This window comes from Nocardioides sp. Z22_16 (genome assembly GCF_058134365.1).
In genome coordinates, this window is record NZ_JBYTTI010000003.1 from 613,519 (window position 1) to 669,056 (window position 55,538).

Genomic DNA, 55,538 nt, shown 5'->3' on the forward strand with positions numbered 1-55,538 from the left:
ACCGCCTTGAGCAGCGCCGCGGTCCGGCCGACCACGTCGGCCGGAGCGGTGGGGCGGTGCTGCGCCGGGGTGTCCACTGGATGAACGCTACCGCGCAGAGTGGTCCGCTCAGCGAGAGATACGCGTCAGCAGGGTGGTCGGGCGTTGACGCCGTGGGCGACCGGGCATTGAATCGGCCCACAGTCGCATCGCACGAGCACCGAACGCTCAGCGAACCAGGAGGAGCCGATGGACAAGGTCGTGGTCAGCGCTGCGGAGGCGGTGGCGGACATCGCGAGCGGGGCCACCCTCGCCGTCGGCGGGTTCGGGCTCTGCGGGATCCCCTCGGTGCTGATCGAGGCGCTCCTGGAGTCCGGGGTGGACGACCTCGAGGCGGTCTCCAACAACTGCGGCGTCGACGACTGGGGTCTGGGCCGCCTGCTCGCGCAGAAGCGGCTGCGGCGCATGGTGTCGTCGTACGTGGGGGAGAACAAGGAGTTCGCCCGGCAGTACCTCTCCGGGGAGCTCGAGGTCGAGCTGACCCCGCAGGGCACGCTGGCCGAGCGGATGCGCGCGGGCGGCTCCGGCATCCCGGCGTTCTTCACCGCCACCGGCGGCGGCACCCAGGTCGCCGAGGGCGGCCTGCCGTGGCGCTACGACGACTCCGGCAACGTGGTGGTCGCCTCCCCGCCCAAGGAGACCCGGGAGTTCGAGCTCTACGGCGAGCGCCGCGACTACGTGCTCGAGGAGGCGATCGTCGCCGACTTCGGGCTGGTCCGCGCCTGGAAGGGCGACCGGCACGGCAACCTCGTCTACCGCGACTCCGCGCGCAACTTCAACCCGCTTGCCGCGATGTGCGGGCGGGTGACCATCGCCGAGGTGGAGCACCTGGTCGAGCCCGGCGAGCTGGACCCCAACGACGTGCACACCCCGGGGGTCTACGTGCAGCGCGTCGTCGCGCTCACCCCGGAGCAGGCCGCGGAGAAGCGGATCGAGAAGCGGACCGTGCGTCCGGCCGGAGAGGACGCCTGATGACCGAGCCGACCGGCTGGACCCGTGAGCAGATGGCCGCCCGCGCGGCCTCGGAGCTGACCGACGGCTCCTACGTCAACCTGGGCATCGGCCTGCCGACCCTGGTCCCCAACTACGTCGCCGACGACGTCGAGCTGGTGCTCCAGTCGGAGAACGGCATCCTCGGGGTCGGCGCCTACCCGGTCGAGGGCGAGGAGGACGCCGACCTCATCAACGCAGGCAAGGAGACCGTCACCGTGCGCCGCGGGGCGTCGTTCTTCGACTCCGCGACCTCGTTCGGGATGATCCGCGGCGGCAAGATCGACGCCGCCATCCTCGGCGCCATGCAGGTCTCGGCCGCCGGCGACATCGCCAACTGGATGATCCCCGGCAAGATGGTCAAGGGGATGGGCGGCGCGATGGACCTGGTCCACGGCGCCAAGCGGGTGATCGTGCTGATGGAGCACGTGGCCCGCGACGGCTCCTACAAGATCGTGCGGGAGTGCTCGCTGCCCTACACCGGCCGCGGCGTGGTGCAGCGGATCATCACCGACCTCTGCGTCCTCGACGTCACGCCCGAGGGCCTGCGGCTCGTCGAGCTGGCGCCCGGGGTCACCGAGGACGAGGTGCGGGAGAGGACCGAGCCCCCGGTGGGGTGAGCGGGGATGGCGTGGATCCCCGGTCAGGCGGGGGACCACAGGGTTGTGGGGGCGTGCAAGCCCCACGAACCCTGCGGACGCCCCTCCCACCCCGCGGCCGGCAGGGCGAGCCCGGTGGCGTCACGAGCCGCGGAGGTAGGTGAGGACGGCGGCCACCCGCCGGTCGCTGCCCGGATCGACCGGCAGCTTGGCGAAGATGTTGCCGATGTGCTTGCGCACGGCCGCCTCGCTGACGAAGAGGCCGGCCGCGATGGCCTGGTTGGTGTGGCCCTCGGCCATCAGCGCCAGCACCTCGAGCTCACGCGCGGTGAGAGCGGCCAGGGGTCCGTCGGCGCGGTTGCGGCGCAGGAGCTGACGGACCACCTCGGGGTCGACGACCGTGCCGCCCGCGGCCACCCGGTCCAGGCTCTCGAGGAAGTCGCGGACGTGCCCGACCCGGTCCTTCAGCAGGTAGCCGATCCCTCCGCCGGGAGCCGAGTCGAGCAGGTCGGCGACGTAGGCGTCGGCGATGTAGGCCGAGAGCACCATGACGGCGGTTCCGGGGTGCTCCGTCCGGACCGCCATCGCGGCCCGCAGCCCCTCGTCGGTGTGCGTCGGGGGCATCCGGATGTCGGTGACCACCAGGTCGGGGGTGGTGCGCTGCACGAACGCGAGCAGGGAGTCGGCGTCCGCGACGTCGGCGAGGACCCGGTGGCCCGCGCGTTCCAGGATCCGCACCAGTCCTTCGCGGAGCAGGGCCTCGTCCTCGGCCACCACGACCGTCAGTGGGCGCACTACGGGAGCGGACATGTCATCCTCACCGTCGTCGGGCCGCCGGGCGGGCTGGTGATTCGCAGCGAGCCGTCCATCGCATCGACCCGCAGCCGGAGCCCTTCCAGCCCGGAGCCCGGCCTCGCCCCGGCACCACCCTTCCCGTCGTCGCTGACGCTGAGCACCAGCGCGCCCGCCTCCGTCCAGGCGTGGACCTGCGCCGCCCCGGCTCCGGAGTGGCGGACGACGTTGGTCAGCGCCTCGCTGACGAAGAAGTAGGCGGCCGCCTCGACCGCTCCCGGCAGCCGCTCCTGCAGAGCGAGGTCGACGTGGACGGGCACCGGCGAGCGGTCGGCGATCTCGTGGACGGCCGCGGTGAGGCCGTGGTCGGTGAGCACCCTCGGATGGATGCCGCGCACGGTGGTGCGCAGCTCGGCGAGGGCCTGCTCGGCCTGCTCGTGTGCCTGCCTGATCAGCGTGAGCGCCGGTCCCTCGGCCTCGAGCTCGGCCGACCCGAGGGTCATCGTGAGCGCGAGCAGCCGCTGCTGGACGCCGTCGTGCAGGTCGCGCTCGATCCGCCGGCGTTCGGCCTCGAAGGCGTCGACCAGCCCGCTGCGGGAACGGCGCACGGCGGCGACCGCCTCCGCCTGCTCGGCGCCCGGCGGATCGAGCAGCAGCCGGGCGAGCGCGGCGTGACCGCAGGCGAGCCACGTGACGACGTACGCCGCGACGACGAGGAGGACGACGCCGAGGAGCGGTGCGGCCCAGATCTCGCGGGGGGAGTCGATCCGCCAGCCGGCGACGTCGATCACGTCGACCCCCGCGAGCCAGGGGGCGAGGAGCAGGAGGACGGGCACGAGGACGACGACGGCGGCGAGGAGCCCGACCAGCCAGCCGAGGGTGGCGAGCAGCGCCAGGTGGCCGATCTCTCCCCACGCCACGGGGCGGTCTCGCTGCCCCCGCATCGCCCCCCACAACGCCACGCGTAGCGCGGCCCACCCGCCGGATCGGTCGTCGGGGAGGACCAGGCCGAGCCGCCGACGTTCCAGCACGGCCGCCAGGCGCGCGAGGGCGGGCACGGCGGCGAGGACGAAGAACCCGACGACCAGGACCAGGGTGGCCAGCCCGACCCCCAGGACCAGGGCGACCAGCAGCAGCCAGGCCAGGCCGACGACGACCGAGCCGAGGGAGTAGGCGAGCGCCCGCCACGGCCACGCCGAGAGCAGGAACCGCCCCGGGCGCCCGCGCACCGCGGTCCAGGCGTCGGGATACCTCGTCATCGGCACAACCCTAGAGTCCGGCGCCCCCGCGTGGGATAGCGCGTGCGCTACCTCGGTGTGGCGTGCAGGCCCGGGTGTCACGGCCCGCGCGCTGGTGCAGTGGGAGCCATGACCAGCACCCTCACCACCGCGCCCCCCGCGGTGACGCTCGACGGCATCGCCCACACCTACGGCTCCCGGGCCGGGGGCGTGCGGGCGCTGCACGGCGTGACGCACGTGTTCCACCGTGGCACCTTCACCGCGATCATGGGCCCGTCGGGGTCCGGCAAGTCGACCCTGCTCCAGGTCGCCGCCGGCCTGGAACGCCCCACCGACGGTCACGTGGTGATCGGCCGGACACCGCTGGGGCGGCTCAAGGAGAACGAGCTGACCCGCCTGCGCCGGACGTCGATGGGGTTCGTCTTCCAGGCCTACAACCTGCTCGACGCCCTCACGGCGTTCGACAACGTCGCCCTGCCCGCCCGGCTGGCGGGCGTCCGGGTGGAGCGCGCCGCCGTGCTGCGCGCCCTCGCCGGGGTGGGGCTGGCGGAGCAAGCCGGACGCCGGCCCTCGCAGCTGTCGGGTGGCCAGCAGCAGCGCGTGGCGATCGCCCGGGCCCTGCACACCAGGCCCGAGGTGCTCTTCGCCGACGAGCCCACCGGGGCACTCGACCGCAGGACCGGGCGGGACGTGCTCGCCCTCCTGCGGGCGGTGGCGGACGCCGGACAGACGGTCGTCATGGTCACCCACGACCCGGTGGCCGCCTCGTACGCCGACTCCGTCCTCTTCCTGGCCGACGGCCGCGTCGTCGGCCACCTCGAGCACGCGAGCGCGGACGCGATCGCGACCACCATGAACGGACTCGAGCGGTGATCCTCCCCCTGGCCTGGCAGAGCGCGCGCGCCACCTGGCGGGGCTACCTGGGCGCGTTCGTGGCGCTGGCCCTGGGGGTCACCCTCCTGGCCGTGACCACCGCGCTGGTCTCCGCGACCGACGCCACCGCGAGCCGAGAGGGCCTCACCGCCGCCCAACGCCTGCAGCTCGACGGGCTGGCCAGCCTCTTCGGCATCATGGCGGGCGTCTCGATGTTCATGGCGATCTTCGTGGTGGGCAGCACCTTCTCCTTCGTCGTCGCCGCCCGCCAGCGCGAGCTGGGGCTGCTCCGGCTGATCGGGGCGACGCCCCGACAGGTCCGCCGCCTGCTCCTGGGCGAGGCCGCGGTCGTCGCCACCGCGGCCACGCTCGCCGGGGGCCTGCTGGGCTCCCTCGCCGTGCCGGGGGTGCTGTGGGGCGTCCGCGTCCTCGGCATCACCGACCTTCACCTGAGCGCGCCCGGCTCGTGGACCACCTGGGCCCTCGCGGCACCCAGCGGGGCGACGGTCGCCCTCCTCGGGGCCCGGCGTGCCTCGCGCCGCGCGTCGCGGACCTCGCCCGCCTCGGCGCTGCGGGAGGCGGCCGTCGTCCCCACCCGTCCCTCCGTCGGGGCGCTCCTCGCCGCCGCGCTCTGCTTCGGGACCCTGCTGGTCACCTTCGCGCTCGCCCCGGACCTGCCGCCGCTCCTCGCGCTGATCGCCGCGATCGTGCTGCCGCAGGTCGCGGTCGTCGGCATCCTGGCGATCGGCCCGGCGCTGGTCCCACGCCTCGGGGCCCTGCTCGCCCGCCCGTTCGTCGGCCGTCACGTCACCGCTCGGATGGCGCGCGACGAGCTGAGGGCAGCTGCCCGGACGACGTCCGCGGTCGCCGCGCCGATCATCGCGATCTCGGCGATCGCCGGCTCCCTGATGCTCGCGCTCAGCTTCACCGCGGACTGGACGACCGCCCTCAACACCGCCCAGCTCCGGGCGTCGCTGGTGGTGGAGGGGGCCGACCCGGGTCAGGCGGCCACCCTGGCGGCGGACCGGCGGATCGCCGCGGCCGACGTGCAGCGGCAGGTCACCTGGCAGCTCGGCGAGGACGGCGGGGCGGGCTACCGCGAGCAGGTCGAGGTGGTCGACCCGGTCAGCGCGGCCGCCGCCCGGGGGCTGCGTGCCACCAGGGGCGACCTCGGTGACCTGCACGGTCGCGCGATCGCCGTCACCGAGGGCTGGGCGAGCGACTCCGGGACCGGACTGGGAGGCACGGTCCGGGTCCGGATCGAGGGGGAGCGGATCGGCCTGCGTGTGGTCGCCGTGGTGCCGGAGGCCCCGGACCTGTACGCCGACCTCCTGGTCGCCCCCGACGTGGTGCCGGGCGTGGCGGGTCGTCCGACCGGCACGGTCTTCGTGACACCGCGGCCGGGCGTGGGACCGACGGCGCTGACCGAGAACCTCGCCGAGGGCCTGACGGGGACGCCCGCGCGGCTGCTGTCGGCCCAGGAGTGGATCGAGGCCACCGATGCCCGGACCCGGCGCTCGAACGACGTCGGACTCGTCGTCCTCCTCGGACCGGCAGCGCTCTACGCCGGGATCGCGATCATCAACGCCACCCTGATCGGCGCCTCCCAGCAGCGTCGCCAGCGCCGGCTGCTGGCCCTCCTCGGCGCCACCCACGACCAGGTGCGCCGAGCGTCGATCTGGCAGGCCGGCCTGGTCAGCGCCACCGGGCTGCTGCTGGGCGGGACGATCACGGTCAGCCTGGGCTGGCTGATCCGGACGGCCACGACCGCCGACCTGGCGGGCACCGGAGTCGCCGTACCGCTGACGATCCCGTGGCTGCCCCTGCTGGCGACCGCGTCGACCTGTCTGGCGCTGGGCGTCCTCGCCGCGCTGGTGGGCTCGAGGAGTGCTCGCGTCCTGCACCGCCTGCGGCGAGAAGGGGGGAAGACGGAGCCCCTCGTCCTGGCCTAGCGTGCAAGGCATGAGCCGACTCCTGCGTGCCGTCGCCCTGCTCGCCTCGCCCGCGCTGCTCGCCGGCGCGCTGGCCGCCCCGGTCCCTGCGGCGGCACCGCCGCCGGAGCCCCTCGTGGTGGTCCCGCCGGTCGGGGCACTGCCGCTCGGTGACCCGATCGCCGGGCCGCACCTGGAAGACCGGCGCACCCTGGTCGACGGCGACGTGCGGATCCGGGTCCCGGCCGACGTCTGGATCGTCGGCCGCACGGGGCGGGCGTACGTCGTGGAGGAGTACAAGCGCAACAACCTCGTCGACGTCCTGCGGGTCACCCGCGACGGGCGGCTCCGGACGCTCGCCAGCGACGTCGACGGCTCGCAGCTCTCCGCCGACGGCACCCTCCTGGCCACCAGCCTGCTGGTCCGCTTCCGCACCGAGGTGCGGGTGCGGCAGGCGCGCACCGGCCGGCTGCAGGCGAGCCGCACGGTGAACGAGGGGGTCTGGGCGATCGGCGTCGACGAACAGCGTGTGCTGCTCGGGGGCGTCGGCGGGGCCAGCGGGGGGACCCACCTGTGGAACCACCGGACCGGCCGGATCAAGCGGCTCAGCGGCCAGAGCGCGTACGCCGCCAACCTCGAGCGGGGCCTGTACGCGCGCCACACCGACGACGCCGACCAGTACAACGGCGGCTGCACGGTCATCGCCAGGATCGGCTCCGGGAAGACGCTGTGGCGCACCTGCGGTGAGTCGGTGGAGGCTTTCTCGGCGGACGGCCGGTCGGTGCTCACGATGGGCAACGGCGGATCGTCCGCGAGGGTGCGCACCGTGCGCGGCGAGCGGGTGGTCCGCTACGGGGTGCGCTACCCCGACGCGCTCCAGTACGCCGAGTGGGACACCGACGGGCGGGTGCTGCTCGGCATCGACGACGAGGACGGGCGCAGCTTCGTGGTGGCCTGCTCCGGGGCGGAGTGCCGGCGCACCTCCTGAGCCGTCAGCGGCGTACGGCGCCGGGGGAGGCGGTCCGGGAGGCGGCCGCCACCGCGCCCGCGGAGCAGAGGATCGCCACCAGGTAGACCGCGACGAACGGGTCCAGCGCCGACCCGTCGGTGCGGGCGAAGACCACACCGGTGACCGAGAGCGCGAGCGCCGCCCCGAGCGAGTCCGCGACCGCCAGCGCCGAGGAGTTGGCGCCCCGGTCGCGTTCGGTGGAGTGCTGGAGCATCGCCACGCCGAGCCGCGGGAAGCCGAACCCCATGCCGGCGCCGGCGAAGACGTAGGCGAGCATCGCCAGCGGCGCCGGGGCCTCGAGCTGGATCACCAGCGTGACCAGGCAGACGCCGAGGAGCACCCCCGAGGTGCCGATCACCAGGGCGCGGGTGTGCGAGACCTTCGGCAGCCGCGACTGCACCTGGCTGGCGGCCGCCCAGACCACGCCGACCCCGGTGAGCGCCAGCCCGGCGGTCGCCGCGGCGATGCCCCAGCGCTCCTTGAGCACGAAGACGATGTAGGCCTCGGCGCAGAAGAAGCCCGCGCTCATCAGGCCTCGGGTGGCGATCACCGAGGGCAGGCCGCGGGCCAGCCGCAGGGTCCCGGCCGGCATCAGCCGCCCGAGCGCCAGCACCACCACGACCAGGCAGCCCCCGGCCAGCGGGAGGGAGGAGTCGAGCAGCTTCACCCCGAGCGCGGCCACCGCGGCCACCACGGCCCAGGCCAGTCGGGAGAGGGGGACCCGGTCGGCGTGCTCGTTGCCCGCCGGCGCGGTGCGCAGCGTGGGCAGGAGCACCACCAGCGCCAGCAGGATCAGGGCCACCACGCCGAGGAAGACCCAGCGCCAGCCGAACGCGTCGGCGACCAGCGCCGCCAGGTAGGGGCCGAAGAGGGCCGGCAGCACCCAGGCGGCGGCGAAGCTCGCGAAGATCGCCGGCTGGAGCCGCGGCGGGTAGAGGACCCCGACCACCACGTAGAGCACCACGGTCGCGGCACCCCCGCCGAGACCCTGCAGCACCCGGCCGGCGACCAGCACCTCCATGGTCGGCGCCGTCCCGCAGACCACCAGCCCGGCGGAGAGGGCGAGCAGGGCGGCCACCAGCGGCACGGTCGGCCCCCGGCGGTCGCTCCACATGCCCGCCGCGACCATGCCGATGACGCTGCTCGCCAGCGGGGAGGCGAAGGCCAGGGCGTAGAGCCCGACGCCGTCCAGCCGCTCGGCCACCTCCGGCATCACCGTGGTGACCGCCAGCGACTCGAAGGCGACGATCGCGATCAGGCCGAACGCCGCGACGGTGGTGGCGAGGTACGCCGGGGAGAGGATGCCGCCGGTGTCCGGGGCCGGGGTGGTGCTCACCCGTGGAGGGTAGGCGGTGCCGGAGGGCTGCCTCTCAGCGGGCGATCAGCGGGAGATGGCGGCGTACGACGCCCCCAGCAGCGCGACCAGGTCGTCCGGCGCGAGCTCGACGTCGAGGCCCCGCTTGCCGGCGGAGACCAGGATCGTCTCGTGCAGGATCGCGCTCTCGTCGACCACCGTCGGCAGCAGGGTCCGCTGGCCCAGCGGGGAGATGCCGCCCACCACGTAGCCGGTCGTCCGGGACGCGACGGCCGGGTCCGCCATCGTCGCCTTCTTGCCACCCAGCGCGGCGGCGATCGCCTTGAGGTCGAGCTTGGTGGAGACCGGGACGACGCCCACCGCCAGCTCGGTGCCGCGGGCGGTCGTCACGTCGACCAGCAGGGTCTTGAAGACGCGCTGCGGGTCCACCCCCAGCGCCTCCGCCGCCTCCATCCCGTAGGACGCCGCGCGCGGGTCGTGGGTGTAGGGGTGCAGCGCGTGCGCCACCCCGGCCGCCTCGAGCACGTCGGTTGCCGGGGTGCCGCCGCCCGCCTTCTTCGCCATGGGCAGAGGTTAGGACCCCTCCAGCATCCCCAACGCGTAGCCGACCTGGCCGACGTGCTGGGTGACGTCGTTGACCACGCTGACCAGCCGGACGCCGAGGGTGACGGGCGGGTCCCAGGAGTCGTCCACGACCCGCTCCAGGTCGTCGTCGGCGAGCTGTTCCAGGATCTCCAGGGTGCGGGCGTGCACGGCGTCCGCGTAGCCCAGCAGCTGCTCGGCGTCCGCCCGGAACCGCCCCACCTCCGCGGCGCTCTGGCCGTAGCCGTGGGCGTCGCGGTCGTAGGGGAGGGCGAACCGCTCCACCCAGCCCTGGTGCCACACCTGGGTGCCGGAGACGAGACCGGCCAGGTGGTCGTCCTGCACGCGCAGCGCGTGCCAGGCGATCCACCCGACCGGGTTGGCGTGGGGCCCGGGACGGGCCACGAGCGTCTCGGGGGAGAGACCGGAGAGGTGGTCGTGCCACGACTCGTGGGTGCGGCCGAAGAGGTCGGTGACGAGGGCGGTCCACATGCTCTGCACGCTAGACCCGCCCCCGTCCCCGCGTCACCCACTGCTCCCTGCTACTCCAGGGCGAGCCCGGCGGCCGGCGCGACCCGGCTGGCTCGCCTGGCCGGCAGCACACAGGCGGCGAGCCCCGCCAGCGCCGCCACCGCGACCACCGCGGCCAGCTGGAACGCCGGGACGGCGAAGCCGATCTCGTCGGCCACCTGACCGACCATCACCTGGACCGCGACCCAGGCGAAGGTCAGGCCGATCGCGGTGCCGAGCACGGTGGCGACCAGCGAGAGCAGGAGTCCCTCGACGGCCATCGCCCGGCGCAGCTGGGCGCGGGTGAGGCCCATGGCCCGCAGCAGCGCGTTCTCCCGGCCGCGCTCGAGCACCGAGAGGCCCAGGGTGTTGGCGATGCCGACCAGGGCGATCACCACCGCGATCCCGAGCAGGCCGACCACGGCACCGGTGAGCACGTCGATCTGCTGGCCGACCCAGACCCGTTCGGAGTGGCTGTCGAGCAGGTCGGCGCCGGTGGTCGAGGCGAGCAGCGCGAGGTCGCCCCGCAGGTCCTCGGGGTCGGCCCCGTCCTCGGCGCGGACCCACAGTGCCGAGGGCACCTGCTCGGGCGCGAGCTCCGACAAGGTGGCGTCCGAGACCAGGCCGGCCGGCCCCCAGCCGCTGCCGCCCTCCACCTGGAGGTCGAGCTCGCGGTCCCCGACCCGGACGGTCACCGTGCCGTCCTCCGCCCGCTGCTTCGTGCCCCGCGGGTCGAGGGTGTTGAGCACGTCGAAGGGCAGGTAGACCACCCCGTCGTCCGGGGTCAGCCTCGACGGGTCGCGCGCCACCGCGACGTCGCCCACCGCGACCAGCGAGACCTCCCCGGCGCCGACCACCTCGGCGGTGGTGCCGGGCAGGAGGACCGCCTCCCGCACCCCCTCGAGGGCCGCGGCGCGGGTCGCGGTGTCGTCCGCCAGCGGCTGGTCGACGGCGGTGAGCACCGCGTCCACCGGGTTGGAGAGGTCCATCTCCTCGTCGACGATCGCCCGCGAGCTGTGCAGCCCGGTGAGCACCGCGGTGGTCAAGGTGACCCCGACCAGCAAGGAGGCGGCCGTGGTCGCCGTACGCCGCGGGTTGCGCACCGCGTTGCCGGTGGCGAGCCGGCGCACCGGCCCGTCGCCCATCAGCCGGCCGGTCAGCCGGATCAGCGCGGGCACCAGCACCGGCCCCAGCAGCAGCACACCGAGGAAGGTCACCGTGCCGCCGGCGAACATCGGGACCAGCTCGTGCTGGGCCACCGCGACGGCGAGCAGTGCGGTGCCGCCGACCAGCGCGAGCGCCGCCATCCCCAGGCGCACCAGGCCGGCCCGCGAGGCGACCTCGACCCCGGTGTCGGGTCGCAGCGCGGCCAGCGGGGCGACCCGGGTGGCGGCCCGGGTGGGCACCCAGGCCGCGGCCACGGTGACCAGGGTGCCGACCACCACCGAGCCGACCACCCAGCCGGGCCCGAAGGACGGGGAGCCGATCGCCGGGAACCAGCGGCTGATCAGCGCCACCACGCCGGTCCCGGCCAGCATGCCGAGCAGCACCCCGCCCGCGGAGGAGACCAGCCCGAGGGCCAGCGCCTCCAGCCGGATCGAGCGGCGCAGCTGGCGGCGGGTGACCCCGACGCAGCGGAGCAGGGCGAAGTCGCGCATCCGCTGGGCGAAGAGGATGGAGAAGGTGTTGGCGATCACCATCACCGCCACGAAGAGGGCGATCGCAACGAAGAGCAGCGCCATGATCGCCAGGTAGTCGACGCCGCGGACGATCTCGGCCTGTCGCTGGGCCACGTAGTCGGGGGTGCTCCACACCTCCACGTCCCTGGCGACCCGCTCGGCCTCCTCGGCGGTGCCGCCCCAGGCGATCGCGTCGACCCACAGCGACTCGTCGAACCGGCTCAGGTCGGCCCACGGGAGGTAGAGCGCGGCGCTGGTCATGGCCGGGGTGTCGACCAGTCCGACCACCTCGATCTCGACGGTGTCGCGGCCTGACCCGACGACCAGCGTGTCGCCGACCGTCAGGCCCTCCTGCTTCGCGGCGTTGTGGTCCGCCACCGCCTCGCCGGGGGCGGCCGGCTGCCGGCCGGCCTTGAGGTCGAGCCACTGCAGGCTCTCCTCGAGCGGCGCCTCGGAGATCTGGACGTCGTCGCCCAGGATCACCCCGTCGCGGGTGACCCGCTCCGTCGCATAGCCGTGGGTGGCGGCCGGGATGCCCCGCTCGGCGGCGTGGCTCATCAGCCGGGCGGTGTCCTCGTTGCCCACGTAGCCGAGGACCACCTCGACGTTCTCGAAGGGTGCCCCGACGTCGGCGGTCAGGCCCTCGCGCATCGCGCTGGAGACCCCGTTGGTGACCATGATGAAGGTGACGCCGATGACCACGGCCACGGCGGAGGCGACGTACCGGCGGGTGTGGTGGCGCAGCGAGGCCAGCAGCACGGTCCGCATGCCCGTGCCCCTGCCGCGGCTCACTGCCGGACCTTGCGGCGCAGCGCGGTGATGAGCTCGTCCTGGCCGGGGTCGACCAGGTGGGCGCTGATCGCGCCGTCGTGGATGACCACCACGTCGTCGGCGTACGCCGCGGCGTCGAGCTCGTGGGTCACCATCACCACGGTCATCCCAAGCTCGCGCACCGAGCGGCGCAGGTGACCGAGCACCTCGGCGCTGGCCTCGCTGTCGAGGTTGCCGGTGGGTTCGTCGGCGAAGACGATGTCGGGCTGGGTCACCAGCGCCCGGGCGATCGCGACCCGCTGCTGCTGACCGCCGGAGAGCTGGCTGGGCAGGTGGCCGAGCCGGTCGGCGAGGCCGAGGACGCCGACCACCGCGTCGTAGCGCTCCCGGTCGACGGGGCGCCCGGCGAGCTCGAGCGGCAGCAGGATGTTCTGGCCGGCGGTGAGCATCGGCAGCAGGTTGAAGGCCTGGAAGACGAAGCCGATGTGCTCGCGGCGGAAGAGCGTGAGCTCGGTGTCGTCCATCCCGGCCAGCTCGCGGCCGGCGGCCGAGACGGTGCCGCTGGTGGCGGCGTCGAGGCCGGCCAGGCAGTGCATCAGGGTCGACTTCCCGGAGCCCGACGGCCCCATGATCGCGGTGAACCGCCCGGCGGGGAGATCGAGGTCGACACCGCGCAGCGCGTGCACGGCGTGGTCGGCGTGGCCGTAGGTCTTGGTCAGCCCGCGGGCGGTCGCGGCCAGCTGGGTCCGGGCCGGTCCCGCGAGGTCGGAGTGCTCAGTGGTGGTCATGGTGACCAGGCTGCCGCGGATCCGGCCGCGTTCCGTCGGCCCGCGGGGCGAACGCGGGGTACGACGAGGGGCGGACGCCGGGGACCCGGCGTACGACCTGGGGAGGACGGCTGGAGCGGTTCGCTAGCCTCGCCCGCATGTTGCTGAACCGCCAGGACGTCCTCACCGCCGCCGCCACCGGGGCCGCCACCCTGATCGACCCCCGCCGCCTCTCCCCGCGGATGCGCCGTGCCTACCGGCTCGGGGCCACCGCCTTCGTCGGGGTGGGTGGCTACGCCGCCACGGGGCAGATGGAGGAGGACGTGCTGCTCCCGCCGCCGGCCCGCGCCGCGATCGCCGGCGGGATCGCCGCGGTGGTCTACGGGACCTTCGGCGGCGCCGAGAGGCTGGACGCCGCCTCGGTCGACTGGCTGGCCCGGCGCGGGGTGAAGCGGCCCCGCGTGGTGCTCGCCGTGGCCGGCACCGCGGCGACCCTGGGCATGACCGCCCTGGAGAAGTGGGGAGAGCGTCGAGAGGCCGAGAAGAAGACCGCGGTCGACGCCGACGAGATGGTCGACGTCACGCCGGACCCGGCCGAGGACGACCACAGCGCCTGAGGCTCACACCTCCGGGTTGCTCGCAGCCATGATCAGCAGCGCGAGCAGGAACGCCCAGCCCCCGGTGAGCCGGCGTGGGCTCCGGGGTGCCGGCAGCACGGCCGCGGCGCCCCCGAGCACCAGGTAGGCCACCGAGCCGACCGGACCGCCCAGCAGCACCAGCCAGGTCCAGGCCGCGCGGGTGGCCCGCTGCGGGCTGGCCTGCAGCCGCACCGCCGCGAACGTGCCGAGCCAGAGGACCAGGAGCACGAAGAGCGACCACATCGGCGTGCGCCAGCCGAAGAGAAGCGCGTGAGCGGTGCGGTGGCCCACCTCGACGACCTGCACGTCCGGGTCGAGGGTGGCCATCCGGTCGGCCAGGCCGGGCTCGACGACACGGACCCGTGGTCCGTCCTGCTGCTGCTGGGCCTGCTGGGCCTGCTGGGCCTGGCGGCCCGGGGTGGCCTCGATCGCCGATGCCTCCCGCACGGTCCAGCCGGCGCGCCACACCAGCTGGACGCCGGCGTACCCCGTCGACCCCGGCTGGAGACCGCCCACGACCTCCACCCGCTCGACCTTCCCCGAGCGGAGGTCCGACTCCAGGCTCTCCAGGGTTGCGGGTCGCACCCCGACCAGGCTGAGCCAGACCACCAGCAGCACCCACGCGGCCAGGAGCAGCCGAGCCGCCCACCGGCCCGTGGTCGCCCCGTGCCGGTCCGACGCCGCCTGCGAGGGGGCGGTCGTCGTCCCGACCGTGCCGGTCACGGCGTGACCAGGCCGGTCTCGTAGGCGAGCACCACCAGCTGCACCCGGTCCCTGGACCCGGTCTTCGCCAGGATCCGGCCCACGTGCGTCTTGACCGTGGTCTCGGCGACCACCAGGTCGGCGGCGATCTCGGGGTTGGTCCGGCCGCGGGCCACCAGCCCGAGCACCTCGCGCTCGCGCTCGGTGAGGGCGGCGAGCCGGTCGTCGCCCGGTGCCGCGGCGCCCGGCTCGGGCAGGGCGGCGAAGTGGTCGAGGAGCCGCCGGGTGGTGCTCGGCGCGACCACCGCATCACCGGCGTGCACCGCCCGGATCGCCCCGAGCAGGTCGGGCGGGGTGGCGTCCTTGAGCAGGAACGCCGAGGCGCCGGCGCGGATGGCGGCGAAGGCGTACTCGTCGAGGTCGAAGGTGGTCAGCACGATGATCCGCGGACCCTCCGGCGTGCCGGCCAGTCGCCTGGTCGCCTCCACGCCGTCCATCCGCGGCATCCGCACGTCCATCAGCACCACGTCGGCCGCGGTGACCGCGAGCTGCTGCAGCGCCTCGCCGCCGTCGCCGGCGTCCCCGACCACGACCATGTCGTCCTGGCTCTCCACCAGCATCCGGAAGCCGGCGCGGACCATCTGCTGGTCGTCGACCAGGAAGACCCGGATCGGCGCCCCGGCCGCCGTGAACGCACCGGTCGCACCGGTCGACACCCGCGCAGAGCTCACCGGGGGATCCTCGCACGCACCTCGAACCCGCCGCCAGGAGCCGGGCCGGCCTGCACCGACCCCCCGTGCACGGCCGCCCGCTCCCGCATCCCGACCAGGCCGTGGCCGTCCCCCTGGGGTGCGGCCGCGCCGCGCCCGTCGTCGCAGACCTCCACCAGCACCTCGCGGCCGACCTCGACGGCGACCCGGACCGAGGCCGCGGGACCGGCGTGCTTGCGGACGTTGGTGAGCGCCTCCTGGACGATCCGGTACGCCGCCAGCCCGACCCCCTCGGGCACCGTCCCGGCAAGCTCCGGATCCGGGAGCCGCGCTTCGAGGTCCATCCCCGCCGCGCGCGCCTCGTCGACCAGGTGCGGCAGGTCGGTCAGCCCCGGTTGCGGGCGGACGCCGGAGTCCCCGGAGCGCAGCAGCCCCAGGAGTCGGCGCATCTCGGTCAGCGCCTCGCGACCGGTGCTGCCGATGGTCTCCAGTGTGCGCACCGCCACCTCGGGGTCCTTCTCCGCGGCGTACCTGGCACCGTCGGCCTGCACCACGATGACGGAGAGACCGTGCGCGACCACGTCGTGCATCTCGCGGGCGATCCGCGAGCGCTCGTCCTGCGCGGCCAGCTGCACCTCGCGCTCCGCGATCCGCTCGGCCTGCTCGGCTCGCTCGAGCAGGGTGGCCACGTGCGCCTCGCGGGTGCGGCCCACGGTGCCGAGCGCCCACGAGGTGACGACCATCGCGCTGATGCTGAGGAAGTTGGGCAGCAGGGTGGACCAGGTCAGGTCCAGCGAGAAGCTCCAGTCGACGGTCGCGACCGCGGCCGCGGCGACGCTGACGCCGAGGGCCGCCCAGGCTCCGGCCGCGGTCCCGAAGCGGGCCACCGAGTAGAGCGCCACTGGGAAGGCCAGCTGGCTCCAGAGGGGGGAGTCGATCACCAGCACCTGGCACGCCGACGCCACGGCCACGGTGGCGAAGGCCGCGAGCGGGTGGCCGCGCCGCCACCACAGCGGCACGAGCTGGGCGACCCCCAGGATCGTCCACCAGGGGTCCGCTCCGGAGACGGCGATCACCAGGACGGGCAGGAGGAGACCGGCGACCAGCAGCCGGTCGAAGTAGCGCCGCCCCCGTGGCCCCAGCCGCCAGGGCGCGCGGGTGGTCGGCTGGTCCATGCCGGTCAACGTAGTTGGCGACGGGCCGCCACACGTCAGACCGGAGGAGGATCTGTGCGCGGGTAAGGTCCCCCCATGACCAAGTGGGAGTACTTCACGGCGCCGATCCTCAACCACGCCGCCAAGCAGATCCTTGACAACTTCGGGCACGACGGCTGGGAGCTGGTGCAGCTGATGCCCGGCCCGACGCCCGACAACTACGTGGGCTTCTTCAAGCGCCCCCTCGGTGGGAGCGCCGGCTGATGCACCCCGAGGAGCGGCTCGCTGAGCTCGGTCTCGCCGTCCCGGAGGTGGCCAAGCCGGTGGCGGCCTACGTCCCGGCGGTCCGCACCGGCTCGCTGGTGCTCACCTCCGGCCAGCTGCCGATGCGCGACGGCCGGCTGATCGCCACCGGCAAGGTCGGCGACCAGGTGACCCCCGAGCAGGCCGTGGAGTGCGCGCAGCAGTGCGTGCTCAACGCGATCGCCGCGGTGAAGGCGGAGATCGACGACCTCTCGCTGGTGAAGCGGGTGGTCAAGGTGGTCGCGTTCATCGCCTCGACCCCCGACTTCACCGGGCAGCCGCAGGTGGCCAACGGTGCCTCGGAGCTGCTCGGACAGGTCTTCGGCGACGCGGGCGTGCACGCCCGCTCCGCGGTGGGCGTCCCCGTCCTGCCGCTGGACGCGCCGGTCGAGATCGAGATCATGGTGGAGGTCTGAGCGGTGCAGCACATCGCGCTGCCCGAGCAGCTGGTCGCCCAGGCGCTGCGGTACCGCGACGGTGAGGCGACGCCAGCCGAGCCCCGCGACGCCGCCACCGTGGTGCTGATGCGCCCGGGTGACGGTGAGCCGGACCTCTACCTGCTCCGCCGCCAGACCACGATGGCCTTCGCCGGCGGCATGTGCGTCTTCCCCGGCGGCGGGGTCGATCCCCGCGACGACGACCCGGCCGTGGGCTGGGCCGGACCGTCCCCCGCCGAGTGGGCCGAGCGGCTCTGCGTCGACGAGGAGAAGGCGCGGGCGCTGGTCTGCGCGGCGGTCCGGGAGACCTTCGAGGAGTCCGGGGTGCTGCTGGCCGGCCCGACGGCCGAGACCGTGGTCGACGACACCACCGGCGACGACTGGGAGGCCGACCGGGTCGCCCTGGAGGCGCGCGACCTCCACTTCAGCGACTTCCTGGTGCGCCGGGGGCTGGTGCTCCGCAGCGACCTGCTGGGCGCCTGGTCGGGGTGGCTGACCCCCGAGTTCGAGCCGCGCCGCTACCGGACCTGGTTCTTCGTCGCCACGCTGCCCGCCGGGCAGGTGACCAGGCACGTCGGCACCGAGGCCTCCTCGGTGCGCTGGGTCTCGGCCTCCGAGGCGGTGCGCCGGGTCGACGACCAGGAGATCGGGATGCTGCCGCCCACCTACCTCACCTGCCTCGACCTCACGCAGTACGCCGACCCGGACGCCGTCCTCGCCGGCTCGCGCGGACGCACCGTCGAGATGTTCACCCCCGAGCTGCAGCAGGAGGGCGGGGAGTGGGTGCTCTCGGCCCACCCCGACTACGTCGAGCTGCTCAGCGGGCGTGCGGCCGGACGGTCCCGGTGACCTGGGCGGGGGGCGCCTTCGGCGAGCGGGCGCGCTGCGTCCTCGCCCCCAACGCCAACGCGATGACGCTGGACGGCACCAACACCTGGGTGCTCCGTGAGCCGGGCGCCGCGCGCTCGGTGGTGGTCGATCCCGGACCGTCGATCCTCAGCCACCTCGACCAGGTGGCGTCGTACGCCGAGCAGGTCGGCGTGGTGCTGCTGACCCACCACCACCTCGACCACAGCGAGGCGGCCAAGGAGTTCGCCCAGCGGATGGGGTGCGGCGTCCGGGCGCTCGACCCGGCGCACCGGCTGGGCTCCGAGGGGCTGGGCGACGGCGACGTGGTGGAGGTCGACGGCCTCGAGGTGCACGTGGTCGCCACCCCCGGACACACCTCCGACTCCCTCTCCTTCCTGGTGCCGGCCGACCGGGCGATCCTGACCGGCGACACCGTCCTGGGCCGGGGCACCACCGTCGTGGCCCACCCCGACGGGGAGCTGGGCGCCTACCTGGACTCCCTCGACCGGCTGCACGCCCTGGCGGACACCCGCGAGGCGCAGACGATCTGGCCCGGTCACGGGCCGGTGATCGAGGACGCGCTCGGTGCCCTGGACTTCTACATCGCCCACCGGCGCCAGCGGCTCGCCCAGGTCGAGCAGGCGCTGCTCGACCTCGCCGAGCAGCCGACCCTCGCCGTGGCCCTGACCGAGCTCGACCTCGCCCCGGGCAGTGGCGCCACGGTGACGCCGCGCAGCATCGTGGAGCGGGTCTACGCCGACGTGGACCCGGTGCTGTGGGGGGCGGCGGAGCTCTCGGTGCGCGCCCAGCTCGCCCACCTGGCCTCGCGCTGACTCTCCGTGAGGACGGGGGCAGCGTCCCCGGGCTCTGCGCGGTTTGCCATGATCGACCGGTGAGCTCCCGGATCACCGACCCCCTCCTCCTCTCCCGCGTCGTCTCGGCGGAGGAGGCGGTGGCGCACATCCGCCCGGGCGACAACGTCGGGATGAGCGGGTTCACCGGCGCCGGCTACCCCAAGGCGGTCCCCGCCGCGCTGGCCGCCCGGATGCAGGCGGCCCACGCCCGGGGCGAGGAGTTCCAGGTCGGCCTCTGGACCGGTGCCTCCACCGCGCCGGACGCCGACGGGGTGCTCGCCGAGGCGCGCGGCATCTCGCAGCGGCTGCCCTACAACTCCGACCCGACGCTGCGGGCGCTGATCAACGCCGGCGAGGTCGACTACGTCGACGCGCACCTGAGCCACTCGGCGCCGCACATGTGGTTCGGCTTCTACGGCCACCTGCACGTCGCCGTCGTCGAGGTGACCGCGGTGCTGCCCGACGGGATGCTGGTGCCGAGCAGCTCGATCGGCAACAACAAGACCTGGCTGGACCGCGCCGACAAGGTGATCCTCGAGGTCAACCACTGGCAGCCCCGGGAGTTCGAGGGGTTCCACGACGTCTACTACAAGACGGCGCTGCCCCCGCACCGGCTGCCGATCCCGCTCGACGACCCCACCGACCGGATCGGCGAGCCCTACCTGCGGGTCGACCCGGCCAAGGTCGTCGCGGTGGTGGAGACCAGGTCGCCCGACCGCAACAGCGACTTCACCGCCCCCGACGCCGTCTCCGAGGCGATCGCCGGCCACGTGCTCGACTTCCTGCGTCACGAGGTCGCCGCCGGCCGGATGCCGCCGGAGCTGCTGCCCCTGCAGTCGGGCGTCGGCAACGTCGCCAACGCCGTGCTGGCTGGCCTCGGCGGCAGCGAGTTCACCGACCTGGTCGCCTACACCGAGGTGATCCAGGACGGCATGCTCGACCTGCTCGACAACGGCACGCTGCGCTTCGCCTCGGCCACCTCGTTCGGCCTCTCCAACGCCGGGGTCCAGCGGTTCATGGACGGGATCGACCACTACAAGGGCCGCATCCTGCTGCGCAGCGAGGAGATCTCCAACCATCCCGAGCTGGTGCGTCGGCTCGGCGTGATCGCGATGAACGGGATGATCGAGGCCGACATCTACGGCCACGTGAACTCCACCCACGTGATGGGCTCCGCGGTGATGAACGGGATCGGCGGCAGCGGCGACTTCGCCCGCAACGCCTACCTCAACTTCTTCGTCTCACCGTCGACCGCCAAGGGCGGGGCGATCTCCTCGATCGTGCCGATGGCCAGCCACGTCGACCACACCGAGCACGACGTGCACGTGATCGTCACCGAGCAGGGGCTCGCCGACCTGCGTGGCCTCTCCCCGCACGACCGGGCGCGGAGGATGATCGCGAACTGCGCCCACCCGACGTACCGCGACCGGCTGACCGACTACATGGACCGGGCGATCGCCGCGCGGCCCACCGCCCGGCACACCCCGCACCTGCTCTCCGAGGCGCTGAGCTGGCACCAGCGCTACCTCGACACCGGGAGCATGTGAGCTAGCGGGTACGGCGGCGGAGCAGCAGGAACGCCGCGGCGCCGGCCGCGACCAGCAGCAGGCCCCACGCCCACGGCTGCCACCAGCCCGAGGCCCCCGGCCACTCGGGCCGCTCGGTGGCGAGCGTCGGCTCGTCCAGGACTCCTCAGGGGCGGACGGCGCCGACATCATCACCAGCTGCGCGTCGTCCGGTGCCACCGTGTCCCCGGCCCACCCGCCGGACGTCATCGGGGGTGGTGGCCGGAGCGACCGCTGGTGATGACGTCCGGCGAGACCGCGCGAGACGGCGGGGTGGAACGGCGCGGCGGGAGCAGCGCGAGGGGTCAGCGGGCGCGGCGGCCCAGGCGGTCGATGTCCATGATCACCACGGAGCGGGGCTCGAGGCGGATCCAGCCGCGGGAGGCGAAGTCGGCGAGCGCCTTGTTGACCGTCTCGCGGGAGGCGCCGACCAGCTGGGCGAGCTCCTCCTGGGTGAGGTCGTGGTGCACGTGGACGCCGTCGTCGGCGGTGCGGCCGAAGCGGTCGGCGAGGTCGAGCAGCGCCTTGGCGACCCGGCCGGGCACGTCGGAGAAGACCAGGTCGGAGACCACGTCGTTGGACTTGCGCAGCCGCCCGGCGAGCTGGGAGAGGAGGCTGCGGGCCACCATCGGACGGCCGTCGAGCCACTTGAGCAGGTCGTCGTGGGAGAGGGAGGCGAACCCGGCGTCGGTGACCGCGGTGACGGTGGCCGAGCGCGGGCCCGGGTCGAAGAGGGAGAGCTCGCCGAACATCTGCCCGGGGCCCATCACGGCGAGCAGGTTCTCGCGGCCGTCGGCGGCCGAGCGGCCGAGCTTCACCTTGCCCTCGACCACGATGTAGAGCCGGTCGCCGGAGTCGCCCTCGTGGAAGAGGACCTCGCCGCGGCGCAGCCTGGTCTCGGCCATCGAGTTGCGCAGGGCGCTCGCCGCCTCGTCGTCGAGGCTGCTGAAGAGCGGTGCCTGACGCAGCACATCGTTGTCCACGAGAAATCCTCCGGATGGTTTGCGGCCCGCCCTGCAGCAGTGCGCTGGACAGGTGTCTACGGCGATCCTAGCCGTGGTAGGGGTCACAGTGGGAGAACCGGGTCGACCAAGACCCCGGCACGCTCCCGCCCGGTCGTCGCCGGAAGCGGGGCTGTCGGCGGCTCCCCGTACCCTGGGCGCGTGCCCGTCGCCCCACCCGACCGTCCTGACACCGCCTTGGTCCGCCGTGCCCGCAAGGTCCACCGGGTGCTCGCCGAGACCTATCCCGACGCCCACTGCGAGCTCGACTTCGACGACGCCTTCCAGCTGCTGGTGGTGACGGTGCTGAGCGCCCAGACCACCGATCGTCGCGTCAACGCGGTGCGCCCCACCCTCTTCGCGGCCTACCCCGACCCCAAGGCGATGGCCGCCGCCCCGCGGGAGGACCTGGAGCGGATCGTCGGGCCGCTGGGCTTCTTCCGGGCCAAGACCGAGGCGCTGCTCAAGCTCAGCGCGGCGATCGTCGAGCGGTACGACGGAGAGGTGCCGGGCCGCCTCGACGACCTGGTCACCCTGCCCGGCGTCGGTCGCAAGACCGCCTTCGTGGTGCTCGGCAACGCCTTCGGCGTCCCCGGCATCACCGTCGACACCCACTTCGGACGCCTTGCCCGGCGCTTCGGGTGGACCACCGAGACCGACCCGGTCAAGGTCGAGCACGCGGTTGCGGCGCTCTTCCCCAAGAAGGACTGGACGATGCTCTCCCACCGGGTGATCTGGCACGGTCGCCGGCGCTGCCACGCCAAGAAGCCGGCGTGCGGTGCCTGCCCGGTGGCCAAGCTCTGCCCGTCGTACGGCGAGGGCCCGACCGACCCGATCGTGGCGGCCGCCCTGGTCAAGACGCAGGGCCCGGCATGAGCCGCGCGCTGCGTCGCGGGCGCGCGCTCCCCGCCCTGCTGCTCACCCTCGGGCTGCTCGCCGGCTGCAGCGGCGACGACGCGGAGCAGGCCGCGGGCCAGCAGGCCAACGCGCTGCCCGCCCCGCTGCCCGCCGTCGAGCTGGCCGCCTTCGACGGCGGGGAGCCGCTCGAGCTGGCGACCCTGGAGGGCCCGGCCGTGGTCAACCTCTGGGCCTCGTGGTGCGGCCCGTGCCGGGAGGAGATGCCGATCCTGCAGGAGTTCTCCGAGAAGTACGCCGGCCGGGTGGACGTGGTCGGCGTCGACTTCCAGGACCCGCAGGCACAGAAGGCGCGTGACCTCGTCGAGGAGACCGGGGTGACCTACCCGCTGTACACCGACCTCGACGGCGACCTCGACCGCGCGGCGCCCTTCCCGCACCTGCGCGGCCTCCCCTTCCTCGCCTTCGTCGACGCCGAGGGGCAGGTCGTGGCGCAGCAGTTCGTCGAGATCAGGGATCTCGAGCACCTCGAGGAGCTCGTCGAGACCCACCTGGGGGTGGCGTGACCGAGACCCCCGACCCCGGTCGCTTCCCCGAGTGGCTGCGCCCCGTCGTCGAGCGCTGCCACGAGGTGACCGCCGACCACCTGACCCGGTTCGTCGTGCCGCCCGGCGGCGACCCCCGTCGTGGTGCGGTGCTGATGGTCTTCGCCGAGTCGGCCGACGGCGAACCCGAGGTGCTGCTCACCGAGCGGGCCCACCACATGCGCAGCCAGCCCGGCCAGGTCTCCTTCCCCGGTGGGCACATCGACCCGGGGGAGACGGTGGTGGAGGCGGCGCTGCGCGAGGCCTGGGAGGAGATCGGGCTCGCGCCCGCGGAGGTGGAGGTCTTCGGCGAGCTGCCGGAGCTGTGGCTGCCGCCGGCCAACTTCGCCGTCACCCCGGTGCTGGGCTACTGGCGCGACCGCGGCGAGGTGAGCGTGGTGAGCCCCGACGAGGTGCACGCCATCCACCACGAGCGGATCTCCGAGCTGCTCGACCCGGCCCACCGGATCAGCGTCCGCCACCCGTCGGGCTGGGTCGGCCCCGGCTTCCTCATCGGCGACGACAAGGAGCTCATCCTGTGGGGGTTCACCGCCGGGATCATCTCCCGGCTCTTCGAGTTCCTCGGGTGGGGCACGGAGTGGGACAGGTCCCAGATGCGCGAACTTCCGGCACGCATGCTGCAAGGTGAGCAGGCGCGGGCCGACCTCGCGCCCAACACCAACCTGCGGGAGTAGTCGCGTGAACGTCCTGGACTGGGTGCTCGTGGTCATCGCCGCCACCTACGCCCTCTCCGGCTACTGGCAGGGCTTCATCACCGGAGCCAGCGCCACGGCCGGCCTCCTGGTCGGCGGGCTGATCGGGGTCTGGCTGGCCCCGCTGGCGCTGGGGGACGCCGCCCCCTCGCTGTGGGTCTCGCTGGGCGCGCTCTTCATCGTGATCGTCAGTGCCTCCCTCGGGCAGGCGCTCATGCAGTACGTCGGCGCCCGGATCCGCGACGTCCTCACCTGGCAGCCCGTCCGCGCGCTGGACGCGGTGGGTGGCGCGGCGCTGAGCGCCGCGGCCGTGCTGATCGTGGCCTGGGCGCTGGGCGTCGCCATCTCCGGCTCGAGGATCGGCGGGGTCACCCCGCTGGTGCGCGGCTCCACGGTGCTGGCCAAGGTCGATACGGTCCTGCCCGACGGCGCCGACCGGCTGCTCCAGGCCTTCAACAACGTGGTCGGCACGACGTTCTTCCCGCGCTACCTCGAGCCGTTCGCCCCGGAGCGGATCGTCGACGTCGAGGCCGGCGACCTGCGGATGCTGGAGGACCCGGACGTGGTCGCCGCCGCCCCCGCGGTGCTCAAGGTCTATGGCAGCAACGCCTGCGGGCGCGGCATCGAGGGGACCGGCTTCCACTACGCGCCGGGCCGGCTGATGACCAACGCCCACGTGGTCGCCGCCGTCGACGAGCCCGAGGTGGTGCTGCCGGGCGGTCCGGTGCCGGCGGAGGTCGTTCACTACGACCCGGACCTCGACGTCGCGGTGCTGGCCTTCGCCGCCGACGGGCTACCCACCCTGGGCTTCAGCACCGAGATCGCGGCCAAGGCGCCGGTCGCCGTCCTCGGCTACCCGCAGGACGGGCCGTACGACGTCCAGACGGGACGGGTCCGCGCCGAGCAGCGGCTCCGTTCGCCCGACATCTACGGCGAGGGGGCGGTGATCCGGCAGGTGCTGTCGCTGCGGGCCCTGGTGCGTCCCGGCAACTCCGGAGGCCCGGTCGTGGACTCCGACGGCCGGGTCGTCGCGGTGGTCTTCGCCGCCTCGGTCTCCGACGAGGAGACCGGCTACGCGCTCACCTCGGCGCAGGTCGCGGAGAGCGCGACCCTGGGGGTGCGCAGCAGCGACGCCGTGGAGACCGGCGACTGCGCGGGGTGAGCCCGGCGCCGTCGCGGTCCGTCGCGGTCAGCCGCGCTTGAGGATGTCCTTGGTCGCCTGAGCCTGGTGGATGGCCCGCTCCGGTGCCCGCACCGAGCGCACCTTGCGGTAGCCCACGAACGCGAGCAGACCCGCGACGAGCAGGTAGAGCACGGTCACGATCAGGAAGGCCCAGTGCAGGGCCAGACCGCTGCCGCCCCAGTGGATGAAGTAGACCAGCGTCCACGAGAGCATGATGACCGCCAGCAGACCGATGAAGGCGGCGCCGGCGAAGAGCCCGAGCCCGGTGCCGCCCGCCTTGAAGCTGACCTTCAGCTCGGACTTGGCGAGCTGGATCTCCTTGTTGATGAGCGTGGAGATGTCCCGGCTCGCGTCGCTGATCAGTCGGCCGATGGTGGGATCGGTGTCGTTGACCGGTTCGGTTGCCATGGCGCGACACTACACAACCCGTGCGGCGGGCCACAGACCCGTTGCTAGGGTGGGCGACGGAGTGCCGGGAAGTCTGGTCGGCCCGTCGCGAGACCGAGCGGCGGCTTGCTGATTCAACGACCCTGGAAGGCCCTTCGTGAGCTCGAAGAACCCGTCTGACGACCGCCGCCGCCTCGCCGACGATGACGTCTGGCAGTCAGGCCCCGTCTACTCCCAGAGCGACCGGACGCTGGCCCGGCTGGTCGCCCGCCCCCTGCGGGAGTTCCTCCGCGTCGAGGCGGCGGGCTCGATCCTGCTGCTGATCGCCACGGTGGCGGCCCTGGTGTGGGCCAACTCGCCGGCGGCGTCGTCGTACGACGCGTTCTGGCACACCACGATCAGCCTGGACCTGGGGGTCGTCGAGCTCTCCGAGAGCCTCCAGCACTGGGTCAACGACGCCCTGATGGTGATCTTCTTCTTCGTCGTCGGGCTGGAGATCAAGTACGAGCTGGTCAACGGGGACCTGCGCGACCCCAAGACCGCCGCGCTGCCGATCGTGGCGGCGTTCGGCGGCATGCTCGTCCCGGCGCTGATCTACGTCGCGGTGGTCGGGGGCGGTGACGGCTCCTCCGGCTGGGGGATCCCGATGGCCACCGACATCGCCTTCGCGGTCGGGGTGCTCGGGGTGCTGGGGCGCCGCATCCCCTCGGCGGCCCGCCTCTTCCTGCTGACGCTGGCCATCGTCGACGACATCGGCGCGATCATCGTGATCGCCGTCTTCTACACCGCCGACCTGGCGCTGGAGTGGCTGGCGCTCGCCGGCGTCCTCCTGCTGCTGATGGTCCTGATGCGGGTCCTGAAGATCTGGGCCATCTGGGCCTACGCCGTGGTCGGGGTGCTGCTCTGGTTCGCGATGCTCGAGTCGGGCGTCCACGCCACCCTGGCCGGCGTCGCCATCGGCCTGATCACGCCGGCCGTCGCGCTGCTCAAGGAGGACGTCTCCCGCACCTATGCCCAGCAGGCCCTGGCCGACCACCGGCTCGACTCCGAGGAGCTGGTTCACCTGCGCTTCCTGCTCGACGAGTCGGTCCCGGTCGTCGAGCGCCTGCAGACGACGCTCCACCCGCTCTCGGCCTACTTCGTGCTGCCGGTCTTCGCCCTCGCCAACGCCGGGGTCAACCTCGGCGGCGGCGTGCTGGGGGAGGCGGTCGAGTCGAGCGTCGCCCAGGGCATCGCCGCCGGCCTGGTGCTCGGCAAGCCGCTGGGCATCGTCCTCTTCAGCTTCGTCGCGGTGAAGATCGGCCTGGGCCGGCTCCCGGACCGCACCACCTGGCCGATGGTGGCCGGGCTGGGCCTCGTGGCGGGGATCGGGTTCACCGTCAGTCTCTTCATCGCCGGCCTCTCCTTCCCCGGCGCCCAGCTCCTCACCGAGGAGGCCAAGGTCGGCATCCTGGGCGCCTCGGTGCTGGCCGCGGTCATCGGGGTGATCGTGCTGCTGACCGTCTCGCCCAAGGAGGCGGAGCCCGAGCTGGAACCGGAGGACGACGGCCCGGCTCCCGCCCTGTCGCCCACCGGCTCCGACTGAGGGCGGGAGCCGCCGCCTACTCCTCGGTGGCGGCGGCGCCCGACTCCTTCTGCTTGATCAGGTCCATCACGGTGGAGTCGGCGAGCGTGGTGACGTCGCCGACCTCCCGGTTCTCCGCGACGTCCTTGAGCAGCCGGCGCATGATCTTGCCCGAGCGGGTCTTCGGCAGCTCCGGCACGATCATGATCTGCCGCGGCTTGGCGATCGCGCCGATCTCCTTGGCCACGTGGTTGCGCAGCTCCTGGACGATGTCGGCGCCGCCGTCGCCCGCCGCGTCGCGCAGGATCACGAAGGCGCAGACCGCCTGGCCGGTGGTGTCGTCGGCGGCACCGACCACCGCCGCCTCCGCGACCTTGGGGTGGGAGACCAGGGCCGACTCGATCTCGGTGGTGGAGAGGCGGTGGCCCGACACGTTCATCACGTCGTCGACCCGGCCGAGCAGCCAGATGTCGCCGTCCTCGTCCCGCTTGGCGCCGTCGCCGGCGAAGTAGAGGCCCGGCCAGCGCGACCAGTAGGTGTCCTTGAACCGCTGGTCATCGCCCCAGATGGTGCGCAGCATCGCCGGCCACGGCTCCTTGAGCACCAGGTAGCCGCCCGAGCCGTTGGGCACCGACCGCGCCTCGTCGTCGACCACGTCGGCGACGATCCCCGGCAGCGGCGTCATCGCCGAGCCGGGCTTGCCGGCGGTGACGCCGGGCAGCGGGGAGATGAGGATCTGGCCGGTCTCGGTCTGCCACCAGGTGTCCACGATGGGTGCCTGGTCGGCCCCGATGTGCTTGCGGTACCACATGTAGGCCTCGGGGTTGATCGACTCACCGACCGACCCGAGGAGCCGGATCGAGGAGAGGTCGAACTTCGCCGGGATGTCGTCGCCCTGCTTCATGAACGTCCGGATCGCGGTGGGGGCGGTGTAGAAGATGGTGACGCCGTACTTCTCCACGATCTCCCACCAGCGGCCCTTGTGCGGGGAGTCGGGGGTGCCCTCGTACATCACCTGGGTGGCGCCGTTGGCGAGCGGCCCGTAGACGAGGTAGGAGTGGCCCGTCACCCAGCCCACGTCGGCGGTGCACCAGTAGACGTCGGTCTCCGGCTTGAGGTCGAAGACCGCCTGGTGGGTCCACGAGGTGCCGACGAGGTAGCCGCCGGTGGTGTGCAGGATCCCCTTGGGCTTGCCGGTGGTGCCGGAGGTGTACATGACGTAGAGCGGGTGCTCGGAGTCGTGCAGCTCGGCGGTGTGCTCGGGGGAGGCGGCGTCCACCACGTCGTGCCACCAGACGTCGCGCTCGTCGTCCCACGCGACGTCCTGTCCGGTACGCCGGACCACCAGGACCTTCTCCACGCTCTGCCCGTTCTCGGCAGCCTTGACGCAGGCCTCGTCGACGGCCGGCTTGAGGGCGGAGGCGCTGCCGCGCCGGTAGCCGCCGTCGGCGGTGATGATCACCTTCGCGTCGCAGTCGGTGACGCGCGAGGCCAGGGCGTCGGCGGAGAAGCCGCCGAAGACCACCGTGTGCGGGGCGCCGAGGCGGGCGCAGGCCAGCATCGCGACCACGGTCTCGGGGATCATCGGCATGTAGATCGCGACCCGGTCGCCCTTGCGCACCCCGAGCTCGGTGAGCGCGTTGGCGGCACGGCAGACCTCGTCCTTGAGCTGGGCGTAGGTGAGGTCGCGGTGGTCGTCGGCGGGCTCGCCCACCCAGTGCAGGGCGACCTTGTCCCCGCGACCGGCGTCGACGTGCCGGTCGACGCAGTTGACCGCGGCGTTGATCGTCGCCCCGGTGAACCACTTGGCGAAGGGGGGATTGCTCCAGTCGAGCACCTGGTCCCAGCCCCGGCCCCAGTCGAGTCGCCCCGCCGCGGCGGCCCAGAAGCCCTCCCGGTCCTCGGCGGCGCGCTCGTAGGCCGCGGCGGTCACGTTGGCGTGGGCGGCCAGCTCCGCGGGCGGCTCGAAGCGGCGGTTCTCGTGCAGCAGGTTCGACAGGGTCTCGTCAGCCATGGGGAGTGGGCTCCTGGGTCGCGTGGCGGATCGGTGTGATCGGGGTCTCGCTGGAGATGGAATCTACCCACGCGGCCCCCGGGACGTCATGGGGGAGGTGCGCCGGGGCGCCCCCCTCCCATGACGTCCGCGGGAACTGCGTGGAGGTGGTCGCTCAGTGCACCACCGCCCGCTCCGCCCCGGCGCCGGTCAGCGCCCGCACCTCCAGCTCGGTGTAGCGCTCGGCCGCGTCCGGCTCCTTGGAGGTGATCGACCCGACGAAGCCGAGCAGGAAGCCCAGCGGGATCGAGACGATGCCCGGGTTCTGCAGCGGGAACCAGGCGAAGTCGGCGTTCGGGAAGAGCGCCGTCTCGCTGCCCGAGAAGACCGGCGAGAAGATCACCAGGCCGACGGCCGAGACGAGACCGCCGTAGATGCTCCACACGGCCCCGCGGGTGTTGAAGCCGCGCCAGAACATGTTGTAGAGGATCGCCGGCAGGTTGGCGGAGGCGGCCACCGCGAAGGCCAGTGCCACCAGGAACGCGATGTTGAGCGACTGCGCCGGGATGGCCAGCAGGATCGCCACCAGGCCGATCACCCCCGCCGCGATGCGCGACACCTTCATCTCCTCGGCCTCCGTGGCCTGCCCCTTCTTGAAGACCGGGTTCCACACGTCGTGGGCCACCGACATCGAGGAGGTCAGGGTCAGCCCGGCCACCACGGCCAGGATGGTCGCGAAGGCGACCGCCGCGATCAGGGCGAGCAGGATGGCCCCGCCCACGGTCCCGACCCCGCCGCCGACCACCTCGGCGAGCCGCGGCGCGGCGAGGTTGCCCGCCGCGTCGAAGTCGTCGGGGTCGATCAGGGCCGCGGCGCCGAAGCCGAGGACCAGGGTGAAGAGGTAGAAGGTGCCGATCAGCGCGATCGCCCACAGCACCGACTTGCGGGCATCCCGCGAGGTCGGCGTGGTGTAGAAGCGGATCAGGATGTGCGGCAGGCCTGCGGTGCCCAGGACCAGGGCGAGACCGAGCGAGAGGAAGTCGATCTTGCTGGTCGGGTCCGCCCCGTAGCGCAGTCCCGGCTCCAGGAACGCCTGGCCGGCACCGTTGTTGCTGGCGGCGGCACCGAGCAGCTCGGAGAGGTTGAAGTCGAACTTCATCAGCACCAGGACCACGATCAGCGCCGAGCCGGTCATCAGCAGGACGGCCTTGACGATCTGCACCCAGGTGGTGCCCTTCATCCCGCCGACGGTGACGTAGAAGATCATCAGGGCGCCGACCACGAAGATGGTGAAGTTCTTCACCCAGCCGCCCTCCACGCCGAGCAGCAGGGCGACCAGCGCGCCCGCGCCGACCATCTGGGCGAGCAGGTAGAAGATCGAGACGGCCACCGTGCTCACCGCGGCGGCGGTGCGCACCGGGCGCTGCCGCATCCGGTAGGCCAGCTGGTCGGCCATCGTGTAGCGGCCGGAGTTGCGCAGCACCTCGGCGACCAGCAGCAGGGCCACCAGCCAGGCCACCAGGAAGCCGATGGAGTAGAGGAAGCCGTCGTATCCGTAGAGCGCGATGGCCCCGGAGATGCCGAGGAAGGAGGCGGCCGACATGTAGTCGCCGCCGATCGCCAGGCCGTTCTGGAAGCCGGAGAAGCCACGTCCCCCGGCGTAGTAGTCGGCCGCGCCCGAGGTCTGGCGGCTCGCCCAGAAGGTGATGGCCACGGTGAGCGCGACGACCGCGAGGAAGAGCCCCGCGGTGAGGATCTGGTTGCCGTCCATCAGGCGTCCCCTCCCTGGCCGAGACCGTCGTGACCGGGACCGTCGTACCCCGGACGCGGGCTGCCGGTGATGCCCCGGCCCGCCCGGTCGGCGTCGAACGCCTCGTTGAGCTGGCGGGCCAGCGGGTCGAGGTGCTTGTTGGAGTACTGGCTGTAGAGGTAGGCGATGCCGAAGGTGGTGACGAACTGCAGCAGCCCGAAGACCAGCGCCACGTTGATGTTGCCGAAGAGCACGTGGTTCATGAAGCCGGGTGCGAACATCGACATCACCACGTAGAGCGCGTACCACCCCATGAAGACGGCGGTCGCCGGGATGATGAACCTGCGGTAGAGGTGGCGCAGCCGCGCGAACTCGGGTTGCTCGGACAGATGGTCGTAGATCGGGTCGTGGCGCGCGGCCTGGTCGTGAGGACTCACGGGACTCCCTCCGTAGGAGACCGCCGGGCGGCGATCCCTCCCACCGTGGCGCAGGTCACACTTGTCCCGCGAGAGGGGCACCGCAGGACGTCGCCCAACGGGAGGCAGCCGTCGCCGAACGGTCGGTGCGGCGCGACGAACGGTCAGCCGCGGTCCAGGGGGAGGCTCTCGGGCGTGTGGAGCCGCACCATGAAGCGTCGCGCGTCGACCCGCGAGCGCCGCCGGGTGGCGAGGCTGCCCAGGACCATGGTGGCGAAGGCGGCCGGCACGCTCCACGCCGCCGGCTGGCCGAGCAGCACGGTGCGCCACCCCTCGGTCGCGGTGGTCAGCAGGGTCCAGCCGACGGCGAACCCCGAGCCGAGGCCCCCGACGAGGAGACCGGCCACCGCGCCGGGCGCGGTCAGGCCCCGCCACCAGATGCCCAGCACCAGCAACGGGCAGAAGGTCGAGGCCGCGACCGCGAAGGCGAGTCCGACCACCCGGGCCACCCCGACGTCCATCGAGGCCAGCGCCAGCACCCCGGGGACGACGACCGCGAGCACCGCGCCGACCCGGAAGGCGGCCACCCCGGAGAGCCGCCGCTCCCCGAACCGCCGGCCGGTGACGTCCTGGCCCAGCACGCCCGCCACCGCGATGGTGAGCCCGGAGGCGGTGGAGAGGAACGCCGCGAAGGCGCCTGCGGTGAGCAGCCCGGTGAGCACGTCGCCGCCGACGCCCGGCAGCATCAGCCGCGGCAGCTCGAGCACCAGGGTGTCGGTGGCGCCGGAGTCGGCCAGCTCCGCGGCGTACACCCGGCCGAGCGCGCCGTAGATCGGCGGCAGCAGGTAGAAGAGGCCCAGCAGCCCGAGGACCACCAGCGTCGTGCGGCGGGCCGCCCGCCCGTCAGGGTTGGTGTAGAAGCGGACCACCACGTGCGGCAGCCCCATGGTGCCCAGGAAGGTGGCGACGATCAGCGAGTAGGTGACGTAGAGCCCCTGCGCCCCGCCGTCGCCCAAGGGGATCGACCAGACCCCCGGGCCGCCGGGAGGACCGGCGTCGGCCGGGTTGGCGGCGCCGTCCCCGATCCAGACCACCAGCAGGACCGCCGCCGGCACCAGCAGCGCGGTCAGCTTGAACCAGTACTGGAACGCCTGGACGAAGGTGATCGAGCGCATCCCGCCGGAGGTGACGTTGGCGAGCACCACCAGGCTCACCACCAGGGTGCCCACCCACGGAGGCGCCCCCACCGCCTGGCGCAGCACCAGGCCGGCCCCTTGGAACTGCGGCAGCAGGTAGAGCCAGCCGATCGCGACCACCAGCACCGAGCAGACCGCCCGGGCGCTGCGCGAGCGCAGGCGCGCCTCCGCGAAGTCGGGGAGCGTGTAGGCGCCGGAGCGGCGCAGCGGGGCGGCCACCAGCACCAGCAGGACCAGGTAGCCGGCGGTCCAGCCGACGGGATACCAGAGCATGTCGGCGCCGAAGGTGAGGACCAGCCCGGCGACACCCAGGAAGGAGGCGGCGGAGAGGTACTCCCCACCGATCGCGGAGGCGTTGAGCCCGGGGCGCACGGTGCGTGAGGCGACCATGAAGTCGCTGGTGGTCCGGGAGAAGCGCAACCCCCAGGTGCCGATCGCCAAGGTGGTCGCGGCGACCAGCACCACCCCGACGAGCGCGGCCCAGGAGTCGATCACCCGCCCGTCACGGCCCGTCCACCCGCCCCTCCTCCTCGTCGGGCATGGCCGCGGCGACCAGCTCGGCGAAGGCGCGCTCGTTGGCCTCTGCCCGGCGTACGTGCCACCAGCCCAGGAGCAGCAGCCACGGGTAGACCAGCACGCCCAGCAGGAGCCACGGGACGGGCGTCCCGAGCACCCGCACCTGCGCGAGGTGGGGGAGGAGGTGGAAGACGAGGGGCAGGGAGCCGACGCTCACCGCCAGCACGGTGAGGGTGACCAGTGCGAGCCGGCGCTGCTCGCCGACCAGGCTGCCCATCAGGATCGCCCCGATCCGGGTGCCGGCGTCGATGTCGTCGGTGCCGGGCCGGCGGGTGGTGCCGTGGTGACGGGGAGGGCCGGTGACCCGGACCCGCTCGACGGGCTGGTTCACGACCCGGCCCGTCGCACCAGCCGGTCCCGCAGCTGCCGGGTGTGCCGGCGGCTGACGGCCAGCTCGTGGGCTCCGACCACCACCGAGCAGCGGCCCCCGTCGGTCCGCAGCTCGTCGATGTGGGCCAGCGAGACCAGCAGGGAGCGGTGGATGCGGACGAAGCCGGCCTCGGACCACTCTGTCTCCAGCGCGGAGAGCGGGGTGCGCACGAGGTGGGAGTCGCTGGCGGTGTGCAGCCGCGCGTAGTCGCCCTGGGCCTCCACGTGGGTGATCTCGCTGCGCGCCACGAAGCGCGTCACCCCGCCGCGCTCCACCGCGATCTGCTCGTCCCCGCCGTGGCCCGACGCCGGGGCGCCGGCGGTGGCCGTCCGGTGCTCCACCACCCGGCGCAGCGCCTCGGCCAGGCGCTCCTCGCGCACCGGCTTCAGCACGTAGTCGACCGCCCGCAGCTCGAAGGCGTCGACGGCGTGCTGGTCGTGGGCGGTGACGAAGACGACCGGTGGCGGCACCCTGAACCGGGCGAGCACCTGCGCCATCTCCAGCCCGGTGAGGCCGGGCATCGAGATGTCGAGGAGGACCACGTCGGTCTCCCACCCGCGCAGCAGCCGCAGGGCCTCGGTGGCCGAGTCGCAGGAGCGCACCTCCGCGACCCGGGGGTCTCGGGCCAGCAGCCAGGCGAGCTCGTCCAGGGTGGGACGCTCGTCGTCGACGACCAGCACCCGCAGCCCCGGGTCGGGCGGCCGGTTCACGGGTGCACCCCGGGCGCGAACTTCGGCACCCGCACGATGACTTTGGTGCCGGCGCCGGGCGCGGTCTCGACCACCAGGCCGTACTCCTCGCCGAAGGCGTTCCGCAGCCGCGCGTCCACGTTGCCGAGGCCGACCGAGTCGGTGGTCTCGTCGCCGGCCAGCGCCCGGCGCACCCGCTCGGGATCCTCGCCCACGCCGTTGTCCTCGACCTCGATCAGGCACTCGTGGTCGAGGTCGCGCGCCACGATGCGCAACCGGCCCACCCCGTCGAGGGCGCCGAGCCCGTGCCGGACCGCGTTCTCGGCCAGCGGCTGGATGCACAGGAACGGGACCGTCACCGGGAGCACCTCGGGTGCCACCTGGAGGGTCACCTGCAGCCGGTCGCCGAACCGGGCCTGCTCCAGGATCAGGTAGCGCTCGATGGAGCGCAGCTCCTCCGCCAGCGTGGTGAACTCGCCGTGGGAGCGGAACGAGTAGCGGGTGAAGTCGGCGAACTCCAGCAGCAGCTCGCGCGCCCGGTCGGGGTCGGTGCGCACGAAGCTGGCGATCGCCCCCAGCGAGTTGTAGATGAAGTGAGGGCTGATCTGGGCCCGGAGCGCGCGCACCTCCGCCGCCATCGCGCGGGTGCGCTGGGCGTCGAGCTCGGCGAGCTCCAGCTGTCCGCTGACCCACTGGGCGACCTCGTGGGTGGCCAGCACCAGCCCGGCCGCCGGCTGCGGTGCGAAGGCCATCAGGATCCCGACCAGCCGGTCCTCCACGACCAGGGGCGTGGCGATGGCGTGCCGCACCGGGCAGGTCGGGTCGTCGCACGGCAGGTCCGAGGCGTCGGCGGTGCGGGTGTCGCCGTGCTCGAGCGCGGGCCCGATGAGCTGAGCCACCTGGCCGGCGTGGTGGACACCGTCCCCGTCCCAGGCGAGCAGGCCGACGGTGTCGGTGAGCGCCACGGCCGGGGAGCCCAGCAGGGCCCGCAGGTGGCGCACGGCCAGCGCCGCGCTCGCCTCCGTCAGTCCCTCGCGCAGGGCGGGGGAGGCGAGCGCGGCGGTGTGCAGGGTGTGGAAGGTGGCGCGGTCGGCCTCGGTGCTCAGCGGCGTACGACGCAGGAACCGGGGCCAGGCGCTCATGTGACGCAGGTTACTTGTTCAGCGCCTCTCGCAGCTCTTCCGCTTCTCGGCCTGGCACAGGTCGCGCCCCTCGCCCCCGTTGGCCCGGTCCTTGCCGGGGCCGCCGTAGAGCTTGTCGCGGCCCTCGCCGCCCGTCAGCCGGTCGCGACCCGGGCCGCCGAGCAGCTTGGAGCGCTGGCGGCAGGAGAAGGCGTCGCTCTCCAGCCGCTTGAGCACGTCGGCGCCGCCCAGGCCGTAGGCGCGGACGGTGCAGCCGCCGACGCTGAGTCGGTTGCCCTGGCCGTCGCCCTTCGCGGTCGCGTTCCTGGCCCAGACGGTGGCGTCGGTGAAGCCGGTGACGCTGGCCGCCACGGCGCCGCGCTTCTTCCCGCCGCGCCACAGGCGGGCCGCGCTGAGATCCACGGTCAGCCGCTCACCGGGGGAGGAGACCGCGATCTCGTCGCGCCCGTCGCCGCCGTCGTAGGTGCTGCCCGCGGGGGCCTGCGGGGCGACCGTCAGGTGGTCGTTGCCCGCGCCCATGGTGACGGTCGTCGCGCCCACCGGGCCACCCGTCGGGTCGGCGTAGGCCAGCCGCTCGTTGCTGGGGCTGCCGCGGAAGATGAAGCGGCCCGCGGTGGGGATCACGTCGAACTGCTCGAAGGCCACCCAGGTGTGCTGGCGCTCCCTGTTCCGGTTGGCGATCCCCTTGTTGTTGTCGATGTACCACGCCGCCTTGCCGGAGAAGTCGAGGTCGAGGGTGTCGCTGTTGCTGCCGCCCGAGATCGAGCCGCCCTGCCCCCTCGTCACCCCGCGCAGCACCAGACGGTCGTTGCCCTCGCCGAGGTCGACGGTGTCGGCATTGGGCTCGCCGGGCGCCCCCGACGACACGACGTCGTCGCCGCCGCCGGTCAGGATCGTGTCGGCGTCCACGTCGGGGACCAGCCCCTCGCCGTGCGTGCCGACGGTGTCGGGGCCCTCGCCGCCGTAGAACTGGTCGGCTCCGGCTCCCAGCCAGACGCTGGCGGCCACGCCTCCCGCGCTGATGGTGTCGACCACGTCGGCGCCGGTGGCGGTGTCGACGTACGGCGTGCCGCCGGTGACGCAGACGATGTCGTCGCCGCCCAGGGTGCTCACCGCCGTGGCGCCGTTGGTGACCACCACGTCGTTGCCCGGGGTGCCGGTCAGCGGGACGCCCGGCGTGCCCAGGATCGTCGTCACCGCTCCGCGGCAGGTCTCGGCCGAGTAGGCGGGCGAGCCGGTGGCGACCGCGACGCCGCCCGCGGCCAGGCAGGCCGTGGTCAGGCCCGCGAGCAGGCGGTGGCTGGGCTTCTGGCGTGCGTGCATGTGGTCTCCCCCTGGGTGCCCGAGTCGGTCTGCGGCGAGCATGCCCCGGCTGGGGAGGGGGGAAACCTCTTCTCAGCGGAAGTCGATGAGGAGCATGTCGGTGTCGGTGCCGTCGGAGCGGAAGATCTCCAGGCTGCGGGCCCGGCGCACGTCGTCCGGATCGCTCGCCTCCTCGGGGGCGGCGCTGCCCGGCTCGCCGGCGCCCTCCCCGGTGGTCCCGCCTGCCGGCGACCCGGCGGCGGAGTGCGCCACGACCTCGGAGCCGTCATCGAAGAGGCCGGGCTGGTGCACCACCTGGGTGCGCAGGCAGCGGACCAGGTAGGGCAGCTGCATGCCGTCCATGCCGCGTCCGTACTCGGCGTAGAGGTCGAGGACGTCGTCGACGCGCTCCTCCTGCCGCTCCGGGGGGAGGGAGGCGACGTGGGGGCGGGAGAGGACGAGGTCGCGCACCGACTCGGCGTTGACGTCCTGCCAGGACTTGAAGGTCCTCTCCTCGACGAAGCTGAAGAGCGGGGAACGGACGAGCACCTCCTGCAAGGGCTCGCGCTCCTCCGGCGGACCGTCCAGCAGCCGGCCGAGGCGACGGACCCACGGGATCCGGGAGTCCGGCTCGTTCCACACCACGGCCAGGTGGCCACCGGGGCGCAGCGTCCGGGCGATCGTCTCGAGCGCCGTCCGGGTGTCGAAGAGGTGGAAGGAGGCGGCGCAGACGACCACGTCGACCGAGCGGTCCGGGACGCACGACTCCTCGGCCCGGGCGGTGCTCACCCGGACACCGGGGAGGTTCTCCACCAGCGTCTCGAGCATCGCCGGCTCGGCGTCGGTGGCGTGCACGTCGTGGCCGGCGGCCACCAGGTGGCGGGTCAGCTGACCGGTGCCGGCGCCGAGCTCGAGCACGCTCCTGGCCTGACCGGCGACCAGCCAGTCGGCCGCCTCCCGGGGGTATCCGGGGCACCCCCGGTCGTAGAGTCGCGCCGCCGCTCGGGCAGAACGGTCTCGGTCCGGGGGTTGCTCGCTGGTCATTGTCCCCAGGCTACTAGCGTGGCCCGCGTGAGCAGGGACCCCTTGGCGTGGTTGGCGGCGCTCGAGGGCGTCTCCTCAGCACTCGCAGCCACCCGTGACGGCATCGACGTGATGCTCCGCGACCGTGGGCTGCGGCGGACCTCCCCGGAGATGACGGGGGAGTCGCTGATGCGCGGCGCCCACGCGTCGGCGGTGCTGGAGGGCTCCGCCTCGGAGCTCTCCGAGCTCGCGGAGGGTGGCGGCGACCAGGTCGCCCAGGACGCGCTGCGTCTCTCCGCGGTCCTGCTCTCGAGCGCGCCACTGCTCAAGACCGCGCCGCTGCAGGCGCTGGCCCGGCTGCACGCGGTGGCCGCGGCCACCTCGCTGCCCGAGGACCAGCTCGGTCGTCCGCGGGACGCGGCGTCGGCCGAGCGGCTGCGTGGCGTCGCCGAGCTGCTGCTCTCCCGCACCGAGGCGCCCGCGCTGCTGGTGGCGGCCGTCGCGCACGCCGAGATCGCGACCGGGGCGCCGTTCGGCTCCCACAACGGCATCGTGGCCCGCGCGGTGGAGCGCCTGGTGCTCGTCTCCCGCGGCGTGGACGCCAAGTCGCTGGTGGTGCCCGAGGCTGGGCACCTGGCGCTGAGGCCCCAGTACGAGTCGAACCTGCGCGGCTACCGGGACGGCGGCGAGCGTGGGGCGCACGCCTGGGCGCTCTACGCGGCCGAGGCGTTCGCGGCCGGTGCGGAGGCGAGCCCGCTGCGGCGGGCGAGCGGCTGACGGAGCGAGCGGGGCGGCAACGGGTGTCGGCGCCCGGGCGTGCGAGCGGCACCCGGGCCGCGTGGGACTGGGTGCCGCCGCTGACACGTGATCCTGGCTACCAAGCGTGCATCGGTATGTGGTCCGCGGGCGTGCCGCTGACCATCGCCCTTTCGAAGGGATGATCGCCGCGTGGGTACCCGGTTCACGTGCTGCTCTGTGGAGTTCTGACTCCTTTCTACGCCGGTCCCGACACAGGTGCAAGGGATGGCGGTCACCGCGCGTGGCGAACGTCCGGAGTCCGATCGGCGGGCTCGGCCGGGGTCAGGCGGAGCCGTGGCGGCGCCGGGCGCTGGCCCAGACGAGCCCGCCCACAGCCACCGCACCGCCCACCGCGAGGGCGGCCAGCGTCTGGCGGCCGGGCAGCGGCACCCGGGAGCCGAGGCGCACCGGGCGGGTGAAGGTCAGCACCGGCCAGCCGCGCTCCGCCGCGACCCGGCGCAGCTCCTTGTCGGGGTTGACCGCGAAGGGGTGGCCCACCGCCTCGAGCATCGGGACGTCGGTGACCGAGTCGCTGTAGCCGTAGCTCTTCGAGAGGTCGTAGCCGCAGGTCTCGGCGAGCGCCTCGACCGCCCGCGCCTTCTCCTCGGCGTAGGCGTAGTACTCGATCTCGCCCGAGTACTTGCCGTCGATGATCTCCAGGCGGGTCGCCACCACCCGGTCGGCGCCCAGCATCTCCGCGATCGGCCCGACCACCTCGGTGCCGCTCGCCGAGACCACCACGACGTCGCGGCCGGCGAGGCGGTGCTCCTGGATCAGGTCGACGGCCTCGTCGTAGACGATCGGGTCGACGACGTGGTGCAGGGTCTCCGCGACGATCTCGCGGACCGTCGCCACGTCCCATCCGGCCACCAGCTGGGACATGAAGTGGCGCAGCCGCTCCATCTGGTCGTGGTCGGCGCCGCCGACGAGGTAGACGAACTGGGCGTACGCCGAGCGCAGCATGGCCCGCCGGGTGATCAGCCCGCCGGCCTGGAACGGCCGGCTGAAGGCGAGGGTGCTCGACTTGGCGATGATCGTCTTGTCGAGGTCGAAGAAGGCCGCAGCCGGGGCAGGCATGCCACACATGCTAGGTCGCGCCTCATGGGCGGGTCCGGCGATCGCCGCAGATGACGGGCCAGAGACCCGGCACGGTGAGCGCCTGGATCCCCTCACGCGGGGAACCGGGCAGGCCCCTCGTCCTCCACAGCCCGCGCCGCGCGGCCGCCGGGGCGCGCTCCTCCACAGGCTCCCCGTTCGGCCCGGCGCCCGGCCTGGCGGGCGGACAGGGTGGCCTCATGAGCGAGTCGAGCACGGAGCAGCGGGCGCGGTTGCTGGTGGTCAGCCGGGACCCACGGCTGGTCGACGAGATCCACCGGCTGGCGGCCGGGGTGGGAGTGATGCCCCACGTGGTGGACGGCAGCGCGGAGGCGTTGGCGCGCTGGCAGGAGGCGGCGGTGGTGATCGTCGGGGTGGACCTCGCCGGGCGACTCGCCCTGCTCAGACCGCCGCGCCGCAGTGGGGTCCATCTGGTGGGGTGCGGCGAGCGGGAGGAGGCCGACTTCCGCCGGGCGGTCGAGCTGGGGGCCGAGGCGGTGCTCGAGCTGGAGCTGGCCACGGGCTGGCTGGCCGGCCTGATGACCGACCTGGTGGCCGCCCCGCGGCACGGCCACGTCCTGGCCGTGCAGGCCGGCTCCGGAGGTGCGGGGGCGACCACGCTGGCCTGCGCCCTGGCGCAGGTGGCCTCGCGGTCGGGCCCGGTCCTGGTGGTCGACACCGACCCCGGGGGGCCTGGCGTCGACCGGGTGCTCGGCTTCGACGGCGAGCCCGGGCTGGGCTGGGAGGCCCTGGTGGGCGCCACCGGGCGGCTCAGTGGGGTCTCCCTGCGCGACGCGGTGCCGCGCCGCGGCACTCTGGGCGTGCTCACCTGGGGGAGTGGTGCACCCGAGCCGCCGGCCCCCGAGGTGGTGCGCGCGAGCGTCGAGGCAGCACGCCGGGTCCACGACCTGGTCGTCGTCGACCTGCCCCGGCAGCGGGGCGACCTGGTGGAGGAGGTCGTCACCCGCTCCGACCGGCTCCTGGTGGTGCTCCGCCCCACCCTCACCAGTGTCGCGGCCGCCTCGCGCGCCCTGGAGACGCGGGCAGGCAGGGCGTCCCTGGTGCTGCGGGGCCGGGGGCTCTCCCCCGGGGCGGTGGAGCGGGCGGTCGGTGCTCCGGTGCTGCTGGCGATGGCGGAGCAGCGGGGCCTGGAGGAGTCGGTGGAGCTGGGGCTGGGGCCGGCTCGCGCCCGCCGGGGGCCACTGGCGCGAGCCGCCGAGGAGCTTCTCGCCGCCCTGGGGCAGCCGTGGGCGGCATGAGCCTGCCCGGGCCCGCGACCGTCGAGGCGGTCCGCGAGCAGCTGGCCCGCGAGCACGGCGAGGTGACGCCGCACCGGGTCGCCGACGTGCTCCGACGCCAGGGCAGGCCGGTCGGCGACGACGCCGTGCGGGCGATCCACGAGCTGCTGCGGCGTACCGCCTTCGGGGTCGGGGTGCTGGAGCCGCTGGTGCGCGACGAGACGGTCACCGACGTGCTGGTCAACGGGCCCGGGCCGGTCTGGGTCGACCGGGGCCGCGGGCTGCAGCGCACCGCTGTCGAGCTCGCCGACGAGGAGGAGGTGCGCCGGCTGGCCCAGCGGCTGGCCGGCCTGGGCGGGAGGCGGCTCGACGACGCCACCCCCTGGTGCGACGTCAGGCTTCCCGACGGCACCCGCTTCCACGCCGTGCTGGCCCCGGTGGCCAGGCCGGGCACCCTGATCTCCCTGCGGGTGCCGAGGGCGCGCGCCTTCACCCTCGACGACCTGGTCGCGGTCGGGACCCTGACCGCACCCGGGGCCCGACTGCTGCGGGACGTGGTCGGCGGTCGCCTCGCCTTCCTGATCAGCGGCGGCACCGGGTCGGGCAAGACCACGCTGCTGGCCACCATGCTCAGCCTGGTGCCGCCCGACGAGCGGATCGTGCTGGTCGAGGACTCCTCCGAGCTGCGTCCCGACCATCCCCACGTGGTCGCCCTGGAGGCCAGGCCCGCCAACGTGGAGGGGCAGGGTGCCCTCGACCTGCGGCACCTGGTCCGGCAGGCCCTGCGGATGCGCCCGGACCGGCTGGTGGTCGGGGAGGTCCGCGGGGCCGAGGTGGTCGACCTCCTGGCCGCCATGAACACCGGCCACGAAGGGGGCGCGGGCACCCTCCACGCCAACGCCGCCACCCAGGTCACCGCGCGGATCGAGGCCCTGGCCGCCACCGCCGGACTGGGGCGGGCCGCCGCCGCGAGCCAGCTGGGTGCCGCGGTCGACCTGGTGCTGCACGTGGTCCGGGGGCCCGACGGAGTGCGTCGTCTCGAGGAGGTGGCGGTGCCCGCCCGGGTCGACGACCGCGTCGAGATGGTCCCGGCGCTCACCTTCGCGCGCGACGGGACCCTGCGCGAGGGGCCGGCCGCCGACGACCTGGCCCGACGGCTGTGACCGGGTGGCCGGCGGCTGCCCTGCTGGGCGTCTCGCTGCTCCTCGCCTGGCGCCGGCCTCCCGCCGCGCCGGCGCCTCCCTCCCGGTCCTTCGAGATCACCGAGGAGGCCGGGGCACGGGCCTCTCCTCCGGGCCGGATCGGCGTCACCGCGACGACGCGGGTGCTGCTCCTCTGCCTGGCCGCCGCTCTCCTCGCCGGCGCCCTCACGGTGACCCTGGGAGCCCGCGCCGCGGTGCAGGCCTGCGTCGCCGCCGTAGCGGCCGCCACGGTGCTGTCTCTGCTAGCCCGCGGTCGCCGCCGGCGGTCCGCGCTGCTCCTGGCCGACCAGGTCCTCGAGGCCTGCGGAGTGCTGGCCGACGAGCTGCGCGCCGGACGCAGCCCCGAGCGCGCCCTCGAGCTGGCCGCGCGGGACTGTCCCGAGCTGGCTCCGGCCGTGCGGGCCGCCCGCCTCGGGGCGGACGTCCCGGGTGCCATGCGCCGTGGCCGGCACCCCGACCTGCGGCTGCTGGCGGGGGCCTGGCACGTCTCGCACCGCAGCGGCGACGGTCTGGCGACGGCGCTGGGGCGGGTCGCCGACGGCCTCAGGTCCGCCCGCGCGACCCGGCGGGTGGTGGCCTCCGAGCTCGCCTCGGCGAGGTCCACGGCGCGGCTGCTGGTGGCCCTGCCGGGGCTCGCCCTGGTGGGCGGCGCGGGGAGTGGCGGGCGGCCGTGGGAGTTCCTGCTCGGCACCTGGGCAGGCACCGGTTGCCTGGTCGGCGGGCTCGGGCTCGGCCTGGGCGGTCTCTGGTGGATCGAGGCGATCGCCTCCGACGTGGAGCACGAGCTGTGAGCCTCTCCCTCGACCCGGCCCTGGCCGCCGCCGTCCTGCTGGGGGTGGCGCTCCTGCTGGCCCCTCGGCCCCGCGTGGCCCCGCTGTCCGCCGGTCCCGCGCCCACCCCGACCGCCACCGGTCGTCAGCCACGACCATGGGGAAGACAGGCAGCGCTCTGCGCGCTGGCCGGTGCGGGCGCCTTCCTCTTCGTCGGGGGTCCTGCGGGCGCGGTGGCGGGCCTGCTGGCGAGCGGCCTGTGCTGGCACACCCTGGGCAGGGTCGAGCCGCCCGCGGTCCGCCGGGCCAGAGCCCGGGCGGCGCGCGACCTGCCGCACCTGGTCGGGCTGATGGCGGCCGGGCTGCGGGCCGGGGCGCCACCCGGGCACGCGTTGGCGGCGGCCTGCGCGGCGCTGCCGGGTGACGCGGCCGAGGCGTTCGCCCCCGTCCGCGGCCGCCTCGCGCTCGGGGTCGACCCGGCCGCGGTGTGGACCGAGCTCGCCGAGACCGGGGCGACGGAGCGGGGTCCGGTCGGTGGCCCCGGGGTGGCCGTGCTCGGACGCACCCTGGCCCGGGCGCACCACACCGGCGCCTCGGTGCGCGAGACCGTGGAGGCACTCGCCGACCAGCTGGCCGGGGAGTCGCGCGCCGGCACCGAGGACCGGGCGCGGGCCGTGGGCGTCCGGGCCGCCCTGCCCCTCGGACTCTGCCTCCTGCCCGCCTTCCTGCTGCTCGGGATCGTCCCGGTGGTCGCTGGTCTCGCCGCACAACTCGGGGCCGGCTGAGCAGCCGACCCTTGACAGGACCGGTGGCTGCCGCCAGCGTGTGAGGCCTCGCCAGCACGGTCGGGCGTGCGGGGGTGGCGAGAACCCAGCAGGGAGGGCCGGGTTGCGTACGACGTACTTGGGGGCTGCACACGTGCGCCCCGGGAGGGTGACGGCCTGGGTGCCGACGGGGCGCTGCCTCGCGGCCCTGCGCGGCAGCGCGCCGGATCCCCGGCCGCTCACCGTCGACCAGCACCACCACCTGCTGGCGGCGCTCGGGCAACCGGGCGCCGACACGGCGGAGGCGCCGTGGATCGGTTTCTCCTGTCGCTTGGAGAGCGCGGACCCGGAGCCGATCGCCGCCGCCCTGGGCAGCTTCTTCGACCGGCACGAGAGCCTGCGCTGCGACTACGAGCGCCACGGCGAGGGCTTCACCCGCCGCGTGCTGCGAGCCGGCGAGGTCGAGTTCGAGCCGTTGTCGTTCGGGATCGCCACCGACCAGGAGACGGCCCACGCCTGCGTGGCCGAGCATCTCTCCGCCAGCGCCCAGCCCCACGTGTGGCCGCGCGCCGGCTTCGTGACGATCGAGGACGAGGACCACGTGACCCTCTTCGCCGCCTTCGACCACGTCACCTTCGACCTGGCCTCGATGCATGCGGCCGTCGACGAGCTCCCGGTGCTGCACCGCGCCTACCTCCGCGGTGACGGGCCCGACCCTTGCCTGGCCGCACCGGCCAGCCACCTCGACCACGCGGCGGCCGAACGCGGGCGGCTGGCCGGTCTGAGCCCCGAAGACCCCCGGCTGGGTCCGTGGCGCGCGTTGCTCGGGGACGGGCAGATCCCGGGACTGCCGCCGTCCTCGGGGATCGGGCGCTCCGACCGCCATGCCCACGAGCTGGTCTCGATGCCCCTGGCCACCAGGAGCGAGACCGAGGAGCTGGAGGAGCTGCTCGCCGGGTGGGACGCCTCGCTGGAGAGTGCGGTCCTGGCGTTGGTGGCCCGGGCCGTCGCGGCACAGGAGGGAGTGGCGCCCCACGAGGTCTCCGCGCTGCTCGCCGTGCCCGGCCGGACTCCGGAGCAGCGGGGCGCCATCGGGTGGTTCGCCCAGACGGTCCCGCTGCGCCTCGAGGTCGATCCGGCGGCCGCCCTGGCCGACGTCGCCTCCCAGGTGGAGAGCACGCGGCGGGAGTCCGTCGCCGAGCCGCTGCCCGCCCCCGTGGTCGGTGAGGTGCTCGGCGTCCCGGTCCACCCCAGCCTGGTGATCGCCTTCGTGGACCACCGCAGCGGTCCGGGGGTGGAGGCGTGGAAGGTCAACCGGGCTCACGGCTTCCTCGGCCACGTCCCGGCGGGCGACCAGCTCCACCTCTGGATCACCTGCCTGCCCGAGGGCACCTTCCTCGAGGCCCGCCACCCGGCCACCCCCGAGTGCGGTGCCTGGGTCGCCACCCTGGCGGTGACGATCCGCCGGGCGGTGCTGGCCGAGCTGGACCCGCGACCGATCCTTCGCCCCGGCGTCCGTGCCGCGGTGATGTGAGCCAGGAGACCAGATGGATGTCGAGCCCTCGACCTCGGACCTCGGCGACTTCCTCGTCCGTGCGCCGGACGAGCCGTTCGTGATGCTCAACCTGCTGCAGTACGCCGACGAAGGACGGGGGCTCTACCACGAGTACCTGCGGCTGGCGGCTCCCCACGTGGAGGCGGTCGGCGCGCGCGTCCTCTACCTCGGCAGCGGTGCGGACGTGCTCGTCGGCGAGGAGCGCTGGGACGGCATCATGCTCGTCTGGTACCCGTCCCCGAAGGCCTTCCTGACGATGGTCGACCGACCGGGATACGCCGAGGTGGCCGAGCTGAGGCGCCGCGCCCTGGTGGCTGCCGTCCTCCAACCCTCGCGCCCGGTCGTGCTCTGAGCCTCCGGCCGGCCGCCGACCGCTGCTCCTCCACAGCGGCGCCCGGGAGGGCCCTCTCCACAGGGACGCACCGGCTTCCTCGTGCTCGTCGGCCCGCCCCGCGAGGCTCGTCCCGACGGTCGCGACGGGCGGCCGCGAGAGGGAGGAGCCCACCATGGAGTCAGAGGTCCTGGAGACCGAACAAGCGGCCGAACAAGCGGCCGAGCAGGCGGGGGAGCAGCCGGACGAGGCGTCAACGCGCGACGAGCGGGGGATCACCACCGCGGAGTACGCCGTGGGCACGGCGGCGGGCGCCGGTCTGGCGGGGCTCCTCTACAAGCTGCTGACCGGCGGGTTCGGCGACAACCTGCTCAAGACCCTCTTCGACCACGTGCTCGAGCTGCTGGGCATCGGGTGAGGGGGGCGGCTCGCCGTCCCGACGCGCGGGCGTGCCAGCGTGGTGCGGTCACCGCCGAGCTGGCCCTGGGCATCCCCGTGCTGATGGCGCTGGTCCTGGTGCTGGTCTGGATGGTGGCGCTCGGGGCCGCGCAGGTGCGCGTGGTCGACGCCGCCCGGGAGACGGCGCGCGCTCTGGCGCGCGGCGAGGCCCAGCCGGACGCGATCGCGCTGGGACGGCGAGTCGCACCGCCGGGTGCCCGGATCGAGATCCGGCACGAGGACGAGGTGGTGGTGGTCAGTGTCCGGGCCGCCACCGCCGACCCGTCCGGCCTGCTGGGCTCGCTCCGGGCTCCCGAGGTGGCGGCCGAGGCCGTTGCGGCCTGGGAGGAGCCGCCGTGAGCGGCGTGCGGCACCGCGACGAGCGGGGCGCCGCCACCGTCCTGGTGGTGGCGATGAGCGGCCTGCTGATGCTGGTCGCCTTCGCCGTGGCCGGTGTCTCGGGGCTGGTCCATGCGCACCGAGCGGCGCAGTCGGCCGCCGACCTGGCGGCCCTGGCCGGCGCGGAGGAGGCGCTGCGGGGCGGCGACGCCTGCGGAAGGGCCGCCACCCTGGCCCAGGCCAACCGCGCCACGCTGGTCGACTGCCGGGCGACCGCCGCGTGGGTGCAGGTCGAGGTGGAGGTGGCACCGCCCGCGGTGCTCGGGCTGGCCGACCGCCTGTCGGCCCGGGCACGGGCGGGGCCGGTCGACCTCGAGGAGTGACCGAGGCAGGCGGGTGGGAGCTAGGCCGGGGGGTGCCCGGACTCCGGCCCTGGCTCACCGCGGTCGCCGCGGTCCCGGTGGCTCTCGGCGTCGGCACGGTCGAGCTTGGCGTTGAGCTTCTGCAGCTCCCGGCGCTCGCGGCGCGAGGCGATGCTGCGCTTGGTCCCCCACTTGAGGATGCTGATGCCCCAGAGCACGCAGGCCCCGGCCGCGACACCCACCAGGAAGATCGCGAGCGCGGAGAGATCCATGCCGAGGAGCTCGGCGCGACCCTCGCTGACGAAGAGGGCGGCGAGGATCGCGATCCCGCCGACGATGATGAGGACGAGCCCGAGAGCGACCATGCAGGCACGCTACCCGGCGCCCTGCTCCAGCAGAAGGTCGAGAAGCCGCGCCGCGCCGGGCTTGTCGAGCGGGTTGTTCTGGTTGCCGCACTTGGGCGACTGGATGCAGGAGGGGCAGCCCTCGTCGCACTCGCACGCCGCGATCGTGTCGCGGGTGGCCGTGAGCCACTGCCGGGCCGACCGGAAGCCCCGCTCGGCGAACCCGGCTCCGCCCGGATGACCGTCGTGGACGAAGACGGTGAGCACCCCGGTGTCGGGGTGCCGGGCGGTGGAGACGCCGCCGATGTCCCATCGGTCGCAGGTCGCGAAGAGCGGGAGCAGGCCGATCGAGCAGTGCTCGGCCGCGTGGGCGCTGCCGGGCAGGTCGGCGGCGTCGAGACCGGCGCCGGCGAGGACGTGGTCGGGGACCTGCCACCACACGGCGGTGGTCCTCAGGTCGCGCGCAGGCAGGTCGAGCGGTTCCTCGGCCATCACCTCACCGCCGGGCTGGCGGCGCTTGAGGAAGGAGACCACCTGGTGGGTGACCTCGACCTCCCCGAGGGAGAGCCGGCAGTCCCCCCAGCGCTCGTGCTCGCGCTCGGCGACGATGGTGATCTCGGTGGTCTCCCGCGCCGAGGTCGACCAGCCGACGTCGGCACGCTCCATGGTGGCGACCCTCTCCTCGAGGTCGAGCTCGCGGACCAGCCACGACTCGCCGCGGTGCAGGTAGACCGCACCGGGGTGGGCGGTGCCGTGGGCGCTCGAGGCGTCGACCGTGCCGACCACCCGGCCGCTGGACCCCTCGATGAGCTGGAACGCCGCCCCGCCGGTGCTGCGGATGTCGGTCAGGTCGCTGGGCCGGGTCCGGTCGGTCCAGTACCAGCCGCGCGCCCGGCGACGCAGCAGCCCGGCCTCGGTGAGCCCGTCCACCGCCTGCCGTGCGGAGGGGCCGAAGAGTGGAAGGTCGGCCTCGGTGAGCGGTGCCTCGTGGGCGGCCGCGCACAGGTGGGGGGCCAGGACGTAGTGGTTGTCGGGGTCGAAGACGGTCGCCTCGACCGGGGCGCCGAGGAGGCTCTCGGGGTGGGCGACCAGGTAGGTGTCGAGCGGGTCGTCGCGGGCCACCAGGACGGCGAGCGCGTCCTGGCCCTCCCGCCCCGCCCGGCCGATCTGCTGCCACATCGCGGCCCGGGTGCCGGGGAAGCCCGCCAGCAGCACGGCGTCCAGCCCGCTGATGTCGATCCCGAGCTCGAGGGCGTTGGTCGCGGCCAGGCCAGTGAGCCGGCCGGCCCGCAACGACGCCTCGAGGGCCCGCCGCTCCTCGGGGAGGTAGCCGCCCCGGTAGGCGGCGACCCGCCCGGCGAGCTCCGGGTCCACCTCGGCGAGCAGCTCGGCGGCGCGCACCGCCACCTGCTCCACGCCGCGGCGCGACCGGACGAAGGCCAGCGTGGAGACCCCTTCGACGACCAGGTCGGCGAGGAGGTCGGCGGTCTCGGAGGAGGCGGCCCGCCGGACCGGCGCGCCGTTCTCGCCGGCGAAGGAGGTCAGCGGCGGCTCCCAGAGCCCGACGCAGAGCTCGCCGCGCGGTGAGTGGTCGGCGGTCAGCGCGACCACGTCGAGGCCGGTGAGGCGGCGCGCGGCCTCCTCGGGCTCGGCCACGGTCGCGGAGAGCAGCACGAACGTCGGGGAGGCGCCGTACATCGCGCAGACCCGGCGCAGCCGGCGGAGCACCTGGGCGACGTGGGCCCCGAAGACGCCCCGGTAGTGGTGGCACTCGTCGACGACCACGACCTGGAGACCGCCCAGGAACCGCGCCCACCGACTGTGCCCCGGCAGCAGCGAGCGGTGGAGCATGTCCGGGTTGGTGAGCAGGTACTCGGCGTGGTCGCGCGCCCAGTCGCGCTGCTCGCGGCTGCTGTCGCCGTCGTGGGTGGTGGCCCGGACTCCGGTGCGGAGCTCCTGCAGGCCGGCCAGCTGGTCGTGGGCCAGGGCCTTGGTGGGGGCGAGGTAGAGGACGCCGCCGCCACGCTCGTCGCGCGGGCCACGCCGTTCGAGGAGGGTGGTGAGCGCGGGGAGCTGGTAGGCCAGCGACTTCCCCGACGCCGTGCCGGTGGCCAGGACCACGTGCTGGCCGGCGCGGACCGCGTCGGCGGCGACCACCTGGTGGCGCCACGGGGTGGCGATGCCCCGCCGCTCGAAGGCCTCGCGCACCACCGGGTGGGACCACTGCGGCCACGGCTCGTGGACGGCCGCGCGGGCGGGCAGCACCTGGACGTGACGCAGCCGATCCTCCCGCCCCGGGGTGTGGCCCAGGCGCGAGAGGAGCTCGCCCATCCGGGGCGAGGTGGTGGTCGACGTGGTGAGAGGCACGTCCACAAGTCTGACAAGGAGGACCGACAGTTGCCGAAAGCGTGGTTTGATATCTTCCGCAGACAGCACAGGTGCGTTCCCGCTCTGTGCCAGATCCCCCGCGGAAAGGCCGAGGAACACGACGTGGACCTGACTCTTGTGACACGCGACGTCGACGGCAAGACCGTTGTCGCTGTCGGGGGCGAGATCGACGTCTACACCGCTCCCAAGCTGCGCGACAAGATCACCGAGCTCGTCGGCGCCGGTGTCTACGACCTGGTGATCGACCTGGCCGACGTGGAGTTCCTCGACTCGACCGGCCTCGGCGTCCTCGTCGGAGGCCTCAAGAAGGTGCGGGCCCACGACGGCTCGCTCGCCCTCGTCTGCAACCAGGATCGCCTCCTGAAGATCTTCCGCATCACCGGCCTGGCGAAGGTCTTCGCGATCCACGAGGACCAGTCCAGCGCCCTCGCCGGCTGACCAGCCGCTCTCGCTCGTTCCAGGGGCCCGTACGCCATCGGCGTACGGGCCCCTGCTGCGTCGGCGCGCGGTCAAATTGCGTCCTGCCATGTGGTTCGCGGAGATCGAGGGTGGCGTGATGGCGGTCACATCTGCGTAGACTCCGGCTCGGTTGGACTCATCCGCACTCCAGGAGGCCGCTACATGCTCGGAATCCTTCCCGCCGTCGTGGAGCCGGAGCTCTCGGGGGGCAACCTCACCCTGGTCGTCGTCGTCCTCGTGATCGCGCTCGGCGCGCTCGCGATGGCAGCGGTCTTCCGCTCCCAGGTGATGGCCGCACCCGATGGCACCGGCAACATGAAGACCATCGCCCAGGCCGTGCAGGAGGGCGCCAACGCCTACCTCGCACGGCAGTTCCGCACCCTCGCCGTCTTCGCGGCCATCGCCTTCTTCGTGCTGCTGGCGCTGCCGGCCGACGACATGGCGGTCCGGATCGGGCGCTCGATCTTCTTCCTGCTGGGAGCAGGCTTCTCCGCCGCGATCGGCTACCTGGGCATGTCCCTGGCGGTCCGCGCCAACGTCCGGGTGGCCGCCGCCGCCGAGAACGAGGGCCGGGAGCCCGCGATGCGGATCGGCTTCCGCACCGGTGCCTTCGTGGGCATGGCCACGGTGGGCCTCGGCCTCCTGGGCGCGAGCGCCGTGGTGCTGATCTTCCGCGACGAGGCCCCCCACGTGCTGGAGGGCTTCGGCTTCGGGGCCGCCCTGCTCGCGATGTTCATGCGCGTCGGCGGCGGCATCTTCACCAAGGCCGCCGACGTCGGGGCCGACCTGGTCGGCAAGGTCGAGCAGGGGATCCCCGAGGACGACCCGCGCAACGCCGCCACCATCGCCGACAACGTGGGCGACAACGTGGGCGACTGCGCCGGCATGGCGGCCGACCTCTTCGAGTCGTACGCCGTGACGCTGGTCGCCGCGCTGATCCTCGGGTCCCAGGCCTTCGGCGACAAGGGCCTGGTCTACCCGCTGCTCATCCCGGCCATCGGCGTCCTGACCGCCGTCCTGGGGGTCTTCATCACCAGGCCGCGCGCGCAGGAGAACGGGCTGACCACGATCAACCGGGCCTTCTACGTCTCCTCCGCGGTCGGCGCCGTCGCCTCGGTGATCCTCTCCTACCTCTACCTGCCCGGGAGCTTCGCGGAGTTCGGTCCCGGCTACGCGCTGTTCGAGGGCGACCCGCGGCTCATCGCCTCGGCCGCCGTCGTCATCGGCATCGTGATGTCGGCCGGCATCCTGGCCCTCACCGGCTACTACACCGGCACCGAGCACCGCCCGGTCAAGGACGTCGGCAAGACCTCGCTCACCGGTGCCGCGACCGTGATCCTCTCCGGTCTCTCGGTGGGCTTCGAGTCGGCGGTCTACACCACGCTGGTCATCAGCGGCGCCGTCTTCGGTGCCTACCTGCTGGGCGGCACCGCGCTGACCGTCTCGCTCTTCGCCGTCGCCCTGGCCGGGTGCGGTCTGCTCACCACGGTCGGGGTGATCGTGGCGATGGACACCTTCGGCCCCGTCTCCGACAACGCCCAGGGCATCGCGGAGATGTCGGGCGACGTCAGCGAGGAGGGCGCCCAGATCCTCACCGAGCTCGACGCCGTCGGCAACACCACCAAGGCCATCACCAAGGGGATCGCGATCGCCACGGCGGTGCTCGCGGCCACGGCACTCTTCGGCTCCTACGCGACCTCGGTCTTCGAGGCGCTGGCCGACTCCGGCTCCGACGAGGTGCTGCGGTTCGAGGTCTTCAACCCGGCGGTCCTGGTGGGCGTGCTCCTGGGTGCGGCCGTGGTCTTCCTCTTCTCCGGCCTGGCCATCAGCGCCGTCGGCCGGGCCGCCGGCGCGGTGGTCTTCGAGGTGCGCCGCCAGTTCCGCGACATCCCCGGGATCATGGAGGGGACGACCCGGCCCGAGTACGGCAAGGTCGTCGACATCGTCACCAGGGACTCGCTGCGTGAGCTCGTCGCGCCGGGCCTGCTGGCGGTCCTGGCACCGGTGGCGGTCGGCTTCGGCCTCGGGGTCACCGCCCTGGCCGGCTTCCTGGCCGGTGCCATCGGTGCGGGGACCCTGATGGCGGTCTTCCTGGCCAACGCGGGCGGCGCCTGGGACAACGCCAAGAAGCTGGTCGAGGACGGCCACCACGGCGGCAAGGGCTCCGACGCGCACGCCGCGACGGTGATCGGCGACACCGTCGGCGACCCCTTCAAGGACACCGCTGGCCCGGCGATCAACCCGCTGATCAAGGTGATGAACCTGGTCTCGCTGCTGATCGCCAGCGCGGTGGTGTCGCTCAGCGTGGGCGACGACCAGAACGACGTGCTGCGGATCGCGATCGCCGTGGTCGCCGTGGCGATCATCGTCGGCGCGGTCTGGGTCTCCAAGCAGCGCCAGGTGGCGATCAGTGACGACGGGGACGACTCGGGGTCCTCCTCGTTGGCCCCCCACAAGCGCACCCAACCCAACATCGGCCCGAGCGTGTGATCATCAATCGGAGCGATGTCACCCGGCGCGCGGCTCCCCTATAGTCGCCGCAGTTCACGTCACCCGCAGTCGGGCGCGCAGCGTTGCGCCCTCATCGAAGGGCAGTCCTCGCATGCGTCGTCTCACCCCGCTCGTCCTCGCCGCTCTCGTCCCGTTGCTGCTCACCGCGTGTGGCGGCGACGGTGAGGAGGGCGACGAGTCGGCGTACGTCGACGCCCTCGCCACCGAGATGGCCGGGAACTCCTCGCCGATGGACGGCGAGGAGGCACGCTGCTTCAGCGAGGGGTTCATCGACGTCGTCGGGCTCGACCGGGTGAAGCAGGCGGGCAGCCCGAGCGAGTTCGCGGCGGAGTCCGAGAACCTCGAGTTCAAGTCCGTCGAGATCACCGAGGGCGAGGCCGAGGAGATCTACGACAACTTCGAGGGCTGTGGCGTGGACCTGCGCGACACCTTCCTGACCCAGATGGACGCCGACACCACGGTGCCGGAGGAGTCCAAGCAGTGCGTCAAGGACGCCCTCAGCGAGGACGTGCTCCGCGGCTTCTTCGTGACCTCCATGTCCGAGGGCCAGGATGCCGCGACGGCGAACGGCGACATGCTCAACGCGCTGATGGCGTGCGTCTCCACCGGCACCGAGAGCCCCGCCGCCGGCTGACCACCTCCCACCGCAAGGAGATCCCCGGCAGCCGGGGGGCGGGGTGAGCCCCTGCCGCGGACACCAGCCTCGTCCCGGGGCTCTGCGAGGATGACCGCCATGTCCGACCCGCTCACCGTCCTCGCCCGGGAGCTCCGCTCCCGGGTCCTCGCCGCCGACTTCACCTACGACGCGGTCGCCGAGCTCCTCGGTCCGCAGGCGCTGGCCGCCCTGGGCCGCAACGAGACCACGCCGGGGGTCCGGGCCACCGGGGGCGGCTCGCCCCTGGAGACGCTGACCCGGCTCTTCCTGCTGCAGGTCCCGGTCAGCGTCGAGCAGGCCGAGCGGGCGCTGCCGGGGCTGCTGGACCGGCTCTCCGCCCAGGGACTGGTGGAGCAGTCGGTGGGCGAGGTGGCGGCCCGCCTCGACGTGCGCCCCTACGCCACCGACGACCCCGACCTGCCCGACCTGTGGGTGGTCAGCGACCTCACCCCCGGCCTGGACGGCAGCCAGACCCGGGTGGGTGCCGACCACGTGCTGGGCATCAGCCCGGCCTCGACCTCGCTGGCGCAGATGACCTTGCGGGAGCCCGTCGGTCGCTCGCTCGACCTCGGCACCGGCTGCGGCGTGCAGGCCCTCCACCTCGCCGCGCACAGCGAGCGGGTGGTGGCCACCGACGTCAACGCGCGTGCCCTGTGGATGACGCGGTTCAACATGGCGCTCAACGACGTGGACGGCGTCGACGTGCGCGACGGCTCCTTCTTCGATCCGGTCGCGGGTGAGACCTTCGACCTGATCGCCACCAACCCGCCGTTCGTGATCTCGCCGGCGACGGGCGAGCGGCTGGTCTACCGCGACTCCGGCCTGCCCGGCGACCGGGTGGTCGAGCACATCGTCCGGAACGCCCCGAGCCTGCTCAACGACGGCGGCTGGTGCCAGGTGCTCGCCAACTGGGTGATCGCGCGGGACCGCCCGTGGTCGGAGCGCCTCGAGGAGTGGGTCCCCGAGGGCACCGACGCCCTGATCGTGCAGCGGGAGGTGCTGGACCCGGCGGCCTACGTCGAGCTGTGGTTGAAGGACGCCGGCCACCACGGGGGTCCCGACTACGTGCGCCGCTACGACACCTGGCTCAGCTGGTTCGACGAGCAGCAGGTCGAGGGCGTGGGCTTCGGCTGGATCAACCTGCGCCAGGGCGGCCCGACCGGTGGTGCGGCACGTGAGCTGGTGGAGTGGCCCTACGAGGTGGAACAGCCCATCGCGCCCGCCACCGCCCGCTGGGCGCGCGCCCGCGACCTGCTCCACCGCACCCCGGACCTGAGCGGACTGCGCCTGGTCGCCCCGGCCGACGTGGTGCAGGAGACGCACGGACAGCCGGGTGCCGAGGACCCCGAGACGATCGTGCTGCGCCAGCAGCGGGGGCTGCGTCGCGCCCGCCGGGTCGACACCGTGGAGGCCGCCCTGGTCGGTGCCTGCGACGGCGAGCTCGAGGTCGGGCAGATCCTCGACGCCGTCGCCGCGCTGCTGGGGTCGGAGCCCGGGGAGGTGCGGACGACCCACCTCCCCGCCGTCGCCGAGCTGGTCGCCGAGGGCTTCCTGGAGGAGGCCCGCTGAGGACGGGTCCCGCGCGGCCACCCTCCCCGATGGCTGCGCGGGACCCAGCTGTGGGGTCGCTCCCGGGTCAGGAGAGCTTCACCGGCCTCGAGACCGAGCCGACGGTCAGCGGGTTGCCGGCGAAGAGCGCCTGCAGCCTGGTCCGGCCCGTGAGCCTCTTGAGCTTCGCGGCCTTGATCGTGAGGACGATCCTCCGGGTCCCGGCCTTGAGCGTGGTCCTCGCGAGGACCTTCTTCCCGGCCTTCACCTGGACCGCGCCGGCCGTCGACCCGCCCCCGGTCACCTTGACGGTGACGACGACGGCGAGCTTCTTCCGGGTCGACTTCTTCTGGTTGACCTTGAGCCGCACCTGGGACGACGCGAGGGCCGGCGCGGACGGCACCGGCGCCGCCGGGACCGCGGGGACCGTGGCGGTGGGCGTAGGCGTAGGCGTAGGCGTGGGCCGCGGCGTGGGCACGGGCACGGGCGTGGGCATGGGCGTGGGCATCGGAGTCGCCGTGGGCACCCCGGCCACCAGCCGACCCAGGGCGACCGGCTCCTGGCCCACCGCGAGGCTGTGGGGCCCCTGGTCGGTCTCGGGAAGCTCGCTGCCACCGCCGAGGAAGAGCGTGGCCCGACCGGCCTCCGCGAACTCGAGGGTCACCGTGGTCGCCCGGGGCACCCGGATCCGGAAGGAGCCGTCGGCGCCGGTGGTCGCCGTCGCGCCGGTAGGGGAGTAGAAGGCGCCGTCCCACGCGTGGAGGACGACCGTGACGCCGGCGCGGGCGGTCCCGTCGGCGGCCAGCAGGGTGCCGGTGGCCGTCAGTGGAGCGAGCAGGTCGTGGTTCCTCGTGATCTCGGCGAGGGGGGACGCGACGGTGAAGACGCCGGGGGAGTCGGGGGAGGTCGGCGCCGCGCCGCCGAGCCAGCCGGAGTCCGCCTGGTCGGCGACCTCCCAGGTGCTGAAGCGGAGTGCGTGCGGCCCGGGTGCGCTGAGCTCCACGGCGTAGCGCCCGCCGTTGCGGGAGCGGTCGGTGCCGACCAGCACGAACTCCTTGAGGGCCGGGTCCCAGCGGTGGAGCTCGACGTCGACCCGGTCCAGCGGCACGGGGGCGCCGGTGGGGCTGGGGGCGCGGACCACGCCGCGCACGTGGGGAGCGGAGCGGAGCTCCAGCGTGGGCGCGGTCACGGAGGGGCCGGAGGCGAGCGGGAGGCTGTCGAGCGGGTCCCGGGTGCCGCCGAGGTAGGCGCTGCGGTGGCCCGCCGCCGAGGCCCCGATCGTGTAGGTGAGGCCGGCGCCGACCTTCACGCCCTCGAACCGGTAGCCCCCCAGCGCGTCCGTGGTCGCCTGGGCAACGACCTCGTAGCCGTCGTAGGGCGCGGCGGCGCCGAAGAGGCGCACCAGCTCGACCTCGGCGTCGGCGAGGGCGGGCCCGTCCTCGGTGTGCACCTTCCCGGTGACGGTGCCGGTGCCGTACCGCACCAGGGTCACCGTCGGCACGGTGACCACCTGGTCGACCCCCACGGTGAAGGTCGTGGCGAGGGTCTGGGTCGCGAAGCTCTCGCTCTCCTCGCCGAAGATGAGGGTGTAGGGACCACCCGCGGTGACCTCGACCTCCCACCTGCCGTCGGGCTCGGTGTCGAAGCGGTAGTCGCCCTGGGCGGAGCGGGCGACACCGTCGACCGAGCC

The 55,538-nt window shown here is 73.8% G+C and carries 56 protein-coding genes (2 of these 56 only partly in view); 30 read left to right on the forward strand and 26 right to left on the reverse strand.

Annotated features, from left to right (window positions below; genetic code table 11):
- Nucleotides 1–77: the start of an IclR family transcriptional regulator gene (locus AC3X7R_RS11355; protein ID WP_489965756.1), read on the reverse strand. The gene continues 706 nt to the left of window position 1, outside the view; only the first 77 of its 783 coding nucleotides appear in the window; its start codon is at nt 75–77; its stop codon lies beyond the left edge, outside the window.
- A 151-nt stretch (nt 78–228) separates the two neighbouring features.
- Between AC3X7R_RS11355 and AC3X7R_RS11360 the strand changes: the two genes are divergently transcribed.
- Together AC3X7R_RS11360 and AC3X7R_RS11365 are read left to right on the forward strand one after the other, a co-directional pair.
- Nucleotides 229–1,011, forward strand: coding sequence for a CoA transferase subunit A (locus AC3X7R_RS11360; RefSeq protein ID WP_489965757.1), 783 nt, complete (start codon nt 229–231; stop codon nt 1,009–1,011).
- Nucleotides 1,011–1,649, forward strand: a complete 639-nt coding sequence (locus AC3X7R_RS11365; protein WP_489965758.1) for a CoA transferase subunit B — start codon at nt 1,011–1,013, stop codon at nt 1,647–1,649. The genes AC3X7R_RS11360 and AC3X7R_RS11365 overlap by 1 nt, the downstream gene beginning before the upstream one ends.
- A 120-nt stretch (nt 1,650–1,769) precedes the next feature.
- Here the strand turns inward: AC3X7R_RS11365 and AC3X7R_RS11370 are convergent, their stop codons facing one another.
- Nucleotides 1,770–2,438, reverse strand: a complete 669-nt coding sequence (locus tag AC3X7R_RS11370) for a response regulator transcription factor (protein ID WP_489965759.1) — start codon at nt 2,436–2,438, stop codon at nt 1,770–1,772.
- Nucleotides 2,423–3,679, reverse strand: a complete 1,257-nt coding sequence (locus AC3X7R_RS11375; RefSeq protein ID WP_489965760.1) for a sensor histidine kinase — start codon at nt 3,677–3,679, stop codon at nt 2,423–2,425. The genes AC3X7R_RS11370 and AC3X7R_RS11375 overlap by 16 nt, the downstream gene beginning before the upstream one ends.
- A gap of 108 nt (nt 3,680–3,787) precedes the next feature.
- Here AC3X7R_RS11375 and AC3X7R_RS11380 point away from each other — a divergent pair, with 108 nt between their 5' ends.
- From AC3X7R_RS11380 to AC3X7R_RS11390, 3 genes are read left to right on the forward strand one after another with little or no spacing between them, the layout of a single operon-like run.
- Complete coding sequence (locus AC3X7R_RS11380) at nt 3,788–4,531, forward strand: ABC transporter ATP-binding protein (protein ID WP_489965761.1); 744 nt, start codon at nt 3,788–3,790, stop codon at nt 4,529–4,531.
- Nucleotides 4,528–6,483: an FtsX-like permease family protein gene (locus AC3X7R_RS11385; protein ID WP_489965762.1), complete on the forward strand. Its 1,956-nt coding sequence runs from the start codon at nt 4,528–4,530 to the stop codon at nt 6,481–6,483. Before AC3X7R_RS11380 ends, AC3X7R_RS11385 begins: the two co-directional genes overlap by 4 nt.
- Before the next feature lie 10 nt (nt 6,484–6,493).
- A complete protein-coding gene (locus tag AC3X7R_RS11390; RefSeq protein WP_489965763.1) occupies nt 6,494–7,450 on the forward strand; it encodes a hypothetical protein in 957 nt (318 codons plus the stop codon).
- Between the two features lie 4 nt (nt 7,451–7,454).
- On the opposite strand, the gene AC3X7R_RS11395 is transcribed toward AC3X7R_RS11390, so the two are convergent.
- Genes AC3X7R_RS11395 through AC3X7R_RS11415 form a run of 5 tightly spaced genes read right to left on the reverse strand, consistent with a single transcriptional unit; the run spans nt 7,455 to nt 13,116 of the window.
- A complete protein-coding gene (locus tag AC3X7R_RS11395) occupies nt 7,455–8,807 on the reverse strand; it encodes an MFS transporter (RefSeq protein WP_489965764.1) in 1,353 nt (450 codons plus the stop codon).
- 45 nt (nt 8,808–8,852) lie between these two features.
- On the reverse strand, nt 8,853–9,350 hold the full coding sequence (gene ybaK / locus AC3X7R_RS11400) for a Cys-tRNA(Pro) deacylase (protein WP_489965765.1): 498 nt from the start codon (nt 9,348–9,350) through the stop codon (nt 8,853–8,855).
- A gap of 9 nt (nt 9,351–9,359) precedes the next feature.
- Complete coding sequence (locus tag AC3X7R_RS11405; RefSeq protein WP_489965766.1) at nt 9,360–9,860, reverse strand: mycothiol transferase; 501 nt, start codon at nt 9,858–9,860, stop codon at nt 9,360–9,362.
- 50 nt (nt 9,861–9,910) lie between these two features.
- Nucleotides 9,911–12,325: an ABC transporter permease gene (locus AC3X7R_RS11410; RefSeq protein WP_489965767.1), complete on the reverse strand. Its 2,415-nt coding sequence runs from the start codon at nt 12,323–12,325 to the stop codon at nt 9,911–9,913.
- Nucleotides 12,326–12,345: 20 nt separating this feature from the next.
- Nucleotides 12,346–13,116: an ABC transporter ATP-binding protein gene (locus AC3X7R_RS11415; RefSeq protein WP_489965768.1), complete on the reverse strand. Its 771-nt coding sequence runs from the start codon at nt 13,114–13,116 to the stop codon at nt 12,346–12,348.
- Between the two features lie 137 nt (nt 13,117–13,253).
- On the opposite strand from AC3X7R_RS11415, the gene AC3X7R_RS11420 reads away from it, so the two are divergent.
- Nucleotides 13,254–13,712 carry a hypothetical protein gene (locus AC3X7R_RS11420; protein WP_489965769.1) on the forward strand — a complete coding sequence of 153 codons (459 nt, stop codon included), beginning with the start codon at nt 13,254–13,256 and terminating at the stop codon, nt 13,710–13,712.
- A gap of 3 nt (nt 13,713–13,715) precedes the next feature.
- Here the strand turns inward: AC3X7R_RS11420 and AC3X7R_RS11425 are convergent, their stop codons facing one another.
- Genes AC3X7R_RS11425 through AC3X7R_RS11435 form a run of 3 tightly spaced genes read right to left on the reverse strand, consistent with a single transcriptional unit; the run spans nt 13,716 to nt 16,320 of the window.
- Nucleotides 13,716–14,456 (reverse strand): hypothetical protein, encoded by a 741-nt coding sequence (locus tag AC3X7R_RS11425; RefSeq protein ID WP_489965770.1) that lies wholly within the window; start codon nt 14,454–14,456, stop codon nt 13,716–13,718.
- The gene (locus AC3X7R_RS11430) at nt 14,453–15,166 is read right to left on the reverse strand and encodes a response regulator (protein WP_489965771.1); all 714 of its coding nucleotides are present in this window, start codon (nt 15,164–15,166) and stop codon (nt 14,453–14,455) included. Before AC3X7R_RS11430 ends, AC3X7R_RS11425 begins: the two co-directional genes overlap by 4 nt.
- A complete protein-coding gene (locus tag AC3X7R_RS11435) occupies nt 15,163–16,320 on the reverse strand; it encodes a sensor histidine kinase (protein ID WP_489965772.1) in 1,158 nt (385 codons plus the stop codon). The genes AC3X7R_RS11430 and AC3X7R_RS11435 overlap by 4 nt, the downstream gene beginning before the upstream one ends.
- Nucleotides 16,321–16,395: 75 nt before the next feature.
- Between AC3X7R_RS11435 and sp36 the strand changes: the two genes are divergently transcribed.
- The 5 genes from sp36 to scpC are packed head-to-tail and all read left to right on the forward strand — an operon-like array spanning nt 16,396 to nt 20,289.
- Entirely contained in the window at nt 16,396–16,563 is a 168-nt protein-coding gene (gene sp36 / locus AC3X7R_RS11440) for a Sp36 family protein (protein WP_489965773.1), read from the forward strand.
- Nucleotides 16,560–17,018: a RidA family protein gene (locus AC3X7R_RS11445; RefSeq protein ID WP_489965924.1), complete on the forward strand. Its 459-nt coding sequence runs from the start codon at nt 16,560–16,562 to the stop codon at nt 17,016–17,018. Before sp36 ends, AC3X7R_RS11445 begins: the two co-directional genes overlap by 4 nt.
- 3 nt (nt 17,019–17,021) lie before the next feature.
- On the forward strand, nt 17,022–17,888 hold the full coding sequence (locus tag AC3X7R_RS11450) for an NUDIX hydrolase (RefSeq protein ID WP_489965774.1): 867 nt from the start codon (nt 17,022–17,024) through the stop codon (nt 17,886–17,888).
- A complete protein-coding gene (locus tag AC3X7R_RS11455) occupies nt 17,885–18,721 on the forward strand; it encodes an MBL fold metallo-hydrolase (protein WP_489965775.1) in 837 nt (278 codons plus the stop codon). The genes AC3X7R_RS11450 and AC3X7R_RS11455 overlap by 4 nt, the downstream gene beginning before the upstream one ends.
- 59 nt (nt 18,722–18,780) lie before the next feature.
- Nucleotides 18,781–20,289 carry a succinyl-CoA:acetate CoA-transferase ScpC gene (gene scpC, locus AC3X7R_RS11460; RefSeq protein ID WP_489965776.1) on the forward strand — a complete coding sequence of 503 codons (1,509 nt, stop codon included), beginning with the start codon at nt 18,781–18,783 and terminating at the stop codon, nt 20,287–20,289.
- Between the two features lie 323 nt (nt 20,290–20,612).
- Here scpC and AC3X7R_RS11465 read toward each other — a convergent pair whose 3' ends face one another.
- Complete coding sequence (locus AC3X7R_RS11465; RefSeq protein WP_489965777.1) at nt 20,613–21,290, reverse strand: Crp/Fnr family transcriptional regulator; 678 nt, start codon at nt 21,288–21,290, stop codon at nt 20,613–20,615.
- A 180-nt stretch (nt 21,291–21,470) separates the two neighbouring features.
- Here AC3X7R_RS11465 and nth point away from each other — a divergent pair, with 180 nt between their 5' ends.
- From nth to AC3X7R_RS11485, 4 genes are read left to right on the forward strand one after another with little or no spacing between them, the layout of a single operon-like run.
- Nucleotides 21,471–22,184: an endonuclease III gene (nth, locus tag AC3X7R_RS11470; RefSeq protein WP_489965778.1), complete on the forward strand. Its 714-nt coding sequence runs from the start codon at nt 21,471–21,473 to the stop codon at nt 22,182–22,184.
- Nucleotides 22,181–22,729 carry a TlpA family protein disulfide reductase gene (locus tag AC3X7R_RS11475; RefSeq protein WP_489965779.1) on the forward strand — a complete coding sequence of 183 codons (549 nt, stop codon included), beginning with the start codon at nt 22,181–22,183 and terminating at the stop codon, nt 22,727–22,729. Before nth ends, AC3X7R_RS11475 begins: the two co-directional genes overlap by 4 nt.
- Complete coding sequence (locus tag AC3X7R_RS11480; RefSeq protein ID WP_489965780.1) at nt 22,726–23,442, forward strand: NUDIX hydrolase; 717 nt, start codon at nt 22,726–22,728, stop codon at nt 23,440–23,442. The genes AC3X7R_RS11475 and AC3X7R_RS11480 overlap by 4 nt, the downstream gene beginning before the upstream one ends.
- A 4-nt stretch (nt 23,443–23,446) precedes the next feature.
- Complete coding sequence (locus tag AC3X7R_RS11485) at nt 23,447–24,622, forward strand: MarP family serine protease (RefSeq protein WP_489965781.1); 1,176 nt, start codon at nt 23,447–23,449, stop codon at nt 24,620–24,622.
- Between the two features lie 27 nt (nt 24,623–24,649).
- On the opposite strand, the gene AC3X7R_RS11490 is transcribed toward AC3X7R_RS11485, so the two are convergent.
- Nucleotides 24,650–25,051 (reverse strand): phage holin family protein, encoded by a 402-nt coding sequence (locus tag AC3X7R_RS11490; RefSeq protein ID WP_489965782.1) that lies wholly within the window; start codon nt 25,049–25,051, stop codon nt 24,650–24,652.
- 136 nt (nt 25,052–25,187) lie between these two features.
- Here AC3X7R_RS11490 and nhaA point away from each other — a divergent pair, with 136 nt between their 5' ends.
- Nucleotides 25,188–26,615: a Na+/H+ antiporter NhaA gene (gene nhaA, locus AC3X7R_RS11495; protein WP_489965783.1), complete on the forward strand. Its 1,428-nt coding sequence runs from the start codon at nt 25,188–25,190 to the stop codon at nt 26,613–26,615.
- Between the two features lie 16 nt (nt 26,616–26,631).
- Here the strand turns inward: nhaA and acs are convergent, their stop codons facing one another.
- The 9 genes from acs to AC3X7R_RS11540 form a co-directional block, all read right to left on the reverse strand.
- Nucleotides 26,632–28,608, reverse strand: coding sequence for an acetate--CoA ligase (acs, locus tag AC3X7R_RS11500; protein ID WP_489965784.1), 1,977 nt, complete (start codon nt 28,606–28,608; stop codon nt 26,632–26,634).
- Between the two features lie 154 nt (nt 28,609–28,762).
- Nucleotides 28,763–30,358: a solute symporter family protein gene (locus AC3X7R_RS11505; RefSeq protein WP_489965785.1), complete on the reverse strand. Its 1,596-nt coding sequence runs from the start codon at nt 30,356–30,358 to the stop codon at nt 28,763–28,765.
- On the reverse strand, nt 30,358–30,774 hold the full coding sequence (locus tag AC3X7R_RS11510) for a DUF485 domain-containing protein (protein WP_489965786.1): 417 nt from the start codon (nt 30,772–30,774) through the stop codon (nt 30,358–30,360). Before AC3X7R_RS11510 ends, AC3X7R_RS11505 begins: the two co-directional genes overlap by 1 nt.
- A gap of 143 nt (nt 30,775–30,917) precedes the next feature.
- Nucleotides 30,918–32,444 carry a sodium/solute symporter gene (locus AC3X7R_RS11515; protein ID WP_489965787.1) on the reverse strand — a complete coding sequence of 509 codons (1,527 nt, stop codon included), beginning with the start codon at nt 32,442–32,444 and terminating at the stop codon, nt 30,918–30,920.
- Nucleotides 32,445–32,451: 7 nt separating this feature from the next.
- On the reverse strand, nt 32,452–32,856 hold the full coding sequence (locus AC3X7R_RS11520; protein WP_489965788.1) for a hypothetical protein: 405 nt from the start codon (nt 32,854–32,856) through the stop codon (nt 32,452–32,454).
- A complete protein-coding gene (locus tag AC3X7R_RS11525) occupies nt 32,853–33,605 on the reverse strand; it encodes a LytR/AlgR family response regulator transcription factor (protein WP_489965789.1) in 753 nt (250 codons plus the stop codon). The genes AC3X7R_RS11520 and AC3X7R_RS11525 overlap by 4 nt, the downstream gene beginning before the upstream one ends.
- Nucleotides 33,602–34,726, reverse strand: a complete 1,125-nt coding sequence (locus AC3X7R_RS11530; RefSeq protein WP_489965790.1) for a histidine kinase — start codon at nt 34,724–34,726, stop codon at nt 33,602–33,604. The genes AC3X7R_RS11525 and AC3X7R_RS11530 overlap by 4 nt, the downstream gene beginning before the upstream one ends.
- Before the next feature lie 18 nt (nt 34,727–34,744).
- Nucleotides 34,745–36,049 (reverse strand): hypothetical protein, encoded by a 1,305-nt coding sequence (locus tag AC3X7R_RS11535; protein WP_489965791.1) that lies wholly within the window; start codon nt 36,047–36,049, stop codon nt 34,745–34,747.
- A gap of 72 nt (nt 36,050–36,121) precedes the next feature.
- Nucleotides 36,122–37,072: a class I SAM-dependent methyltransferase gene (locus tag AC3X7R_RS11540; RefSeq protein WP_489965792.1), complete on the reverse strand. Its 951-nt coding sequence runs from the start codon at nt 37,070–37,072 to the stop codon at nt 36,122–36,124.
- 27 nt (nt 37,073–37,099) lie between these two features.
- Between AC3X7R_RS11540 and AC3X7R_RS11545 the strand changes: the two genes are divergently transcribed.
- Nucleotides 37,100–37,828, forward strand: a complete 729-nt coding sequence (locus AC3X7R_RS11545) for a Fic family protein (RefSeq protein WP_489965793.1) — start codon at nt 37,100–37,102, stop codon at nt 37,826–37,828.
- A 303-nt stretch (nt 37,829–38,131) separates the two neighbouring features.
- Here the strand turns inward: AC3X7R_RS11545 and AC3X7R_RS11550 are convergent, their stop codons facing one another.
- A complete protein-coding gene (locus AC3X7R_RS11550; RefSeq protein ID WP_489965794.1) occupies nt 38,132–38,926 on the reverse strand; it encodes an HAD family hydrolase in 795 nt (264 codons plus the stop codon).
- A gap of 218 nt (nt 38,927–39,144) precedes the next feature.
- Here AC3X7R_RS11550 and ssd point away from each other — a divergent pair, with 218 nt between their 5' ends.
- The 9 genes from ssd (at nt 39,145) to AC3X7R_RS11595 (ending at nt 45,964) form a co-directional block, all read left to right on the forward strand.
- Nucleotides 39,145–40,203: a septum site-determining protein Ssd gene (gene ssd / locus AC3X7R_RS11555; RefSeq protein WP_489965795.1), complete on the forward strand. Its 1,059-nt coding sequence runs from the start codon at nt 39,145–39,147 to the stop codon at nt 40,201–40,203.
- A complete protein-coding gene (locus tag AC3X7R_RS11560; RefSeq protein ID WP_489965796.1) occupies nt 40,200–41,345 on the forward strand; it encodes a TadA family conjugal transfer-associated ATPase in 1,146 nt (381 codons plus the stop codon). Before ssd ends, AC3X7R_RS11560 begins: the two co-directional genes overlap by 4 nt.
- Entirely contained in the window at nt 41,342–42,175 is an 834-nt protein-coding gene (locus tag AC3X7R_RS11565; protein WP_489965797.1) for a type II secretion system F family protein, read from the forward strand. Before AC3X7R_RS11560 ends, AC3X7R_RS11565 begins: the two co-directional genes overlap by 4 nt.
- A complete protein-coding gene (locus AC3X7R_RS11570) occupies nt 42,172–42,939 on the forward strand; it encodes a type II secretion system F family protein (RefSeq protein WP_489965798.1) in 768 nt (255 codons plus the stop codon). Before AC3X7R_RS11565 ends, AC3X7R_RS11570 begins: the two co-directional genes overlap by 4 nt.
- 133 nt (nt 42,940–43,072) lie before the next feature.
- Nucleotides 43,073–44,452, forward strand: a complete 1,380-nt coding sequence (locus AC3X7R_RS11575; RefSeq protein WP_489965799.1) for a condensation domain-containing protein — start codon at nt 43,073–43,075, stop codon at nt 44,450–44,452.
- A gap of 13 nt (nt 44,453–44,465) precedes the next feature.
- The gene (locus AC3X7R_RS11580; protein ID WP_489965800.1) at nt 44,466–44,825 is read left to right on the forward strand and encodes a DUF1330 domain-containing protein; all 360 of its coding nucleotides are present in this window, start codon (nt 44,466–44,468) and stop codon (nt 44,823–44,825) included.
- Nucleotides 44,826–44,979: 154 nt separating this feature from the next.
- On the forward strand, nt 44,980–45,222 hold the full coding sequence (locus AC3X7R_RS11585; protein ID WP_489965801.1) for a DUF4244 domain-containing protein: 243 nt from the start codon (nt 44,980–44,982) through the stop codon (nt 45,220–45,222).
- Entirely contained in the window at nt 45,219–45,602 is a 384-nt protein-coding gene (locus AC3X7R_RS11590) for a TadE family type IV pilus minor pilin (protein WP_489965802.1), read from the forward strand. Before AC3X7R_RS11585 ends, AC3X7R_RS11590 begins: the two co-directional genes overlap by 4 nt.
- Entirely contained in the window at nt 45,599–45,964 is a 366-nt protein-coding gene (locus AC3X7R_RS11595; protein ID WP_489965803.1) for an Rv3654c family TadE-like protein, read from the forward strand. The genes AC3X7R_RS11590 and AC3X7R_RS11595 overlap by 4 nt, the downstream gene beginning before the upstream one ends.
- A gap of 20 nt (nt 45,965–45,984) precedes the next feature.
- Here AC3X7R_RS11595 and AC3X7R_RS11600 read toward each other — a convergent pair whose 3' ends face one another.
- Entirely contained in the window at nt 45,985–46,308 is a 324-nt protein-coding gene (locus tag AC3X7R_RS11600; RefSeq protein ID WP_489965804.1) for a hypothetical protein, read from the reverse strand.
- 9 nt (nt 46,309–46,317) lie between these two features.
- A complete protein-coding gene (locus AC3X7R_RS11605) occupies nt 46,318–48,618 on the reverse strand; it encodes a DEAD/DEAH box helicase (RefSeq protein ID WP_489965925.1) in 2,301 nt (766 codons plus the stop codon).
- Between the two features lie 159 nt (nt 48,619–48,777).
- Here AC3X7R_RS11605 and AC3X7R_RS11610 point away from each other — a divergent pair, with 159 nt between their 5' ends.
- The 4 genes from AC3X7R_RS11610 (at nt 48,778) to AC3X7R_RS11625 (ending at nt 53,869) form a co-directional block, all read left to right on the forward strand.
- Entirely contained in the window at nt 48,778–49,113 is a 336-nt protein-coding gene (locus tag AC3X7R_RS11610; protein ID WP_110180580.1) for an STAS domain-containing protein, read from the forward strand.
- A 183-nt stretch (nt 49,114–49,296) separates the two neighbouring features.
- A complete protein-coding gene (locus AC3X7R_RS11615) occupies nt 49,297–51,624 on the forward strand; it encodes a sodium-translocating pyrophosphatase (RefSeq protein WP_489965805.1) in 2,328 nt (775 codons plus the stop codon).
- A gap of 112 nt (nt 51,625–51,736) precedes the next feature.
- Nucleotides 51,737–52,279 (forward strand): hypothetical protein, encoded by a 543-nt coding sequence (locus AC3X7R_RS11620; RefSeq protein ID WP_489965806.1) that lies wholly within the window; start codon nt 51,737–51,739, stop codon nt 52,277–52,279.
- A gap of 99 nt (nt 52,280–52,378) precedes the next feature.
- Nucleotides 52,379–53,869: a DUF7059 domain-containing protein gene (locus AC3X7R_RS11625; protein ID WP_489965807.1), complete on the forward strand. Its 1,491-nt coding sequence runs from the start codon at nt 52,379–52,381 to the stop codon at nt 53,867–53,869.
- A 67-nt stretch (nt 53,870–53,936) separates the two neighbouring features.
- On the opposite strand, the gene AC3X7R_RS11630 is transcribed toward AC3X7R_RS11625, so the two are convergent.
- On the reverse strand, nt 53,937–55,538 hold the 3' portion of the coding sequence (locus tag AC3X7R_RS11630) for a carboxypeptidase-like regulatory domain-containing protein (protein WP_489965808.1). It continues 165 nt past the right edge of the window; only the last 1,602 of its 1,767 coding nucleotides appear in the window; its start codon lies beyond the right edge, outside the window; the stop codon is at nt 53,937–53,939.

What these genes read in the sequence shown, in the direction of transcription:
- AC3X7R_RS11620 (WP_489965806.1), top strand. Translation starts at nt 51,737, where the DNA reads ATGCGTCGTCTCACCCCGCTCGTCCTCGCCGCTCTCGTCCCGTTGCTG.
- AC3X7R_RS11375 (WP_489965760.1), bottom strand. Translation starts at nt 3,679, where the DNA reads ATGACGAGGTATCCCGACGCCTGGACCGCGGTGCGCGGGCGCCCGGGG.
- AC3X7R_RS11600 (WP_489965804.1), bottom strand. Translation starts at nt 46,308, where the DNA reads ATGGTCGCTCTCGGGCTCGTCCTCATCATCGTCGGCGGGATCGCGATC.
- AC3X7R_RS11420 (WP_489965769.1), top strand. Translation starts at nt 13,254, where the DNA reads ATGTTGCTGAACCGCCAGGACGTCCTCACCGCCGCCGCCACCGGGGCC.
- AC3X7R_RS11540 (WP_489965792.1), bottom strand. Translation starts at nt 37,072, where the DNA reads ATGACCAGCGAGCAACCCCCGGACCGAGACCGTTCTGCCCGAGCGGCG.
- AC3X7R_RS11615 (WP_489965805.1), top strand. Translation starts at nt 49,297, where the DNA reads ATGCTCGGAATCCTTCCCGCCGTCGTGGAGCCGGAGCTCTCGGGGGGC.
- AC3X7R_RS11410 (WP_489965767.1), bottom strand. Translation starts at nt 12,325, where the DNA reads ATGCGGACCGTGCTGCTGGCCTCGCTGCGCCACCACACCCGCCGGTAC.
- AC3X7R_RS11365 (WP_489965758.1), top strand. Translation starts at nt 1,011, where the DNA reads ATGACCGAGCCGACCGGCTGGACCCGTGAGCAGATGGCCGCCCGCGCG.
- AC3X7R_RS11535 (WP_489965791.1), bottom strand. Translation starts at nt 36,049, where the DNA reads ATGCACGCACGCCAGAAGCCCAGCCACCGCCTGCTCGCGGGCCTGACC.
- AC3X7R_RS11370 (WP_489965759.1), bottom strand. Translation starts at nt 2,438, where the DNA reads ATGTCCGCTCCCGTAGTGCGCCCACTGACGGTCGTGGTGGCCGAGGAC.
- AC3X7R_RS11415 (WP_489965768.1), bottom strand. Translation starts at nt 13,116, where the DNA reads ATGACCACCACTGAGCACTCCGACCTCGCGGGACCGGCCCGGACCCAG.
- AC3X7R_RS11380 (WP_489965761.1), top strand. Translation starts at nt 3,788, where the DNA reads ATGACCAGCACCCTCACCACCGCGCCCCCCGCGGTGACGCTCGACGGC.
- AC3X7R_RS11580 (WP_489965800.1), top strand. Translation starts at nt 44,466, where the DNA reads ATGGATGTCGAGCCCTCGACCTCGGACCTCGGCGACTTCCTCGTCCGT.
- AC3X7R_RS11560 (WP_489965796.1), top strand. Translation starts at nt 40,200, where the DNA reads ATGAGCCTGCCCGGGCCCGCGACCGTCGAGGCGGTCCGCGAGCAGCTG.
- AC3X7R_RS11490 (WP_489965782.1), bottom strand. Translation starts at nt 25,051, where the DNA reads ATGGCAACCGAACCGGTCAACGACACCGATCCCACCATCGGCCGACTG.
- AC3X7R_RS11505 (WP_489965785.1), bottom strand. Translation starts at nt 30,358, where the DNA reads ATGGACGGCAACCAGATCCTCACCGCGGGGCTCTTCCTCGCGGTCGTC.
- AC3X7R_RS11585 (WP_489965801.1), top strand. Translation starts at nt 44,980, where the DNA reads ATGGAGTCAGAGGTCCTGGAGACCGAACAAGCGGCCGAACAAGCGGCC.
- AC3X7R_RS11605 (WP_489965925.1), bottom strand. Translation starts at nt 48,618, where the DNA reads ATGGGCGAGCTCCTCTCGCGCCTGGGCCACACCCCGGGGCGGGAGGAT.
- ssd (WP_489965795.1), top strand. Translation starts at nt 39,145, where the DNA reads ATGAGCGAGTCGAGCACGGAGCAGCGGGCGCGGTTGCTGGTGGTCAGC.
- AC3X7R_RS11625 (WP_489965807.1), top strand. Translation starts at nt 52,379, where the DNA reads ATGTCCGACCCGCTCACCGTCCTCGCCCGGGAGCTCCGCTCCCGGGTC.
- AC3X7R_RS11530 (WP_489965790.1), bottom strand. Translation starts at nt 34,726, where the DNA reads ATGAGCGCCTGGCCCCGGTTCCTGCGTCGTACGCCGCTGAGCACCGAG.
- sp36 (WP_489965773.1), top strand. Translation starts at nt 16,396, where the DNA reads ATGACCAAGTGGGAGTACTTCACGGCGCCGATCCTCAACCACGCCGCC.
- AC3X7R_RS11475 (WP_489965779.1), top strand. Translation starts at nt 22,181, where the DNA reads ATGAGCCGCGCGCTGCGTCGCGGGCGCGCGCTCCCCGCCCTGCTGCTC.
- AC3X7R_RS11390 (WP_489965763.1), top strand. Translation starts at nt 6,494, where the DNA reads ATGAGCCGACTCCTGCGTGCCGTCGCCCTGCTCGCCTCGCCCGCGCTG.
- ybaK (WP_489965765.1), bottom strand. Translation starts at nt 9,350, where the DNA reads ATGGCGAAGAAGGCGGGCGGCGGCACCCCGGCAACCGACGTGCTCGAG.
- AC3X7R_RS11435 (WP_489965772.1), bottom strand. Translation starts at nt 16,320, where the DNA reads ATGGACCAGCCGACCACCCGCGCGCCCTGGCGGCTGGGGCCACGGGGG.
- AC3X7R_RS11550 (WP_489965794.1), bottom strand. Translation starts at nt 38,926, where the DNA reads ATGCCTGCCCCGGCTGCGGCCTTCTTCGACCTCGACAAGACGATCATC.
- AC3X7R_RS11360 (WP_489965757.1), top strand. Translation starts at nt 229, where the DNA reads ATGGACAAGGTCGTGGTCAGCGCTGCGGAGGCGGTGGCGGACATCGCG.
- AC3X7R_RS11405 (WP_489965766.1), bottom strand. Translation starts at nt 9,860, where the DNA reads ATGTGGACCGCCCTCGTCACCGACCTCTTCGGCCGCACCCACGAGTCG.
- acs (WP_489965784.1), bottom strand. Translation starts at nt 28,608, where the DNA reads ATGGCTGACGAGACCCTGTCGAACCTGCTGCACGAGAACCGCCGCTTC.